The sequence below is a fragment of the Serratia sp. 2880STDY5682894 genome, from assembly GCF_001537385.1.
GTDB lineage: Bacteria > Pseudomonadota > Gammaproteobacteria > Enterobacterales > Enterobacteriaceae > Serratia > Serratia nevei.
On record NZ_FCJA01000003.1, the window covers coordinates 110,538 to 164,970 of the forward strand.

The window sequence follows — 54,433 nt, forward strand, 5'->3', positions numbered from 1 at the left end:
CCAGCAGCTGGGGCGCTATTTCCTGCGCATGTTCGTCTGGCACGACTTCGTCAACTGGCCGTTCATGTACTACTTCCAGCAGATCGGCATCACCATCGCCATCGTGTTCGCCGGCACCATCACCGCGTCGCTGATCGCGCTGCCGCTGTCGTTCTTCGCCGCGCGCAACGTGATGTCGACGCCGCTGCTGCGGCCGATCTCCGTGCTGGTGCGCCGCTTGCTGGACGTGCTGCGCGGTATCGACATGGCGATCTGGGGGCTGATCTTCGTGCGCGCCGTCGGCATGGGGCCGCTGGCCGGGGTGTTGGCGATCGTGATGCAGGACGTCGGGCTGCTGGGCAAACTGTACGCCGAAGGGCACGAGGCGGTGGACAAGTCCCCCAGCCGCGGCCTGACGGCGGTGGGCGCCAACGGGTTGCAGAAGCACCGCTACGGCATCTTCACCCAATCGTTCCCCACCTTCCTGGCGCTCAGCCTGTACCAGATCGAGTCCAACACTCGCTCTGCGGCGGTGCTGGGCTTCGTCGGCGCCGGCGGCATCGGCCTGGTGTACGCGGAAAACATGCGGCTGTGGAACTGGGACGTGGTGATGTTCATCACCCTGATCCTGGTGGTGGTGGTGATGATCATGGATAAGGTCTCGTCGATGCTGCGCAACAAGTACATCATCGGCGAAGACATCCCGCTGTATCAGCAAAAAAGCCAAATCGATTGAGAAACCCCTTGCCGATCCCTATACTGCCGCACATTCAAGGTGTGTGGCAGTCATTTCGTTTCGCAATGTGCGCACGTCCCCGTTAGACAAGTAAAGGCAATGCAATCCCATGATGAACAACGACGTGCTGCGCAGCGTGCGCTATATGCTGAGCATTAACAACGCCAAAATGGTCGAGATTATCAAACTGGACGATTTCGAGGTGGCGGTGTCGGCGATGGACGCTTACGTGATCAAAGAAGGCGAGCCGGGCTACGAGAAGTGCCCGGACGAAGTGATGGCGCACTTCCTCAATGGCCTGGTGTTCTTCAAACGCGGCAAGGACGACAAGTTCCCGGCGCCGGCGGTTGAGCTGCCGATCACCAATAACCTGGTGCTGAAAAAGCTGCGCGTGGCGTTCGAGCTGAAAGACACCGACATGCACCAGATCTTCACCGCGGTGGACTTCCGCATCTCCAAGCCGGAGCTGAGCGCGCTGTTCCGCAAAGAAGGCACCAAGAACTACCGCCCATGCGGCGATCAGATGCTGCGCTACTTCCTCAAAGGGTTGGCGCAGCGCGTTCGCGGCGAGTAACGCGCAGCGTTCACCGAGCCTCAGGCGCAATCGCAAGGTTGCGCCTTTTTTATTGCCGCTCTCCCGCCCGCCGTTGTTGTACAGGCCCTCAGCCATCCGCCATCGATGGTGGGCGGGCCGCCCCCCGGTTACTTTCTCATGGTCAATTCAATCACCCAAACCATGAGGAAAGCAGGATGCCAACCATCACGAAAACCCAATCACTTTACACGTTGACCCGGCCGGTCTGGCTGGATGCGGCAGGCATGAGCAAAGGTATCGATCACGATCGCCAGCACCTGGGCATCATTCTCGCCGCCGGGCAGGTGCTGCGAGTGCGGCAGACCAACGCGGCGTTTACCGGCAAGCTCACGCTGCGCTTGCTGAATGACGACAGCAAAACGGAGGCTGAATTCAGCGTCGGCGCGAGCTGGGTCGAGGCCCAGGTCAATGCCGTCTCGGTGCCGTTTATCGATACGCCGTACGGGCAGGGCGAACCGGCGCTGGAGTTCGAGTATCCGGACACGGCGAAAGCGCTGCCGGTTTATCGCCGCGGCGAAAACGAAGCCGCATTCTTCGCCCGCTGGGACGATCGGGACGCCGAGTTTGCGCTGGTCGATGCGGAATACGCGGTGTTGCTGGTGCCGAAAATCAGTAAACCGGCGCTGAAGTCGCTGGGCGAAGCGAAAAACATCGACGGGCTGATCGCCTACTATGACCGCATTTTCACCTTCTACAATGCGCTGACCGGCGTCTCGTTCGAGGCTGAACACGAATCCGATCGCAATATTCGCAACCGCTACTTTATGAAGGCCGATAAACACGGCGCCGGCGCCGCGTATTACGGCGGCCGCTGGACGGCGGAAACCAGCAACTCGGTCAGCAGCTTCTGGCTGACGCCGAAAGACAGCAACTGGGGCAGCCTGCATGAGATCGCGCACGGCTATCAGGGGCACTTTATGGGCGACAAATATTTCTCCACCGGTGAGATGTGGAACAATATTTACGCCGCTTGCTATCAGGACGTGATGCTGGGAGAGCGCAAATACCAGGAAGGGTGGCTGTATAACTACGGCAACGCGGCCGGCGTCGAGAAGAAAATTGTCGATCTGATCGCTCAGGGCACGCCGCTCAACCAGTGGGATCTGCGTTCCAAGCTGTTCTTCGCGATGCTGATGGTCGACAAGGCAGGCAAGAACGCCTTCACGCACTTTAACCAGCAGTATCGCCAAAGCTGCAATACGCCGGGCTTCGTGCCGTCCGAACATGCCTTGCTGGACCTGCTGTCGGCAAGCTTCGCCGCGGCCGGCGAGCAAATCGACGTGACGCCGTTCGTCGAGCTGACCGGCGGCGTGATCACCCAAACGCAGCGCGATCTCAACGCGTTCAGCCACGCCAAGGCGGTATACCCGCTGTATCAACTGGTGGATGCGCAGAGTTTGCCGGCGGTGCTGGCACAGCTGAAGCTGGATTCCTCCCTGCGCCTGGTCGATTCCTCTCAGCTCAAGGCGAGCGGCCTGAAAGGCGATGTCGCCCTGAGTCTGGATATCGATGACTTTGCGCAGATCTACGGTGAGGATCTTGTCCTGATGGAAGGGGCGCGCTATGCCCACAAGGTCCGTATCGACGCGCCGACCCTGACCCTGGCTGGGTTGCCGATCGGCGTGTACACCCTGCGGTTGCCGACCGGTAAAGATCGCAAATACCGGCCGACGGCGGGTTACCTGACGGTGAAACAGGGGAAAAACGCGGTGACGCTTCGCTTCGAGCGCAAAGCCGCTTCGCCGATCGTGTCGCAGGAGATCAATCTGTTGGGCCTGAGCGATGCGGTCTTCGCCACCGTGGTCGTCGATCGCGCCAAAGGGGCGGTGGTGGTTGACGTGACCAGCACCACGCCGCACGCCTACTTCCCGGGTGAAACCTATGCCCGGGTGACGCTGCGCGATCGGCAGGGTGCGGTGCGGTTCAGCAAAGAGGTTCAGGGCACTCAGGCTACGTTAAGTCATGACGAGCTGCCGTTTGCCGAGGGTGATGACATCGAGATTTATCATGTGGAGCCGAGCCGGGTGCGTTTGAATCCGGCGGCGGCCGGCGTCATCGATAACAAAAACAAAACCAACGTGCTGCGTATCGAAACCAGCGGGCTGAAAAACCCGGCGCTTTCCGGCGAGCCCGAGCAGGCGCTGCTGATGCGCCTGGAACAGGCGGCGCAGCGTTTGCGCCGGCTGCTGCCGGCCTACTACGCGCCATCGTCGTCGTTCAAGGACGATATTTATCTGGCGATCGGCGCCTTTGCCGAGCCGCAGCGCGAGCCGCTGTTGGCGACCTATCGGGATTGCCTGCCGGCCGACAATACGCCGCCGGGCGCTAACGTCGGCAATGCGTTTACCGTGGCCGGCAAAGGGATTGGCGATCGCCAGTTTCTGACCTGCGCCGTCGATCTGGTGAAGAAAACCGTGACCGTGACGCTGGCGGCGGGGATTGCTCACCACTACTTTACCGACAGCTACGCCTTCCTCAGCGTGACGGATGCGGACGGTAATACCTTGCTCAGCTACGACGTCATCGGCAGCCAAAATCAACAGGCTAAAACCTGGGTGCTGCCGCTGTCAGGCTACGGCGGTGAGGTGATCCATCTGCGGCATGAAGAGCCGGACAACCGTCTGACGATCGTCAACGAGATGCAGCATGTGCGGCTGGCGGAGAAGGGCAAGCAACAGACCTACTGCATTACGCCGGTCGGTTTAAAACGCATTAAGGATTGATCCCCATCGGCCTCCCGGGGCGGCGAGTGTCGTCGCCCCGATTTTCCTCTGCATCATCCCCTTATTGCACTCTTTTTGTTCTCCCGCTGCGCGCCGCTGGTGCAGGCCGTTCACCCTCGCCGTCATAAGTTTTAATTATAATTTATTGAAATCATGAGATTAAAAATTGGCACGCCGGTTGCTCTGTTGAATCCCATCTTGTGTACCAGATGGAATTCAGCCGATGAGCGACCCTGTTGAAACGTGCGGTTTTACCCTCAGTGAATGGCAGCACCATTATCAAACCCGTCCGGCGGGTGAGCGCCTCGCCTGCGTCAGCGCGACGATCGAAACGCTGCTCGCCGGGCTGAACCCGGACGATAACGCCTGGCTGTATCTCGCCACGCCGGCGCAGCGCGAGCAGCAGTATCGGCAGCTCGCGCAGTTGCTGGCGGCGGTCGCCGGCGATCTCAGCTGCCTGCCGCTGTTCGGCGTGCCCTTCGCCATCAAAGACAATATCGACGTCGGCGGCTGGCCAACCAGCGCCGCCTGCCCGGCGTTCACCTATCAGGCCGCGGCAGATGCCACCGTGGTCGCCAACCTGCGCGCCGCCGGGGCGATCGCCCTCGGTAAAACCAACCTCGACCAGTTCGCTACCGGGTTGGTGGGCACCCGCTCACCTTATGGCGCGGTGGTCAACAGCTTCGACAGCCGCTACGTCAGCGGCGGTTCCAGCTCCGGCTCCGCCTCGGTGGTGGCGCGCGGTCTGGTGCCGTTCGCGCTGGGCACCGACACCGCCGGTTCGGGGCGCGTGCCCGCCGGGTTCAACAACATCGTCGGGCTGAAGCCGACCAAGGGCCGGTTGTCCAACCGCGGCGTGGTGCCGGCCTGCCGGTTGAACGATACGGTGTCGGTCTTCGCGTTGACGGTGGCCGATGCGGCGCAGGTGGCGGAACTGGCGAGCGGCTTTGACGCGGCAGATCCGTATTCCCGCCCCGATCCGCATACCGCGCCGGCGGATATTCCCGCCGCGCCGCGTTTCGCCATCCCCGCCCAGCTGGAGTTTTTCGGTGACGTTCAGGCCGAGCGGGCGTTTCACCGCGCGCTGGCGCAGCTGCAGGCGGGCGGCGCCACGCTGGAACCCCTCGATTTCGCGCCGTTTCGCACCCTGGCGGAGCAGCTGTATTACGGCCCCTGGGTGGCGGAACGCACGGTGGCGATTGAGCAGGTGCTGGACGCGAGCCCGCAGGCTATCGACCCGGTGGTGCGCGGCATCGTCGGCAACGGCCTGAGCTACAGCGCCTGCGACGCCTACAAGGCGGAATACCTGCGCGCCGAGCTGGCGCGGCAAATTGCCCAGCGGCTGGCGCCGTTCGACGCGCTGGTGGTGCCGACCGCGCCCACTATCCGCACCCTGGCGGAGATGGCGCAGAAGCCGGTGCTGTTCAATTCGCAATTCGGCACTTACACCAATTTCACCAACCTGGCCGATCTGAGCGCGCTGGCGCTGCCGGGGCCGCTGCGCGAAGACGGGCTGCCAGCGGGCATCACCCTGATTGCGCCCGCCTGGCATGACCGGGCGCTGGCGGCGTTTGGCCTGCGCTGGCAACGGCAAAGCGCCTTACCGCTCGGGGCTACCGGCCGGGCATTGCCGCCGCAGCCCACGCCGGCCCCGTCAGCGGGACACGTGCGTCTGGCGGTAGTGGGCGCTCACCTCAGCGGTATGCCGCTCAACGTCCAGCTGACGCAGCGCGACGCGATGCGGGTGGAGCAAACCGTCACCGCCCCCTGTTACCGCCTCTACGCGCTGGCCGATACCGAGCCGCCGAAGCCGGGGCTGGCGCGCGCGGCGCAGGGGGCGGCGATCCGCCTTGAGCTGTGGGACATCCCGCTGGCCCGTTTCGGCGAGTTTGTGGCGGAAATCCCGGCGCCATTGGGCATCGGCACGCTGCTGCTGGCGGACGGCAGGCGGGTGAAGGGGTTTATCTGCGAAGCCTGGGCGCTGGAAGGCGCCACGGATATCACTGAGTTTGGCGGCTGGCGCGACTATCTCGCCAGCCTTAAGGGGCATGAACATGTTTAATACCGTACTGATCGCCAACCGCGGCGAAATCGCCTGCCGTGCCATTCGCACCCTGAAACGCCTGGGCGTCACCAGCGTGGCAGTCTACTCAGACGCCGACCGCAATGCGCCGCACGTCACCGAAGCCGATAAGGCGGTGGCGCTCGGCGGCGACAAGGCCGCCGACAGCTACCTGTGCATCGACAAGATCCTCGCGGCCGCCGCCGCCACTGGCGCGCAGGCGATCTACCCCGGCTACGGCTTTTTGTCCGAGAGCGCCGAGTTTGCCGAAGCCTGCGAGGCGGCGGGCATCGCCTTTATCGGCCCGACGGCGGCACAGATCCGCGAGTTCGGCCTCAAGCACCGGGCGCGCGAGCTGGCGGCGTTGGCCGGGGTGCCGATGACGCCGGGCACCGGCTTGCTGGAGAGCGTTGAGCAGGCGGTTACCGCCGCCGCGCGCATCGGCTACCCGGTGATGCTGAAAAGCACCGCCGGCGGTGGCGGTATCGGCCTGACGCGCTGTGACGACGAGGCGGCGCTGCGCGACGCGTACGACAGCGTCAAACGGCTGGGAGAGCAGTTCTTCCGCGACGCCGGCGCCTTTATCGAACGCTTCGTCGATCGGGCGCGCCACGTCGAGGTGCAGATTTTCGGCGACGGCCAGGGGCGGGTGGTGGCGCTCGGCGAGCGCGACTGCTCGCTGCAGCGGCGCAACCAAAAGGTGGTGGAGGAAACCCCGGCGCCGCACCTGCCGGCGGCGACCCGTCAGGCGCTGCATCGGGCGGCGGTGGCGCTGGGCGAATCGGTGAATTACCGCAGCGCCGGCACCGTGGAATTCATTTACGACGCCGCGCGCGACGAGTTTTACTTCCTGGAAGTGAACACCCGCTTACAGGTCGAGCACCCGATCACCGAGATGGTCACCGGGCTGGATCTGATCGAAGGCATGCTGCAGGTGGCGGCGGGCGACGCGCTGGATTGGGCGGCGTTGCAACGCGCGCCGCAGGGCGCGGCGATCGAAGTGCGCCTCTACGCCGAAGATCCGCTGAAAAACTTCCAGCCCAGCCCCGGTGTGCTGACCGAGGTGCATTTCCCCACCGACGTGCGCCTCGACGGTTGGGTGGCGACCGGCAGCGAAGTCTCGGCGTTTTACGACCCGATGATCGCCAAGCTGATCGTGCACGGCGCGGATCGGGCGCAGGCGCTGGAAAAACTGCGCGTGGCGCTGGCGGCGACCCGTTTGCACGGCATCGCCACCAACCTCGACTATCTGCGGCAGGTGATCGCCACGCCGCAATTTCAGCGCGGCGACGTTTGGACGCGCCTGCTGGACGAGGTGCGTTTCCAGCCGCACTGCCTCGAAGTGCTGCAACCCGGCACCTACAGCAGCGTGCAGGATTATCCCGGCCGCCTCGGCTATTGGGACATCGGCGTGCCGCCGTCCGGCCCGATGGACGACTTCGCGTTCCGGCTGGCCAACCGCATCGTCGGCAACCACCCGGCGGCCGCCGGGCTCGAGTTTACCCTGCAGGGGCCGACGCTGCGCTTTCACTGCGACGCCATCATCGCGCTGACGGGTGCCAGCTGCCCGGCCGATTTGGACGGCGAAGCGGTCGCTTACTGGCGGCCGATCGCGGTGCGGGCCGGGCAGGTGCTGACGCTGGGGCGCGCCACGCATGGCTGCCGCACCTATCTGGCGGTACGCAACGGCTTTGACGTGCCGGTGTATCTCGGCAGCCGTTCCACCTTTGCGCTGGGCCAGTTCGGCGGCCACGCCGGGCGCACCTTGCGCGTGGCGGACATGCTGGCGATCGCTCAACCGGCGCTGGCTGCCAGCACCACGCCGGCGCCGATCGCCGCGCCGCAGGCGATGGACGACAGCCTGATCCCGTACTACGGCGACCAGTGGCACATCGGCGTGCTGTACGGTCCGCACGGCGCGCCGGACTTTTTCACCGCTGAATCAATAGAGGCCTTCTTCGCCGCCGACTGGCAGGTGCATTACAACTCCAACCGCCTCGGCGTGCGCCTGGCCGGGCCGAAACCCGAATGGGCGCGGGAGGACGGCGGCGAAGCCGGTTTGCATCCTTCCAACGTGCACGACTGCGAGTACGCCATCGGTGCAATCAACTTCACCGGCGATTTCCCGGTGATCCTGACCCGCGACGGGCCCAGCCTCGGCGGCTTCGTCTGCCCGGTGACCATCGCCAAGGCCGAGCTGTGGAAAGTGGGGCAGGTGAAGCCGGGCGACCGCATCCGGTTCCATCCGATCGGCTTTCGCCAGGCGCAGTCGCTGGAGCAGGCGCAGCTTGGCAGCATCGAAGCGCTGGCGGCGGTGAAGGCCATCACCCTGCCGCCGCCGGATCTGGCTCCGGCGGAGACCGTTTCCGCCGCGGTGCTGGCGGCGCTGCCGGCGGCGGAAGGGCGCCCGGCGGTGGCGTATCGCCAGGCGGGGGACGGTTACATTCTGATGGAGTACGGCGACAACGTGCTCGATCTGGCGCTGCGGCTGCGCATCCATCTGCTGATGCAGTCGCTGCGAGAGGAGGCGATACCGGGCGTGGCAGAGCTGGCGCCGGGCGTGCGTTCGCTGCAGATCCGCTACGACAGCCGACAGATTAGCCAGGTCGACCTGCTGCAGCGCCTGCTGGCGCGCGAACGGGCGCTGGGGGACGTCAGCCGCCTGAAGGTGCCGACGCGCACCGTCTGGCTGCCGATGGCGTTCGAGGATTCGGCCACGCTGGGCGCGGTGGATCGCTATCAGCAGACGGTGCGCGCTTCGGCGCCCTGGCTGCCGAACAACGTCGATTTTATCCAGCGCATCAACGGCCTGAGCCGACGCGAACAGGTACGCGACATTCTGTTCGACGCCAGCTACCTGATCCTCGGTCTGGGAGACGTTTACCTCGGCGCGCCCTGCGCGGTGCCGCTCGATCCGCGCCATCGCCTGCTGAGCTCCAAATACAACCCGGCGCGCACCCACACCGCCGAAGGAACGGTCGGCATCGGCGGCATGTACATGTGCATCTACGGCATGGACTCGCCGGGCGGTTACCAACTGGTGGGGCGCACGCTGCCGATCTGGAACAAATTCCTCAAAAACCCGCAGTTCACCGCCGGTGAGCCTTGGCTGCTGCGCTTCTTCGATCAGGTGCGCTTCTACCCGGTCAGCGAGCAAGAACTGGACGAGCAGCGCGAAGCGTTCCGCGAAGGGCGCATGCAGGTGCGCATCGAAGAGAGCGAATTCGACTTCGCCGCCTACACCGATTTCCTGGCCGACAACGCCGAGGCGATCGCCGACTTCCAGCATCGCCAGCAGCAGGCGTTCAGCGCCGAAGTGGCGCGCTGGCGCAGCGATGACGACGAGGCCGAGGCGCAGCTGTTGCCGCCGGAGGAAGAAGACGCCATCGACGGCGATCTGGTCAGCGCCGATCTGAACGGCAGCGTGTGGAAGATCCTGGTGGAGCCGGGGCAGGCGGTGGCGGCCGGTCAGCCGCTGATCGTGGTCGAGGCGATGAAGATGGAGCTGGCGGTCACCGCGCCGCGCGCCGGGATCGTCAAACGCATCAGCTGCCGGCAGGGGCGGCCGGTCGGGCCGGGCGACGCCCTGCTGTGGCTGGAAAAAGCGGTCTGAACGGAGGGACGATGATGCAAATCACCAACGGGGAGCACAAGGCGCGGCCTGAGGGGCTGGCGGAGCGCATTTATCTGCAGCTCAAGGCCGACATCTTCGAGTTTCGCCTGCTGCCGGGCGATCGCTTCAGCGAAAGCGACGTGGCGCAGCGCATGGCGGCCAGCCGCACGCCGGTGCGTCAGGCGCTGTTTCGGCTCGAGCGCGAAGGCTATGTCGAGGTGCTGTTTCGCAGCGGCTGGCAGGTGCGGCCGTTCGACTTTGCCTACTTCGAAGAGCTGTACGACCTGCGCATCGTGCTGGAACAAGAGGCGGTGAAACGGCTGTGCGAATGGCCGGCCGGGGAAACGCCGGCCGCGCTGGCGGCGCTGAACCGTTTTTGGACCGAAGCGCCGCGTCTGGCGGACGGCCAGGCGGTGTCGCAGCACGATGAGCAGTTTCATCAGGCGTTGGTGGCCGCGGCGGGCAACGGCGAGATGGCGCGCATTCACCGCGAGCTGACCGAAAAGATCCGCATCATTCGCCGGCTGGATTTCACCCAGCAGGCGCGGGTGGACGCCACCTACCGCGAACACGCCGCCATTTTGCAGGCGATCCTGCAGCGGCAAAGCGAGGCGGCGCAAGCGCTGCTCGGCGAGCATATCGCCGTCAGCAAGGCAGAGGTACGAAAAATAACGCTGCACATGTTGCATCAGGCGCGGTCCCAGCAGCCCGCGCGCTCGGCGCAACGATTTTGATTTCACACACATCAGGAGTTTGAACTATGCAACGTCGTCGTTTTATCAAAGCTTTTGCGCTGTCCGCCGCCGCGATCGGCCTGGGCCTGGCCTGGAGCGCGCAGGCCGCCGACACCATCAAGGTCGGCATTCTGAGTTCGCTCTCCGGCACCATGGCGATTTCCGAGACGCCGCTGAAGGATGTGGCGCTGATGACCATTGACGAGATCAACGCCAAAGGCGGGGTGCTCGGTAAAAAGCTGGAGCCGGTGGTGGTGGATCCGGCCTCCAACTGGCCGCTGTTCGCCGAGAAGGCGCGCCAGTTGCTGAGCCAGGACAAGGTGGCGGCGGTGTTCGGCTGCTGGACCTCGGTGTCGCGCAAGTCGGTGCTGCCGGTGTTTGAGGAGCTGAACGGGCTGCTGTTCTACCCGGTGCAATACGAAGGCGAAGAGATGTCGCCGAACGTGTTCTATACCGGCGCGGCGCCGAACCAGCAGGCGATCCCGGCGGTGGAATACCTGCTGAGCGAGGACGGCGGCGGCGCCAAGCGCTTCTTCCTGCTGGGCACCGATTACGTCTATCCGCGCACCACCAACAAGATCCTGCGCGCCTTCCTGCACAGCAAAGGCGTGCAGGACAAGGATATTGAAGAGGTCTACACGCCGTTCGGTTACAGCGATTACCAGACCATCGTCGCCAACATCAAGAAGTTTGCCGCCGGCGGCAACACGGCGGTGATCTCCACCATCAACGGCGACTCCAACGTACCGTTCTACAAAGAGCTGGCCAACCAGGGCGTCAAGGCCACCGACGTGCCGGTGATCGCCTTCTCGGTCGGCGAGGAAGAGCTGCGCGGCATCGATACCCAACCGCTGGTGGGCAACCTGGCGGCCTGGAACTACTTCGAATCGCTGGATAACCCGACCAACAAGCAGTTTGTCAGCCAGTGGAAAGACTACGCCAAGGCGCACAACCTGCCGAATTACGCCACCGCGGTCACCAACGATCCGATGGAGGCCACCTACGTCGGCCTGCACATGTGGGCGCAGGCGGTGGAAAAGGCCGGCACCACCGACGTCGATAAGGTGCGCGCGGCGATGGCCGGGCAAACCTTCGCCGCGCCGTCGGGCTTCACGTTGACCATGGACCAGACCAACCACCATCTGCACAAGCCGGTGATGATCGGCGAGATCGAGGGCAACGGCCAGTTCAACGTGGTGTGGCAGACCGAAGCGCCGGTGCGCGCACAGCCGTGGAGCCCGTATATCGCCGGCAACGACAAGAGGCCGGATTACCCGGTGAAGGGCGGCAAGTAACGTCACTCAGCGCCGGCGCGGCCCAACGCCCGCCGGCCCAACAGAAGAGGCAGCTGATGCAATCTCCGTTTTTATCTTCTCTGCGCGTCGGGCTGTGGCTGCTGTGCGCCTGGCCCCTGCTGGCGCAGGCCGGGCCGGCCGATGAGTTTGCGGCGGCCAACCGTGCGCAGCAGGCCAAACTGCTGCAGGCCTGGGCGGCCGAGCCGGACGCCGCGCGCCTGCCGCTGCTGCAGGGGCTGCAGCAGGAAACCGTGGCGATCGACGGGGCGAAGCGCGCCTTTATCCGCCAGGGCGATCGCTATCTGCCGCTCGAGGGCGAGGCGGCCCCGGTTGGCGAACCGAAGAAGGTGTGGCTGAACAACCGGCTGCGCATTCTGATTGCCAACGCATTGTCGGCGCAGCGGCTGGTCAGCGCGGACGCGGCGGTGCGGCTGCAGGCGGCGAGCGCACTGCAGCGCGAAGCGAACGGCGAGCAGCTGCCGCTGTTGGCCCGGCAGCTGGCGCGGGAAACAGACCCACAGGTGCATCAGGCGCTGAGCCTGGCGCTGGCTAACCTGCAGCTGGCCGACGGCAATCCGCAGGTGCGTTTCAATGCGGTGCGGCTGTTGGGCGAATCGGGCGAGCCGGAAACCCGCGCGCGGCTGCAAGCGTTAACCGACGCCGCCCACGAGCCGGACGCCGCGGTGCGCGCCGAGGCGCAACGCAGCCTGCAGCAGGTGCAGCATCGCCTGATGATCGGCGATCTGCTCGGCCAGGCGTTCAGCGGCCTGTCGCTCGGTTCGATCCTGCTGCTGGCGGCGCTCGGGCTGGCGATCACCTACGGCCTGCTCGGCGTCATCAATATGGCGCACGGCGAAATGCTGATGCTCGGCGCCTATTCCGCCTACCTGGTGCAGGGGCTGTTTCAGCAGTTTGCGCCGCAGTGGCTGGCGCTCTACCCGCTGGCGGCGCTGCCGGTGGCGTTCGCCATCACCGCCGGGATCGGCATGCTGCTTGAGCGCACGGTGATCCGCCACCTGTACGGCCGGCCGCTGGAGACTCTGCTGGCCACCTGGGGCATCAGCCTGGTGTTGATCCAGCTGGTGCGGGTGCTGTTCGGGGCGCAGAACGTGGAGGTCGCCAACCCGGCGTGGCTGTCGGGCGGCGTGCAGCTGCTGCCGAACCTGGTGCTGCCGTGGAACCGCATCGCGGTGATCGCGTTCGTGCTCTTGGTGCTGGCGATGACTTGGCTGCTGCTGAACAAGACCCGGCTCGGCATGAACGTGCGCGCGGTGACGCAAAACCGCGCGATGGCGGCCTGCTGCGGCGTGCCCACCGGGCGGGTGGACATGCTGGCCTTCGGGTTGGGATCCGGCATCGCCGGGCTCGGCGGGGTGGCGCTGTCGCAGTTGGGCAACGTCGGGCCGGAGCTGGGGCAAGGCTACATCATCGATTCGTTCCTGGTGGTGGTGCTCGGCGGCGTCGGCCAGCTGGCGGGGACGGTGGCGGCGGCTTTCGGCCTCGGCATCGTCAACAAGATCCTCGAGCCGCAGATCGGCGCCGTGTTGGGCAAGATCCTGATCCTGGTGCTGATCGTTCTGTTTATTCAAAAGCGCCCGCAGGGGCTGTTCGCCCTCAAGGGCAGGGTGATTGACTGATGAGCCAACCATTGACCGTGACCGGCGTGCAGAAAGCGCCCCGGCTGGCGTTGAGCATCGGCGGGCTGGCGTTGCTGGCGCTGCTGGTGATGCCGTTCATGACGCTGTTGCCGGCGGATCATCCGCTGGCGGTGTCCACCTATACCCTGACGCTGGCGGGCAAGATCCTGTGCTACGCGGTGGTGGCGGTGGCGCTCGATCTGGTATGGGGCTATGCCGGGCTGCTGTCGCTCGGCCACGGGCTGTTCTTCGCGCTCGGCGGCTACGCCATGGGCATGTACCTGATGCGGCAGGCGGCGGGCGACGGGCTGCCGGCGTTTATGGCGTTCCTCTCCTGGAATGAGCTGCCGTGGTTCTGGAGCGGCACCCAGCATTTCGCCTGGGCGCTGTGCCTGATCGTGCTGGTGCCGGGCCTGCTGGCCTTCCTGTTCGGCTACTTCGCCTTCCGCTCGAAAATCAAAGGGGTATATTTCTCGATCATGACCCAGGCGCTGACCTATGCCGGCATGCTGCTGTTCTTTCGCAACGAAACCGGCTTCGGCGGCAATAACGGCTTTACCGGTTTCACCACGCTGCTCGGCTTTCCCATCACCGGCCCCGGCACGCGGGTGGCGCTGTTCCTGGCGACGGTGCTGCTGCTGGCCGCCAGCCTGGCCATCGGCTTTGCGCTGGCGCGCAGCAAGTTCGGCCGGGTGCTGACCGCGGTGCGCGATGCGGAAAACCGGCTGACCTTCTGCGGCTACGATCCGAAGGGCTTCAAGCTGTTCGTCTGGACGCTGTCGGCGGTGCTGTGCGGGCTGGCCGGCGCGCTCTATGTGCCGCAGGTCGGCATCATCAACCCCGGCGAAATGTCGCCGACCAACTCGATCGAGGCCGCCATCTGGGTGGCGCTCGGCGGGCGCGGCACGCTGGTGGGGCCGCTGCTCGGCGCCGGCATCGTCAACGGCGCCAAGAGCTGGTTCACCATGGCCATTCCCGAATACTGGCAGTTCTTCCTCGGCCTTATGTTTATCGTCGTCACGCTGTTTCTGCCCAAAGGGGTGATCGGCCTGCTGCGCCGGAGGAAAACCTCATGAAAGCGATGCAAGTGACCGACGAGCTGTTTACCCACCCGCTGCCGGCGGATAAATACCGGCAGCAAACCGATCCGGTGCTGCAGCTCGACAACGTCAACGTCAGCTTCGACGGTTTTCGCGCGCTGACCGATCTGTCGCTGCGCATTGGCGTCGGCGAACTGCGCTGCGTGATCGGCCCCAACGGTGCCGGTAAGACCACGCTGATGGATGTGATCACCGGCAAGACCCGGCCGGACAGCGGCAGGGTGTTTTACGATCAGACCGTCGATCTGACCCAGCTGGCGCCGATGCAGATCGCCCACGCCGGCATCGGCCGCAAGTTTCAAAAACCGACGGTGTTTGAGGCGCTGACGGTGTTCGAAAATCTGGAGATCGCGCAGAAAACCCGCAAATCGGTGTGGGCCTGCCTGCGTGCTCGCCTGAGCAGCGAACAGCGCGACCGCATCGACGAGATGTTGAAGACCCTGCGGCTGGGGCATGAACGCCACCGGCCCGCCGGGTTGCTGTCCCACGGGCAGAAACAGTTTCTCGAGATCGGCATGCTGCTGGTGCAGGAACCGCACCTGCTGCTGCTCGACGAACCGGCGGCCGGCATGACCGACGCCGAAACCGACTACACCGCCGAACTGTTCCGCGAGCTGGCGGGCAAGCATTCGCTGATGGTGGTGGAACACGATATGGGGTTTGTGGAAACCATCGCCGATCGCGTGACGGTGCTGCACCAGGGGCAGGTGCTGGCGGAAGGATCGCTGGCCCAGGTGCAGGCCGATGAACGGGTGATTGAGGTATATCTGGGGCGCTGAGGAGGCGTAACGATGCTACAGGTAGAGGAATTGAATCAGTATTACGGCGGCAGCCACATTCTGCGCGGCCTGTCGTTCGAGGCGCGCATCGGCGAGGTGACCTGCCTGCTGGGGCGCAACGGCGTGGGCAAGACCACGCTGCTGAAATGCCTGATGGGGCTGGTCCCGGCGCGCAGCGGCAGCGTCCGCTGGCAGGGCGAAACCATCACCGGTAAAAAACCGCATCAGCGGGTGCAGGCGGGCATCGCCTATGTGCCGCAGGGGCGGGAGATTTTCCCGCGTCTGACGGTGGAGGAAAATCTGCTGATGGGGCTGGCGCGTTTTTCCGGCGCCGCCGCACGCACGGTGCCGGATCCGATCTATGACTTGTTTCCGGTGCTGCGGCAAATGAAGGATCGGCGCGGCGGCGATCTCTCCGGTGGGCAGCAGCAGCAGCTGGCGATCGGCCGGGCGCTGGCCTGCCGGCCGCAGCTGCTGATCCTCGACGAGCCGACGGAAGGGATCCAGCCTTCGGTGATCAAGGAGATCGGCGCGGTGATCAAGCAGCTGGCGGCGAAGGGCGATATGGCGATCCTGCTGGTGGAACAGTTCTATGACTTTGCCGCCGATCTGGCGGACAGCTATCTGGTGATGTCGCGCGGTAGCATCGTGCAGCGCGGCGCCGGCAGCAATATGGAACAGGACGGTGTACGCGGGCTGGTGGCGATTTGAACGAGGCAAAGGGAGCCGCATGTCTGAAAGTCGTGCAGCTGTTTCTCCTTGCGGATGTTATGGACTAATCTAAAAGGCGTTTTTTATTAATCCCTTGCCATGGATAGCTAACATCATCATGAACGAAATCACTGTGTCACGCCTCGGTTGCATTGTCCTGTCCCTGTTTCCGGCCCTGTGGGGGCTGTTCAGCCTGTTGAACAATACGGCGGATTTCGCCGGCACCGCGCGCAATGCGGTGGGCCCGCTGCTCGCCATGCAGGATACCTATCAGACGCCGGGGTTGATGTGGCGCGCGATCAGCGCCGACTGGGCCTGCATGTTGGGGTTGGCTGTCATCACCACGCTGGAAACGCTGGCCGGCCTATTCGCGGCCGCAGGCGTGGTGCTGATGATCGGGCGATTGAAAGGCCCTTACGCCGCCTTCGCCAAGGGTAAAGCCTGGGCGATGCTGGGGGCGATTTGCGCAATTGCGGTGTGGGGCGTCGGCTTTATGGTGGTCGCCGGCGACTGGTTTATGGCCTGGCAGGCCAAGAAGGATCCGCTGGCGGTGCAGCTGGGGGCGCTGATCTACCTGGCGCCCAATGCGTTTGCCTTGCTGTTCCTGATGCTGCAGCGGGAGCCGCGCTAAACGACGGCGGAGCGGGGCGCGGTTACAGCGCCTTGCTCATCGCCCAAAGTTCGATGGCACCCTGTTCGCTGGTGTATTGGGCCTCGCCACATACGGCCAGGCCTTGCCGCTGATAAAAGCGCTGGGCGTCTGCGTTCTGTTTCAGCACTTCCAGCCACAGCAGGGGCTGACGGCGTTCGACGGCCCGCCGTTGCACCTGTTCGAAAAATTGTCGGCCGAAACCGCGCCCGGCGTAATCCGGCAGGAAGTAGATCTTTTGCAGTTCGGCGCCGCGCCGTTGGGTGGCGGCCAACAGGCTGTCGAAGTTCACGCGCGCATAGCCGACCAGGGCGTCATCCTCATAGGCCAACAGCCAGCACACGTCGGGATTGCGCAGCGTCCGTTCCAGCGCAGAGACGGAAAAATCCTCGGCCAGAAAGGCCTCCAGCTCGTGCGGGTAGCGCCACAGCTCACCGAAGTGCGCGCGATAGGTGCGGATGCCGATATCGCGTACCTGGGTTAAATCTTCCAGCAATGCCTGACGGACGGTGAACATCTGTGCCCCTTTGAGTAAGAAAAATTACAGCCGTTGTTCCAGATGCCGGTGGGGCACCATCGCCTGGTGCAGAATGGCAAGAACGGTGATGCCGGCAGGGCGGCTGCGGTAGTAGATCCTATGGCTGGCGTAAGGAAAACTGCGTATCTCTTCGCCCAGATCGTGAAAGTGTGCCTTACCCGCTTCCGGCATATCCGCCAGATGATGCATGACCTCTCTCAACTGCTCAAGATAGCGGTGAGATTGCGCTTTGCCCCAGTGCTCGACGGTGAAATGACGAATAGCCAACAGATCTTGTTGGGCTTGCGGGGTGAGGCGAAACGCGGGCATATCAGTCGGTTTCGTCGGTGAGCAGACGGTTGAAGAAGGCATCGCCGTCTACCGCCTTACCGGCGTCTTCCTCGGCGGTAGCCTGCGCGATTTTTTGCTGCAGCGCGCGTAATTTGAGATCTTCCAGCGCCTGGTAGTCTTCTACCGACATGACGACGGCGACCGGTTTGCCGTTGCGATTGATTTGCACCGGCTCACGCTGCGCCTTGAGCAGCAAATCGCCGAATTGGGTTTTGGCCTCGTTCGCGCTGAGTGCGTACATTTAATCGCTCCAGTTAATTAAATCGTTCGATTTAACCATTATACGGTGCGATGGAAAAACAACCAATATTATTCCGGCGGGCAGGTTTCGTTGGACAGATGTCGCGGCGTTTCACGGCGAAAACCCAGGCCGATGATGCGGCCGAACAGGCGCGGCAGCCAGCGGCTGTTGCCGACGCGGGCGATCAGGCGCGAACCGCCCGCCGCGCGGCGTTCGCCCGGCTTGCGCTGGCTCATTTTGATCTGCAAAAACTGGATGGCACGGGTGGGGAATTCGCGCCGGCGCTGCACGCTCAGCAGATGCTTCAGCTGCAGCCGATGCTGGCGCAGCGGCGGGATCAGGGCGTTGGCGGCGGCCACCGCGTCCTGAATCGCCAGGTTGACGCCCACGCCGCCGATCGGCGACATGGCGTGCGCGGCGTCGCCGATGCACAGCACCCCCGGTTTGGCCCAGCGATCCAGACGATCGATGCGGATGCTCAGCAGCTTCACCTGATCCCACTCGACGATCTCCTGCAGGCGATCGTCCTGGAATGGCGCCACCTCGGCGAGGTGCAGCAAAAATTTCTCCAGGCCGCTGCGGCGGATCGCGTCGAAGCTGCCTTTATCGATCGAGTAGCCGCACTGCCAGTAGTCGCCGCGGTCGATCATGATGAAGTTCTGCTTCGGCCCGGTATGGCCCATCGACCAGGCCGGATCGCCCGGCTGCTTGCTGAGCTTCATCCACAATACGTCGCGCGGGGCGCCGAAGGAGCGGCTGCTGAGCGCCGCCTGTTCGCGCACCACCGAGTTGCGGCCGTCGGTGCCGATCACCAGCTGGCTGCGCACGCGGATCGGGCCTTCCGGCGTGTTGGCCAGCACGCCGCATACCTGGCCGCGGTCGTAGAGCAGCTGATGAACCTGCGTCGAGGTGAGCAGCCTGAAATGGGGGAATGCGGCGGCCTGCTGTGCCAAAAAGTTGAGGAACTCCCACTGCGGCATAAAGGCGATAAATTTGCAGCGCGTCGGCAGGCGAGTGAAATCCGCCAGCTTAATGTCGCGCCCGGCGACTTCGGCGTGCAGGGATTCGGCGCGCTGGTGTGGCAGCGTCAGCAGTTCGTCGAGCAGGCCCAGCTGGTGCATGACTTCCAGCGTCGACGGGTGAATGGTGTCACCGCGAAAATCGCGCAGGAAGTCGGCGTGCTTCTCCAGCACCGTCACGTCGATCCCCGCCCGCGCCAGCAGATAGCCGAGCATCAGCCCGGCGGGGCCGCCCCCCACGATGCAGCAGGTGGTGGCGTAAGGTGTGATCGGTGATGACGGCATGGCGGTTGACCCCGGAGAGCGGCCCGCATCCCGCGAACCGCAAATGAATGTTTAGTGTTGATAATGATTATCAATATCAAGTTTAGCTGTCAACCCGCGGCGCAGTGTGGTCAAAGGGGGCGGACAGATGGCCGACGCGGAACAGCTGGCCGTTTTGCACAGGGGACTGCGGCGGTTCACGCCATAAATCCAGCCGCACTAATCGCCAGTCGGCGGGGTCGAATGCCACGATGGAGGCCAGCGCGCCGGGGGCCGCCTGCTGTTGCTGACGCAGCGCAGGCAGATCGCTGTAGGGGGCGATAATCTGCTCCTGACAGGTCGCCCAGGCGGCCTCGGTCAGATGAGGACGATCGAAATGCGCCAGCCACGGCAGCCAATGATTGACGCGTGGCCAGCCGAATGCCTGGCTGAGCCCCCTGAAACCTTCGCCGGTCAGGAAGTCGCTCATGCCGGCGCTGCTGTTCCACAGGTAGAAGGGGGCGTAGAGGTTCTCGGCGCTGCCTTCGCTGCGCTGCGCGTACAGATAGGCTTTGACGATCAGCTGCGGGCAGGCGTCGAGCCGGTGGCCGAAATCGGCGATGCGGCGGCGGACGATCGCCATGTCGTAATCGGCGGGCAGGGTGAAACGGTATTGCATCGCGAGCATAAGGATTCTCCGGAAAGACATTGACCGGGAGAGCGTGACACGCCATCTTTATCAGTAAAATCGGTATTATTTTGATTGATGATTCAGAAAATCAGGATGGTCAGCATGGGGCGAATAACGTTCGATCTCGAGGATTTGCGCAGCTTTGTTACCGGCGTCGAACTGGGCAGCTTTGCCAAGGCCGCTGAACGGTTAGGGCGCTCGACTTCAGCGGTCAGCGCCCACCTGAAAAAGCTGGAACAGCAGGTCGGCGCGCCGATCCTGCGCAAGGCCGGGCGCGGCATGGTGATGACCGAGGCGGGGGAAACCCTGCTCGGCTACGCGCGCCGTCTGCTGGAGCTCAATGACGAAGCCGCCGCCGCGGTGCGCGGATTGGATCTGCAGGGCACGGTGCGGCTGGGGCTGCAGGAGGATTTCGGCGAGACGTTTCTGCCGCAGGTATTGGGCAGTTTCGCGCGCGCCAATCCGAAGGTGCGCATCGAGGCGCGCATCGCCCGCAATGCCGAGCTGATCGACTGGGTGCTGAAAGGCCAGCTGGATCTGTCGCTGGCGTGGGATGGCGGCTTGAACACGCCGTTTCATCAGGCGCTGGGGCAGCGGCAGCTGCACTGGATCGCCTCGCCCGGCTTCGCGCTGGCGCCCTGGCGGGAAGGGGATGAGCCGCTTTCGCTGGTGATGTTCGACGCGCCTTGCCTGATGCGCAGCGCGGCGACGCAGGCGCTGGATCGCGCCGGCATTCCCTGGCGCATTGCCTTTACCAGCCGCAGCCTGAACGGCGTTTGGGCGGCGGTGAATGCCGGGTTGGGCGTTACGGTGCGCACGGCGGCGGGTTTGCCGCCCGGCCTGGCGCCGCTGGCGCCCGAACTGCTGCCCGCTCTCGGCCAGCTCGGCGTGGTGCTGCACCGCGCCGAGGATCAGCCTTCCGCCGCCGTGCAGCGGCTGGCGCAGATCGTGGTCGAGCGGATCGGCACTTAATCTTTAGCGATAGGCTGCTTGCCGCTCAGCTGGCCCCATTCGCTCCAGGCGCCGTCATACAGCTTGACCTGCGGCGCGCCGAGCGACAGCAGGCCGAACGCCAGCACCGCTGCCGTCACGCCGGAGCCGCAGCTGGTGATGATCGGCCCGTTGATGTCCACGCCCTTGTCGCTGAAGGTTTGGCGCAGCGCTTCCAGCGATTTGAAGCGGCCGTTCTCCAGCAGCTCGCCGTACGGAATGTTGATGCTGCCGGGAATATGGCCGCGGTGCAGGGCGGGGCGCGGCTCCGGCGCTTCGGCATAAAAGCGCGGCGCGGCGCGCGCGTCGAGAATTTGCACCGGCGTGCCTAACGCCTGTTCCACTTGCCGCATATCCACCACCGCGTCGGCGTTGAACCGGGCGTTGAACGTCTGCGGCTCAGGCTGCGCCGGGCCGGTCTCCAGCGCCTGGCCCAGCGCGGTCCAGCCGTTCAGCCCTTCGTCCAGCACGTAAACATGCCGGGCGCCGAAATTGCGGAAGGTCCACCAGCCGCGCGGCGCGGAGAACTGGTTGCCCTCATCGTAAATCACCAGGGTATCGCGCTCGCTGATGCCCAGCTTGCCCGCCGCCGCGCCAAACTCCGCCGCCGTCGGCAGCATGTGCGGCAGCGCGGTGTTTTTGTCCGCCACCTCGTCGATATCGAAATAGACCGCGCCAGGGATATGGCCGCGTTCGAACTCGGCAAGCATGTCTTTCTTCGGCGTCAGCCCGACCGGCGACATCCGGACGTCGATCACCACCAGATTTTCATCGTTGATATGCTGCGCAAGCCATTGGGGAGTCACCAGAAACGGAGAGTTCATCGTCATTGTTCGCCTGTTGTGAAAACGGATTTTCACTATACACCAGGCCGCGCGGGGATGAAGTATGATGTTCAGTCAAAGAGGATGGGCGGGGAGCGGAGAAAACATGACGGATCAGGCGTTTGGCGGGGCCAAGATCGCGCTGCTGTGCGACGATCGCTTGCTGGTCTACCAGCGGGACGACAAACCGGGCATTCCGTGGCCCGGCCAGTGGGATCTGCCCGGCGGCGGGCGGGAAAACGGCGAAACGCCGCTGCAGTGCGTGCAGCGGGAGACGCAGGAAGAATTCGGCGTGGCGATCGCCGAATGCCAGGTGACCTGGCGGCGGCGCTACGACGGCATCCTGCCCGGCTCCCCGCCGACCTGGTTTATGGCCGGCGACATCGCCCCGGCGCAGATCGCCGCCATTCGCTTCGGCGACGAGGGCCAGCGCTGGCAGATGATGCCGGTGGCGCAGTTTATTCACCATCCGCAGGGCATCGAACATCTGCGCCGCCGGGTGGCGGAGTTTTTGCTTCAGTCCGTCTGAGGTTGCAACACGCCGCTCGGCATCAGCTGCTGGATGGTGGCGCCGACCCGCTGCACCGCCTGTTCGATCTCCGCCGTCAGCTTAGGCGCATAGTTGATGCGCAGGCAGTTGCGGTATTTGCCGGCGGCGGAAAAGATGCTGCCGACGGCGATCTGCACGCCCTGCGGCTCGAGATGGCGGTTCAGCCGCAGGGTGTCGAACGCCTCGTCCAGTTCGATCCACAGCATAAAGCCGCCGCGCGGCCGGCTGACGCGGGTGCCGGCCGGGAAGTGCTTCAGGATAAGGTCGGTCATGCGGTCGCGGTTCTGCTGGTAGCGGGCACGCATGCGCCGCAGGTGCTGCAGATAGTGCCCGCCGCGGATAAATTCGGCGATCGCCAGCTGCGGCTGGGTGGCAGTGGCGCCGGAGCCGATGAACTTCATGTGCAGCACCCGCTCCAGGTAGCGGCCGGGCGCGATCCAGCCCACCCGCAGCCCCGGCGCCAGCGTTTTGGAAAACGAGCTGCACAGCAGCACGCGGCCGTCTTCGTCGAACGACTTGATGGTGCGCGGCCGCGGGTAGTGATAGGCGATGTCGCCGTAGACGTCGTCCTCGATGATCGCCGCGTCGTGGCGCTGCGCCAGCGTTAGCAGCCGCTGTTTGTGGGCGTCGGGCATGATGTAGCCCAGCGGGTTATTGCAGTTGGGCGTCAGCAGGATGGCCTTGACCGGCCACTGTTCCAGCGCCATCTCCAGCGCCGCCAGGCTGACGCCGGTGAGCGGATCGGTGGGGATTTCCAGCGCCTTGATACCCAGGCCTTTCAGCGTCTGCATGGTGCCGTGGAAGCAGGGCGAGTCGACCGCCACGATGTCGCCGGATTGGCAAACGGCGCGCAGCCCGGCGGAGATCGCTTCCTGGCAGCCGGTGGTGATCAGCAACTGATCGGGGCCGATTTGGCAGCCGGAATCCAGCAGCAGGCGGGCAACCTGTTCGCGCAGCGCGGCCACGCCCTGAATGCTGTCGTAATACAGGCTGCGCAGGTCGCCGTGGCGGGCGGCGTTGCGCAGGGCGACGATCAGCGGTTTCATCGTCGGCTCGGCGATATCCGGCATGCCGCGCCCCAGCTGGATCAGGCCCTCGCGCGGCCGGCTGCGCACCAGCTCCAGCACCTGCTCCCATTGCGAAATGTCTACCGGCCGCTGCACCGGCGCCGTCATGGCGGGCAGCTCGGCCTGCGCGCGCTGCGTATGCACGAAGTAGCCCGACTTCGGCCGCGCTTCCACCAGGCGCTGTTCCTCGAGCAGTCGGTAGGCTTGCTGCACCGTGCTGATGCTGACGCCGTGCTCCTGGCTCAGCGTGCGCACCGAAGGCAGGCGGTGGCCGGCCGGATACAGCCCTTGCTGAATACGTTGGCTGAGAATGGCGGCCAGGGTGGCGTAGCGTGTCATACAGAGGCCTCTTATCGGGATGAATGATTAAAAAACCGGTACAGATGCTTTCAAAGTAAACCATTCAGCGGTTTTTTTGGCACAGCTGTATGAAAAAAATAGCGCCAGTGTGAATCTGTATTGTTTTTCTCCCGGCGAGCATGATGACTGCAACGTGAAAACATCAGGGAGAATAACAACATGGCTCTGTTTTCTGGTACGCCGCTGCGGCGCTCGGTAGGTTGGTCACGCTGGCGTCTCTATCTGCTGCGGCACAGAACGAGAAAGGAGCTGTTACTGTTGAACGACAGGCAGCTGGCGGACATCGGCCTGACGCAGGTGGAAGCCCGGCGTGAAGGCTATAAACCGTTCTGGAAAGAATAAGGAAAACCGATGCTGAGAGTCTTGGGCAAGGCTTCATCGATCAACGTGCGCAAGGTGCTGTGGACCTGCCAGGAGCTGGGGCTGCCGCTGGCGCGGGAGGAGTGGGGCAGCGGCTTTCGCTCCACGCAGGAGCCGGCGTTTCTGGCGCTGAACCCGAACGGCCTGGTGCCGGTGCTGATCGACGGCGAGCGGGTGCTGTGGGAGTCGAACACCATTTGCCGCTATCTGGCGGGGCGGGAAGGGTGCCGCGATCTGCTGCCGCAGGAACCCGGCGCGCGTGCGGCGGTGGAGATGTGGATGGACTGGCAGGCCACCGATCTGAACGGCGCCTGGCGCTATGTGTTCATGTCGCGGGTGCGTGGGCATGCGGATTATCAGGATGCCGCCAGCCTGGCCGCCGCCGAGCGTGAGTGGAACCGGCTGATGGGGTTGCTGGACAGGCATTTGGCGCAGCACGGCCCTTATGCCGCCGGCGCCGCTTTCACGCTGGCGGACGTGGTGCTGGGGCTGTCGCTGAATCGCTGGCTGATGACGCCGTTCGAGCGGCCGGATTATGCGGCGCTGGCGGCCTATCAGCAGCGCCTGCTGCAACGCCCCGGCTACGTGCAGCACGGCGCCAACGGTTTACCGTGATATGAAATAAACGGTTCATTTTATCTCACCCGGATACGGCAAGCCGTGTCTGGGCTTTCTGCGTTGCATCATCCCGTCAACGTTTCATGAACGGCATCACGAATATGAACTTTATTTTCCCGCGCGCTTGTTATTGAAATTTATATTCCATATAAACCCGTTATCAGACGGCGCGTTTCATTGAACGGCGCCTGGTTCTACGCAGGATTTCGATCACGGGAGAAAATGATGAAACAGGTACGCGTTGGGTTAATCGGCACCGGTTATATCGGGCGTTGCCACGCTATCGCTTATGCGCAGGCCCCCACGGTCTTTCCTCTGAAAGGGGAGCTGGTGCTGGAGATGCTGGCGGAAGTGACGCCCGAGCTGGCGGCGCAGCGCGCCGGCGAGTTCGGTTTTGCGCGTTCGACCGGCGATTGGCGGCAGCTGGTGGCCGATCCGGCGATCGACGTGGTGGACATCTGCGCGCCCAACTTCTTGCACAAAGAGATGGCGCTGGAGGCGATCCGCCACGGCAAGCACGTGTATTCGGAAAAACCGCTGGCGCTGGACGCCGCCGACGCGGCGGAGATGGTGCAGGCCGCCCGCGCCAAAGGCGTGAAAACGCTGGTCGGTTTCAACTACATGAAGAACCCGACCAGCCAGCTGGCTCGTGAGATCATCGCTAACGGCGAAATCGGCGAGGTGGTGCATTTTTACGGCACCCACAACGAGGATTATCTGGCCGATCCGCGCACGCCGATTGACTGGCACTGCCGCCGCGCCAGCGCCGGGCTGGGCGCGTTGGGGGATCTGGCGGCGCATATCGTCAACATGGCCCACTACCTGGTGGGCGATATCGTGGCGGTCTCCGGCGATATGCAGACCGTGATCAAACAGCGCCCGGATCCGCAAGACCCGGCGCGCCTGCTGCCGGTGGAAAACGAAGATCAGGCCAGCGCGCTGCTGCGCTTCGCCGGCGGGGCGATGGGCACTCTCGAAACCTCGCGCATCGCCTGCGGGCGCAAGATGGGGCTGACCTATGTGGTCACCGGCACCAAGGGCACGCTGAGCTATACCCAGGAACGGATGGCGGAGCTGAAGCTGTATCGGCACGATGAGCCGGCGGAGCGGCAGGGGTTCAAAACGCTGTTGGTAGGGCCGAAGCACCCGGACTACGCGGCGTTCTGCATCAGCGCCGGGCACGGCATCGGCTTTAACGATCAGAAGACGGTGGAAATCCGCGATCTGGTCAATGGCATCGCCGCGGGCGATCGCATGTGGCCGGACTTTGAAGAAGGCTGGAAGGTGTCTTGCGTGCTGGATGCGATAGCCGCCTCCGCCGAGCAGCGGCGCTGGCTGGAGATCAACCGCGATTGAAAATGAAATGGCGCTCTCTCGTGGACAGCGCCATTAATTTGTTATGTTGCTAAATTAATATCTTATTAAGCTAGTTACATAATAAGTTGCTGACCTGGCAACTTAGAACGAGAAGCACGAACAGCCGAACGCGCCCCAGAAGGCATTTTCATCCGACACCGGGATGCTGGAGCGGCGCGCAATGTCATGCTGATGTGCGTGTACGCCGCACGGGCCACAGCATTGGTGCGCCTGGCTCAGCACGCCGACTTTGGCAGCCGCCGACGGCGGCGCGGAGCGGTAGTGGCCCGGCACCTGGGTGACCGGCGACCACTCCGGCAGCACCGGCAGCGGCGGCGGTGCCAGCGGCGAGAAGCTGCCGGCGGCGTAGACCACCTTGCCGTCCACCACCGTCATCACCGACTCTATGCCTTTGATCTGCTCTTCCGGCACGCTGAAATAGTCCTGCGACAGCACCGCCAAATCCGCCAGTTGGCCGACCTTGATCTGGCCTTTCTTGCCCTGTTCGGTGGAGAACCAGGCACTGCCTTGCGTCCACAGCATCAGCGCCGTTTCGCGATCCAGCCGGGCGCTGTCGTCGTACATCGCCATGCCGCCGACGGTGCGGCCGGAAACCAGCCAGTAAAGCGCCGTCCACGGGTTGTAGCTGGCGACGCGGGTGGCGTCGGTGCCCAGCCCGACCGGCAGCTCGGCCGCCAGCATTTTCGCCACCGGCGGCGTATGTTTGGTGGCTTCGATGCCGTAGCGGTCGGCGAAATATTCGCCCTGGAACGCCATGCGGTGCTGCACCGCAATGCCGCCGCCCAATGCCTTGACCCGCTCGATATTGCGCTCGGTAATGGTTTCGGCGTGGTCGAACAGCCAGTGCAGCCCGTTGAACGGAATGTCGCGGTTCACCTTCTCGAACACGTCCAGCATGCGGCTGATGGATTCGTCATAGGTGGCGTGCAGGCGGAACGGCCAGCGGTGCTCGACCAGATGGCGCACCACCCGCTCCAGCTCGTCTTCGGTGCCCGGCGGCAGATCCGGGCGCGGCTGCAGGAAGTCTTCGAAGTCGGCGGCGGAGAACACCAGCATCTCGCCGGCGCCGTTGTGGCGATAGAAGTCGGTACCCTGACCCGGCTTGAGCATGTCGGTCCACAGCTCGAAGTCTTCCAGCTCCTGCTTCGGCCGCTGGGTGAACAGGTTATAGGCGATGCGGATGGTCAGCTGCTTTTTCTCGTGCAGCTCGGCGATCACCTGATAATCCTCCGGGTAGTTCTGGAAGCCGCCGCCGGCGTCGATGGCGCTGGTGAGGCCCAGACGGTTCAGCTCGCGCATAAACTGGCGGGTGGAATTGACTTGCTGTTCCAGTGGCAGCTTCGGCCCTTTCGCCAGCGTGGCGTACAGGATCATGGCGTTGGGCTTGGCGATCAGCATGCCGGTCGGGTTGCCGTTGGCGTCGCGCTGGATCTCGCCGCCCGGCGGGTTCGGCGTGTCTTTGGTGTAGCCGACCACCTTCAGCGCCGCGCGGTTGAGCAGCGCGCGATCGTAGAGGTGCAGAATGAACACCGGCGTGTCCGGCGCCGCCTGGTTGATCTCGTCCAGCGTCGGCATGCGGCGCTCGGCGAACTGGAATTCGGTCCAGCCGCCGACCACCCGTACCCACTGCGGGTTCGGCGTGCGCAGCGCCTGTTCTTTCAACATGCGCAGGGCGTCGGCCAGCGAAGGCACGCCTTCCCAGCGCAGCTCCAGGTTATAGTTCAGGCCGCCGCGGATCAGGTGCAGGTGCGAGTCGTTCAGGCCTGGAATAGCGATGTGGCCATGCAGGTCGATCACCTGGGTTTCCGGCCCGGCATGCTGCATGACTTCGCTTTCGCTACCGACCGCCAGAAACTTGCCGTCGCGGATGGCGACCGCCTGTGCGGTGGGATTTTGGCGATCGACGGTGTGAAACTTGCCGTTGGTGATGATCAATGAAGCGTGGTGGTTCATAACATTCTCCCGGCGAACCGCCTAGCGGCGGGTCAGCCATTGATGAAAAACGCGAGTCACGATAGGCATCCACAGGTACACCACCAGGGCGACCACGGTGGCGTCATTGAGAAAATGGCCGAGCAGCGTGCCGTCCAGCTGCGGCAGCACCAACCCCCAAAACCAGGGCACCAGATTGGTGGAAGGGAAAATCACCAGCAGGGTGATGATGAACTGTTTCCACTGGGGCGGCTGGCGCACGCCGGGGTTGGGCGGGGTAAACCAGAACTCCGCGCCGGGGCGGATCTCGATATGGTCGCTCTCCAGCAGCAGCGGGGTGACTTCTTCGATGTATTGCTTGCGCAGCGGCGAGTGGATCCAGCGGTACAGGTTGTCGAGGTTGTCGAAGCGGACCAACACCGTATAGGCCTGTTCGTCGCCGGAAGGGCGAATCACGTTGACGCCCAAATGGCCGGTGAAGCCCGCGGCGTCGGGCATGATGCGGTTCAGCCAGGCCTCATAGGCCTGCTCGTTCCCCGGCGCCAAACGGTGGGTGATCACCAGCGTGACATGCTGCGGATGGGCCATAAAACCGACTCCTGAAAATACCCCGGCGCAGGGCCGGGGCAAGGGGATTATTTCACCGTGCGAGCCGGTGCGTGGTGCACCATGGTGTAAGCGTAGTCGACGCCCATGCCGTACGCGCCGCTGTGTTCGCGCACCAGCGCCATCACCGCGTCGTAGGTATCTTTGCGCGCCCAGTCGCGCTGGTACTCCAGCAGCACCTGCTGCCAGGTCACCGGCACGGCGCCGGCCTGCACCATGCGGTCGATCGAACGCTCGTGCGCATCGACGGAGGTGCCGCCGGAGGTGTCGGTCACCACATACACTTCATAGCCGGCTTCCAGCGCCATCAGCGCCGGGAAGGTCAGACACACTTCAGTCCACAGCGCGGAGATCACCAGCTTTTTGCGGCCGGTAGCTTCCACGGCTTTAACGAAGGCCGCGTCTTCCCAGGAGTTCATCGAGGTGCGTTCAATCGGGGTGATTTCAGGGTGTACCGCCAGCAATTCCGGCCAGATATAGCCGCTGAAGCTTTCGGTTTCTACCGAGGTGAAAAGGGTGGGGACGTTGAAAATCTTGCCCGCCTTCGCCAAACCAACAACGTTGTTTTTCAGTTGCTGACGATCAATATTAGCCACGCCGAAGGCCATTTGTGGTTGATGATCGATAAAAATCAGTGCGGAGTTGTCTTTATCAAGCAGTTGAAACTTGGACATAATTTACCTTCCCAGTGATATTTCGGTTGAACATCTGATGAGTGTAACGCCGATAAAACGCATGGTAGGCAGAGGGCGATTTCAAAGATACCGCAGAATTTTTGCCGACTTGTTGAGTTTTTTTATACACGGGAGAAAGCATGAGATTAAACCTGGAAGCGCTGCTGATTTTGGACGCGCTGGACCGGCACGGATCTTTCGCCGCCGCGGCCGCCGCACTGTTTAAAACCCCTTCGGCACTTAGCTATATGGTGCAAAAGCTGGAGAACGATCTCGACATCACCCTGCTGGACCGCTCCGGCCATCGGGCGAAGTTCACCGATACCGGCAAGCTGATGCTGGAAAAAGGCCGGGTGTTGCTGCGGGCGGCGCAGGATCTGGAGCAGCAGGCGCGCTACGTGGAGAACGGCTGGGAAAGCGAGATCACGCTCGGGATCGACGCCTCATTCCCGTTCGCCCGCCTGTTGCCACTGATCGACGAGTTCTATCGGCAACATCATCATACCCGGCTGCGTTTCAGCCACGAGGTGCTGGCCGGCTCCTGGGAATCGCTGGTTTATGGCTGCGCCGACATTATCATCGGCGCCATCTGCGAGCCGCCGTCGCGGGTGGGCTATGCGTTCAGCCGGCTGGGGCAGTTGGATTACGTGTTCGCCGTCGCGCCGCAGCATCCGCTGGCGACGCTGCCGGAACCGTTGCCGAAGGACGAAATCCGTCAGCACCGGGCGGTGGTGGTGCGCGATACCTCGCGGGTCAATGCGCCGCAGAGCCTGAACCTGCTCGAAGAGCAGGATACGCTGACGGTCTTCGGCTTCGACGCCAAGCTGCAGGCGCAGTTGGCCGGGTTGGGCTGCGGCTATCTGCCGCGTTCTCTGGCGGAACCTTACCTGAACAGCGGCGAACTGGTGGCGAAACGCGTGGAATCTGAGCGCTGCAGCGACGTTGCCTATTTCGGCTGGCGGGAAAGCGCCAGCGGTCTGGCGGCCAAGTGGTGGCGCGAGCGGCTGCAGCGTTACGCGGATGACGGCGAGGCTTACCCGGCGGCGCAGTGAGGGCCGCGCGTTAAGGATAAATCCCCCCAATAAGGACATAGGGAATGAAAAAGACACTAAGCCTGTTGGCGCTGTTGGCGCTGTTGCTGCTGAGCGGCTGCGGCGCCGGGCGTCAGGCCGGCATCCCGTTGCCGGAGCCGCAGGCCGAGGCGCAGGCCACGGTGCCGCTCAGCTATCCGGTGCGGGTGCATAACGCGGTGAGCCGCGAACTGCGTTTGCCTGAACGCGCGCGCGGCCAACGCTGCACCATCAGCATTCGGCTGCGGCCGGACGGCAAGCTGGCGAGCAGCAATATCGTAAGAGGCGACGCGCCCCTGTGCGCAGCGGCGAGCGCGGCGGTGCAGCACGCGCAGTTTCCGCCGATGGCCACCGCCACCGAGTACGCGCTGTTCAACGCCGTGGTGCTCGATTTCGTTCCCTGAAGGGAGGTAACGGACGGGCCGCCTGCGCGGCCCGTTTTTTCTCGTTTCGCCGTTTGCGTATTCACGCTTTTCCACCAATAGTGTTTTCCGGGCACGTCTCAAGACGATGTTTCATTGGCCGGCCAACGGGAGAAAAAGGCATGAAAGGCGAGCATCATTATCAGGTGGCGGTCACCTGGCAGGGGAATTTGGGCGCAGGCACCGAGGATTACCGCGCCTACGGGCGCGATCACCTGATCGGCGCCGTGGGCAAGGCAGACATCGCCGGCTCCGCCGATCCGGCCTTCCGCGGCGACGCGACGCGCTGGAACCCGGAAGATTTGCTGGTGGCTTCGCTCAGCGCCTGTCACAAATTATGGTATCTGCATCTGTGCGCCACCTCGGGCATTTCCGTACTGGCCTATCAGGACAACGCCGTCGGGGTGATGCGTGAAGACGCGGCGCGCGGCGGCTTTTTCACCTCGGTGACGCTGCGGCCGCAGGTCACGGTGCGCGACGGCGACGATCTGCAACTGGCGCAACAGCTGCACGAGAAGGCGCATCACCTGTGCTTTATCGCCAACTCGGTGAATTTCCCGGTGGCCTGCGAACCGCAGGCCGCGTACGCAACCCGCTGAATTTTCACTTAGCTTTGCCATTTTCGTTATTTTGAACGCCGCTACGGCTCGCGGATACTGGGAGAAAATCTCTCACCGCGAGCCGCAGCATGTCCCATGCCCACTATTTGCACCCCGAACAGCGCGAACGAATCAGGCAGCTTTATCGGCGCCGCTATTGGCGAATGGAATTGCCCACCTGGGGGATCATGGCGGCGGTGTACGGCGGCTGGTTCGGCGTGGCGCTGGGGTGGCAAACGCTGGGCCCGTGGCTTGGCGCGCCGCTGTTGATTCTCCTGACCACCTGGTACCTGTCGTTGCAACACGAGCTGATCCACGGCCATCCGACGCGCTGGCCGCGCGTCAATCAGCTGTTCGGCCTGTTGCCGCTGGCGGTGTGGTATCCCTATGGGCTGTATCGCGATTCGCATCTGCGCCACCACCGTAACGACCACCTGACCGATCCGCACGAAGATCCCGAAAGCTATTACTTCAGCGCCGCGCAGTGGCGGCGCTATCCCCGCCTGTTGCCGCTGCTGGCCGCCGTGCGCAATACGCTGATCGGCCGGGTGCTCCTCGGCCCGGCGTTGGATATCGCCGCGACCCTGGCCGGGGCGGTGAAAGCGCTTGCCTCTGGGGAGTGGCGTACCTGGATGATGTGGGGAGTGCACCTGTCGCTGTTGGTGATATTGCTGAACTGGCTGCAGGCGCAGGGTATCGGCGCGGCGTTTTACCTGCTGGCCATCAGCTACCCGGCGCTGGCGCTGACCAAGGTAAGATCGTTTTTTGAGCATCGCGCCGTGGACGCACCGCAGGCACGTTCTATTATTAATGAGGCGGGCTGGCCGTGGCGGCTGCTGTTTCTCAATCTGAACTACCATTTAGTGCATCACGATCTGCCCGGCCTGCCCTGGTACGGTTTGCGCGAAGTCTATCTGGCGGAGAGTGAGACGTATCAGCGGCGCAGCCAGGGATTTGTCGCGCAGGGCTACGGCGAGTGGCTGCGCGATTATGCCCTGACGCCGATCGACGTTGGCGTGCATCCGTTGCGCGCCGATGAACCGCAGGGAGAAGGCGATGCCCTGCCGACGGAAAAATTTATTGCGCGCTGGAAGCGCGTTTCTCAGGATTTTCCAACCTAACCGGCCCATGAGCCGGAAAACGTATAACCAGAGGAAAAGTATGGCAATCACCTTATCACGCGGACGTTCCTTTGCCGTCGCGCTGGCCCTGCTGGCCACCGGCGGTCTGGCGCAGGCGGCCGACTCGGTGCGCGTCGGCTCCAAGATCGATACCGAAGGTTCGCTGCTCGGCAACCTCATCGTGCAGGTGCTGGAAGCCAACGGCATCAAGACCACCAACAAGCTGCAGCTCGGCACCACCAAGGTGCTGCGCGGCGCCATCACCTCCGGCGAGATCGACATCTACCCGGAATACACCGGCAACGGCGCGTTTTTCTTCTCCGATGAGAAAGATCCGGCGTGGAAGAACGCCCAGGCCGGCTTCGAGAAGGTGAAGCAGCTCGACTACGACAAAAACAAAATCGTCTGGCTGGATGCGGCGCCGGCCAACAACACCTGGACCATCGCCATTCGTCAGGACGTGGCGGAGGCCAACCATCTGAAGACGCTGTCGGATCTCGGCAAGTGGATCAACGGCGGCGGCAAGTTCAAGCTGGCGGCCTCGGCGGAATTTATCGAGCGGCCGGATGCGCTGCCGGCGTTCCAGAACGCCTACGGTTTCAAACTGAATCAGGATCAGCTGCTGTCCCTGGCCGGCGGCGATACGGCGGTGACCATCAAGGCGGCGGCGGAGCAGACCTCCGGCGTCAACGCGGCGATGGCCTACGGCACCGATGGCCCGGTGGCGGCGCTGGGGCTGCAGACGCTGGCGGACCCGAAAGGCGTACAGCCGATCTACGCGCCGGCGCCGATCGTGCGCGAAGCGGCGCTGAAGGCGCACGCCAATCTGCCTGAGCTGCTGAAGCCGGTATTCGCCTCGCTGGACGGGCCGACGCTGCAAAAACTCAACGCGCAGATCGCCGTGGAAGGCCAGGACGCCAAACAGGTGGCGGCCGCTTACCTGAAAGAGAAAGGGTTTGTTAAGGGATAATGCCGAGGTGCCCCCTCTGCCGTCGGGAGAGGGGGTAAACCGAGGGAGCCGGAGCGTTTCTTTGACTATCGCCGTAAAACATCGCGTCTTGTTGACGCTGTTCATGCTGTTGCTGCTGGCCGCGTTTGGCCTGCCGTTCCTCAGTTATGCCCCCAATCGCCTGTTGTCGGGCAAAAGCCTCTCCTTGTTCTCCCTGCTGCACGGCCCGGCGCTGTGGCTGCTGTTGCCGCTGGCGGCATTGGCGATCCTCAGCCTGTTGCCGCCGACGCGGGGGCGGGCGCTGCTGGCGGCGCTGGCCGCCTGCGGGGTGCTGACGCTGGCATTCTGGATCAGCGGGCAGGCCGCCGAACGCCTGGCGCAGGAGGGATCGCGCCTGGCGCGCACCTCCTGGGGCAGCGGATGCTGGCTGACGATGGCGCTGAGCCTGCTGATCGCCGCCGACGCCATGGCGCGCCTCACCGCGTCGCACCTGTGGCGGATGCTCGGCAACGCGCTGGTGCTGGTGCCGCCGGCGCTGCTGCTGTTCGGGCATCAGCTCGATCAGCTGTCGCTGCTGAAGGAGTACCACAATCGCCAGGAGGTGTTTGACGCCGCGCTGTTGCAGCACCTGACCATTCTGCTGGCGACGATGGCGCCGGCGCTGGCGATCGGCGTGCCGCTCGGGGTGCTGTGTTTTCGCTCCGAACGCTGGCAGCGGCCGATTTTCTCCGCGCTGAACATTATCCAGACCGTGCCGTCCATCGCGCTGTTCGGCCTGCTGATCGCGCCATTGGCGGGGCTGGCGACGGCGGTGCCCTGGCTGGCGGAGCACGGCGTCAGCGGCATCGGCATGGCGCCGGCGATCGTGGCGCTGGTGCTGTACGCGCTGTTGCCGCTGGTGCGCAGCGTGGTGGCGGGGCTGCAAAGCGTGCCGGCCGGGGTGATCGAATCCGCCACCGGCATGGGGCTGACGCGCGGGCAGATCTTCCTGCGCGTGCAGCTGCCGTTGGCGCTACCGCTGTTCCTGACCGGCGTGCGCATCCTGGCGGTGCAAACCGTCGGCATGGCGGTGGTGGCGGCGCTGATCGGCGCCGGCGGCTTTGGCGCCATCGTGTTCCAGGGGCTGCTCAGCAGCGCGCTGGATCTGGTTTTGCTGGGGGTGATCCCGGTGGTCATGATGGCGGTCATCGTCGATTCGCTGTTTAAATTTTGGGTTTCAATCCTGGACGTATCGCGCCGATGATTCACTTTGAGCAAGTCAGCAAAATTTTTCAGGGCAAGCCGGCGGTGGACGATCTCACGCTGCACATCGCCGAGGGCGAATTCACCGTGTTGATCGGCACCTCGGGTTCCGGCAAGTCCACGACGTTAAAAATGATCAATCGCCTGATCGAACACGATCGGGGCAAGATTCTCTTTGCCGGCGAAGAGATCCAGTCGTTCAAACCGCAGGATCTGCGGCGGCGCATGGGCTATGCGATCCAGTCGATCGGCCTGTTCCCGCACTGGACGGTGGAGGAGAACATCGCCACCGTGCCGCAGCTGCTGAAATGGCCGCGCGCGCGCATTCGCGATCGGGTGACCGAACTGCTGGAGCTGTTGCATCTGGAGCCGGATCTGTTTCGCCGCCGCTACCCGCATCAGCTGTCCGGCGGGCAGCAGCAGCGGGTGGGGGTAGCGCGCGCGCTGGCCGCCGATCCCGAGGTGTTGCTGATGGACGAACCGTTCGGCGCGCTGGATCCGGTTACCCGTGCGGCGCTGCAGGCGGAGATCGCGCGCATCCATCAGCTCTCCGGCCGCACCATCGTGCTGGTGACGCACGACATCGATGAAGCGCTGGGCTTGGCGGATCGCCTGGTGCTGCTCGATCAGGGGCGGGTGGTGCAACAGGGCACGCCGCTGGCGCTGCTGACCGCGCCGGCCAACGACTTCGTGCGGGATTTCTTCGGGCGCAGCGATCGCGGCATCAAGCTGCTGTCGCTGGGAACGGTGGCGGAGCGGGTGCGGCCCGGCGCCGCCGAGGGCGAACCGATCGCTGCCGCCATGAGCCTGCGCGAGGCGCTGTCGGTGTTTGTGGCGCGCGGCAGCGACTGCCTGCCGGTGGTGGATGAACGGGGCGAAGCGTTGGGGGTGTTGCACTTTAACGATCTGATCGCCGGGCAGGCGCTGTCATGAGCGGGCGCGTCTGGCGCCTGTTGCGCGATCCGCTGCCCTGGACGCTGGCGCTGCTGTTGGCGCTGGTGTTCGGCATGGATCATCTGCGCGGCCTGTTCTCCGCCTGGTTCCCCGATCTGGAGCGGCCCATTTATCAGCAGGACAGCTTTATCGCGCTGGTGGGGGCGCACCTGTCGCTGGTGGCGATCTCCAGCCTGATCGCGGTGGCTCTCGGCGTGGCGGCCGGCGTGGCCGTCACCCGGCGCAGCGGTCGGGAGTTTCGTTCGCTGGTGGAAACGGTGGTGGCGGTGGGGCAGACCTTCCCGCCGGTGGCGGTGCTGGCGGTAGCGGTGCCGGTGATGGGCTTCAGCGAACAGCCGGCGATCATTGCGCTGGTGCTGTACGGCCTGCTGCCGATCCTGCAGGGCACGCTGGCGGGCATCGAATCGGTGCCGCCCGCCACGCGCGAGATTGCCCGCGGCGTGGGGATGAGCGCCTGGCAAATTCTGTGGCGGGTCGAATTGCCGCTGGCGGCGCCGGTGATCGTCGCCGGGATCCGCACGTCGGTGATCATCAACATCGGCACGGCGGCCATCGCTTCCACCGTCGGCACCAAAACCCTCGGCTCGCCGATCATCATCGGTCTGAGCGGGTTTAACACCGCCTATGTGATCCAGGGCGCGGCGGTGGTGGCGTTGTTGGCTATTATCACCGATATGCTGTTCGAACGTTGGGTGCGTTATCTCACCGCCTGGCGTCAGCAGACGCTGGCGTCCACTCCGGCGGGGTAAGGGGGAAATGATGCAGGTGTCTCTACCGATGTACGGCGTTGGCCGGGAGCAGGCCGAATCTTTCTGGCAGGTATTGCGCGACAAGCTGCTGCGGCTGGGGCTGCCGGCGGCGCCGGAGCGGCTCAGCTGGCCGGACGATCTGGCGCAGCACTGGCGGCGCGACGATCTGCTGCTCAGCCAAACCTGCGGTTATCCGTTGGTCAGCACCCTGTCGCAGGTGCAGCTGATCGGCACCTACCATTACCGGGTTGAAGGGTGCGACGGGCCGAATTACCGCAGTTGGCTGGTGGTGCGTGCGGGCGATCCCGGCGAACGGCTGGCGGATTTTCGCGGCCGGACGGTGGCTTATAACAGCACCGATTCCCAGTCCGGCTACAACGGCCTGCGCGCGCTGATCGCGCCGTTGGCGCAGGACGGGAAATTCTTCGGTGCGGCGATGGCCTCCGGCGCGCATTATCAGTCGCTGAAGCTGATCCGCAGCGGGCAGGCGGATATCGCCGCCATCGATTCGATCAGCATGGAACTGCTGCGTCGCGCGCAGCCGCAGGCGTTGGAGGGGCTGAAAATCATCGGCCGCACGGCGGCGGTGCCCGGCCTGCCGCTGATCACCGCGGCGGGTACGCCGCCGGAACAGGTGGAAATCCTGCGCGCCGGCGCCCGGGCGATGCTGGATGAGGCGGTCAGCGACCGCCTGCTGATCGGCGATTTCAGCCTGGTGCCGCGTTCGGCCTACCAGATTATCACTGTGCTGGAACAGCAGGCCGCCGCGCAGGGCGTGACGGCGCTCTAGCCGCCGTTACAACAGGCCGCCGCCGTCGATGTCGATCACGCTGCCGGTCACGAAGCCGTTCTCCATCGCCAGCAGGTAACCCGCCGCGACGTCGGCCGCCTGGCCGACCCTGCCGACAGGCAGGCTGCCGCCAACCCGTTCGAACAGCGCCTGACGCTGCGCGGCGCTCATGCCGTCGTAGGCTTCGGTGGCGGTGATGCCGGGGCTGACTACGTTCACCCGCCGCGGCGCCAGCTCCTTCGCCAGCTGCTTGCCGGCCGCTTCCAGCGCGGCGTTGATGGCGGTTTTGACCAGCTGACCGACGAGGTATTTACGCGACAGCTGGCCGGAGGTCAGGGTGATGGAGCCCTGCGGCGCCAGCGTCGGCAGCGCCGCCTGCACCGCGCGCAAACTGCCCCAGAATTTGACGTTGAAGTCGGCCTGCGCCCGTTCCAGGGTAGTCTCCGCCAGCGGCTTGGCCTCCACCAGCGGCCCGGCGGTGATCACCAAATGGTCGAAAGCGCCGACGGCGGCAAACAGCGCGCGCAGCGACACTTCATCGGTCAGGTCGGCCTGCATCAGGCGCAGCGCGTCGTTCTTCTCCCTGGCGTGGGGCAGGCGGCGCGAAGCCAGCACCACTTCAGCGCCGCGCGCCGCCGCCGCGTAGGCCACCGCGGCGCCAATGCCGCTGGTGCCGCCCAGGATCACCAGTTTTTGTCGTTTCAGTGGGGAATCGGGAATCGTCATGTTAAGGTCTCTTTTAGGGTAAGTTTCAACGGGATCTATCTTTCCTGATTGAAAATGACCTAACAATTGGCCTTGCTGACAAACACTTATTAATATCTTTTAAAGATCACGCAGCGCTAAAGCGGGCATTTAACTTCTGATCCACGATAATTTCGAAATCGGTAAACAGCGCTCGGGGCTTTACCGAGCGCCCCTGTTTTTCCAGTGCCACCAGGCCGTGCCCGCTCAGCGTTTTCAGCGTGGTTGACAGGTTGCTGACCTGCCGACCGGACAGTTCGGCCAGTTGGCTGATGGTCTCGGGGCGGGCAGTGTCGATAAGACGCAGCAGGGCGATATTCTCGTTGCTGAGCACCTGAGCCAGCGCAATCATCGACGTGAACCAGACTTTGGGTTCACGTTCCTGCGGCTGGTATTCCCCTTTCGCGATCGCCAGTATGCGCTTGCGAATCAGTTCTTCAGGCATCACGCCAATCAGTGCTTTCATCATCAACCTCGGTTTTCTCTCTTGCGTATGACTTCGTCTATCCGGGTAAAAAAATCTTCCACCAACTGATAGGCGGAATGAAACTCGTAGGGTGAGCCTTTGTCCGTCGGGGTGTCATGTTGGTGATCGTAAACGACGCGGCCTGAAAATTTACCTTTGCGAGGGGTTTTAATGGCATGCGCGTTATCTATGCCAAAAACCCGGGTATTGTGGTTATCATGCAAGGTCAAATTGTAACGGATGCCGTGAGGGATAAAGGCCGTTTGGGTCACCGTCCAAGCCTCGATTTTCCACCAATAGCCATCCTCACGATTGACCCGCGTGCCGTGCAGGCTAAGGATGTAGTCCAGTCCATTGTGTTCATCCATTGATCAAAGCTCCATTTATTATGATCTAATCATAACTATTGAGCGTTTTATCGTCAACCCGTTACGCCGTGAAACCGGCTCTCCAAGAAGGGAAACGCATGACCTCATTTGTCGATCTCGAGGTGTTTGTCCGCACGGTGGACGGCGGCAGTTTTTCCGCCGCGGCGCGCGCGCTGGATATAACGCCGGCGGCGGCCAGCATCGCGGTGAAAAGGCTGGAGCAGCAGCTGGGCGCGCGGCTGCTAGTGCGTTCCACCCGCAGCCTGCGGTTGACGGAGGAGGGCGCCCGCTATCTCGACAGCGCGCGCCTGGCGCTGGGCGCGTTGGCTGAAGGGGAGCAGGCGATCCGCGAAAAGCATCAGGGGCTGTCTGGGGTGCTGCAGATTTCAGCGCCGTCGGATTTCGGCCGTAATCTGCTGTTAGGCTGGCTGGACGAGTTCCGGCAAGAGCATCCGCATATTCAGCTGCAGCTCCTGATCAACGATCGGCAGGCCGATCTGTTCCGCGAACCGGTGGACGTGGCGTTGCGTTTCGGGGCGCTGGCCGACTCTTCGCTGGTGGCGCTGCCTATTTTGCCGCAGCACCGGCGGCTGATTTGTGCCAGCCCGGATTATCTGCGGCGGCATGGCGTGCCGCAAACGCCGGCCGATCTGGCCCGGCACAGCATTCTGGTGTATCAGCCCAGCGGCAAACGGCAGGTGGAATGGCGGCTATGGCGCGGTGAGGAGCTGGTCGAAGTGCCGCTGAACGGCAGCTATTTTACCGATGACGGCGAGATCGCGCGACGCTGGGCGCTGGCCGGCCACGGGGTGGTGCGCAAGTCGGCGATCGACGTGGCGGCGGATATTCGCGCCGGGCGGCTGGTGCAACTGCTGCCGGAATGGCGCAGCGACGCGGTGCCGATCAATCTGGTCTGCCCGCATCGCTCGCAGGTGTCGGAACGCGTCAGGCAGCTGCAGCGCTTTTTACAGCAGCGCTGCCAGCGTTGGATGGACGATCACTTGGCCTGAAGGGTTTCGGTTTGCGCCGGCGTGGCGGCGGCATCCCCGGCAGGCGCGCTTTCTTCGTGCGGGGTAGTAGAACGGGTGTAGATGTTCAGCCCGGCGAGAAATACGCCGCCCAAAGAACCGAAGGCGCACAGGGCGATGACGATGACGAACGCTTTTTTCAGCATAGGAATAATTTCGCAGGTTGCTTGGAACAGCGGGAATTATAGCCCCTTCACCGGGTGAAACAAGAATCGTTTTTAACGGCGGCCCACAGACCGCCTTTTGCGATCGCTACCGTTCGCTGTCGATGGCCTGCACGCGGGCCGGGCGGGCGAACAGGTATTTCCCCAGCGTCACCAGTACCACCGCCGCCACGATGATCGCCAGCGCCAGCCACTCGCGCGGCGCCAGCGATTCGCCGGCAAAGCCGATGCCGAGCAGCACCGCCACCACCGGGTTGACGTAGGCGTAGCTGGTGGCGACCGCCGGGCGCACGTTCTTCAACAAAAACATATAGGCGCTGATCGCCAGCATCGAACCGAAGACGATCAGGTACCCCAGCGCCAGAAAGCCGCTGGTGCTCGGCATCTGAGTCAGGTGTTCGCCGCTCAGCCGGCTGGCGACCAATAACACCGCGCCGGCGACCAGCATCTCCGCCGCGCCGGCCATCGGCCCGGCCGGCAGCGAGATGCGCGATCCCAATACCGAGCCGAAGGCCCAGCTGGCCGACGCCAGCAAAATGAGCAGCGCGCCGGTCGGGTTGCCCACCAGGTTGTTGCCGGTGTTGAGCAGCACGATGCCCACCAGCCCGAGCGCGATGCCGGCCCATTCCAGTTTGGTGTTGCGCATGCCCCACAGCAGGCTGAAGCAGAGGGTGAACAGCGGCACCGTCGCGACCATCACCGCGGCAATGCCGGACGGTACGTGTTGGTGCTCCGCTACCGTCACCAGGCCGTTGCCCACCGCCAGCAGCAGAATGCCGATGACGCCGGCGGCCAGCCACTGCTTCGGCGTCGGCAGCGCGTGGCCGCGCCAGGCCAGGAAGCTGAACAGCACGATGCCGGCGGTCAGAAAGCGAATGCCGGCCATCATCAGCGGCGGCCACTGCGCGACGCCGAGGCGAATGACGAAATAGGTGGAACCCCAAACGATATATAACGTGAACAACGCCCCGATCAACGGCAGGACGCTACGGCTTGGTTGGCTAAGCATAGGATTGTATTTTGCAGGGATGATTATTATTAGAACGCTCAGTAAACCCGATCGGGCAACCGATAAGCAATGGCCTTCGGCATTATTTTTCCCGGCCGCTGCCCGCCGTTCAGCTGTCCCGTCGTTTCCACTGCAGCCAGCTGACGGCCGGCAGATAAATCGACCAGCCGACGGCCAGCAGCAGCAGCATGAACTCCGGCGGCACGCCGGGCAGCAAGGCGTCTAGCTTCCAGGATACGGCGTAGGCGAAGGGGCCGACGGCGGCGCCCAGCACCGCCAGCGGCCAGGGGGCCGCTCTGACCACGTCCAGCAACCAATACCACCAGCAGCCGAAACCGATCCAAAGCGCGATGGCCCAGAGCGGCAGGCCGTGTTGCCCGCTGTAGTGCAGCACGCCGCTGTAGCTCCAAAGCCCATCCATGCCGATGCCGCCCAAGGCGGCCAGGGCCGCGCCTTTACGGCGGGCGGCGGGGGTAAAAATCAGCGCCAGCGCCGCGCCGGCCAGCAGTATGCCGTTGAGCCGATCGCGAGTCAGCAGCGCCAGCAGCCAGCAGACGCCCAGTCCCAGCGTCGCCAGCCAGAATCCGGCATGCGGCTTCTTCATCGTTCAACTCCCGTGGGGTTACTCTGCCGCTAGCGCGCCAGGCGCCGACGGATTTCTCAGGGCGGGCGCGAGGCCCGCTGTTTGCCTGAATGTTCGTTAATTCAACCTTAGAAGGGAAGGTGCGGGGTGCACAAGCAGAATAATCTGTACCGGTTGAAAACGTGGGCAAAAACCGGTGTTACAGGAGCGAAATGCGGTAGGCGCAGCGGCGCGAGCCGGCCAGAATGTGTTCGGCGCGCTCTACCTGCGCCTGCAGCACTTCGGTGAAGATACTCAACTCCGCCCGGCAGAAGCCCTGGCAGACGGTGGCGGCGGCGCAGATCGGGCAGTGATTTTCCACCAGCAGATAGGTACCGTCCTCTTCCTGGCGCCATTCGGCCATATAGCCTTCGCGGCAACGGATCTCGGTCAGGCGCGCCACGCGCTCCTGCAGATCGGCGGCGCCGATCATCGCCTGCTTGTAGTTGATGCGGTTTTCCTGCTCGCGGGTCTCGATCAGCACATCGAGCGCCTGTTCGCCCAGCTTGTCGCGCACGGTGCGCAGCAGCTGCACCGTCAGATCCGCATGGGTGTCGGGAAAGCGCGCGTTGCCAGCCGAGGTCAAATGCCACAGCTGCACCGGGCGGCCCACGCCGCGCGTTTCCGCCACCGCTTCGACCAGTCCCTCTTTCGCCAGCTTGACGAACTGCTGGCGGGCTGCCTCACCGGTGGTGCCGAGCACCTTTCCTGCGTCAGAAGCTTGCTGCGGGCCGCGGGTTTTCAATAGCGTCAGCAAGCGGTCACTGACCGATTGTGCGGTGCTGCCGCTATTTTCCAAGTTTATTCTTGACATATTTCTCCGCCTCGCCCTAACTTATTCCAAGATATCTCTTGTTAAATTTAACGCAATCTCATGACCAACTCAATGCCATTCCTCTGAAAACAGGACGACAACCGTGATAACCCATGACGATAGCCGCTGGAGCGACCTCTTCTCCGGCAAAAATGCGGCCAGTGCGATCGCGCTTTCGCTCGGCGTAGCGCTGCATGCCATCAATATTCTGGTCGCCACCACCATTCTGCCCTCGGTGGTGCAGGATATCGGCGGGCTGGATCTCTACGCCTGGAACACCACGCTGTTCGTGGTGGCGTCGATCCTCGGCTCCGCGCTGTCGGCCCGCTTGCTCAGCGGCTACGGCGCGCGCAGCGCCTATCTGGTGGCTTCGCTGTTCTTCATCGCCGGGGCGGCGCTGTGTGCGCTGGCGCCGAGCATGCCGGTGATGCTGATCGGCCGCACGGTGCAAGGCTTCGGCGGCGGGCTGATCTTTGCGCTCTCCTACGCGATGATCAACCTGGTGTTCGAGCAGCAATTGTGGCCGCGCGCCATGGCGCTCATCTCGGCGATGTGGGGCATCGCCACCCTGGTGGGGCCGGCGGTGGGCGGCATTTTCGCCGAGCTGCACGCCTGGCGTTGGGCCTTCGGCATTCTGCTGCCGATCATGGCGCTGTACGCCGCGTTTACCTTCCTGATCCTGCCCAAGGGCAAAGCGCAGCAGGCGGCCGCGCCGTTGCCGGCCGCCCAGCTGCTGCTGTTGACCGTGGCGGTGCTGGTGGTGTCCGCCGGCAGCCTGGCGCACAGCGCCTGGATCAACCTGGCGGGCATCGCGCTCTCGCTGCTGCTGATGGCCTGGCTGCTGAAGCGTGAAGCGCACTCGAGAGCCCGTCTGTTACCGCACGGCGCACTGCGGCGCGGATCATCGTTGGCGGCGCTCTACATCACGACCGCGTTGCTGGTGATCGGCATGACCAGCGAGATCTTCGTGCCGTATTTCCTGCAGCTGCTGCACGGCCAGTCGCCGCTGATCTCCGGCTATATCGCCGCTGCCATGGCCGCCGGCTGGACGCTGTCCGAGATCCTCAGCTCCGGCTGGCGCGGGGCGGGTATTCGCCGGGCGATCGTCAGCGGGCCGCTGTTTGTGCTGGTGGGGCTGCTGGCGCTGGCGATCCTGATGCCGGTGCCGTCCGGTGGCCACTGGCAGGCGCTGGCGCCGATCGTCATTGCGCTGTTGCTGGTGGGATTCGGCATCGGTTTCGGCTGGCCGCACCTGCTGACGCGCATTTTGCAGGTGGCGCCTGAGGCGGACAAAGACATCGCCGGCGCTTCCATTACCACGGTGCAGCTGTTCGCCACCGCGTTCGGGGCGGCGCTGGCCGGGATGACGGCCAATCTGGCGGGGCTGAACGATCCGGGCGGGGCGGTGGGCGCGGCGTCGGCGGCGCGTTGGCTGTTCCTGGCGTTCGCGCTGGCGCCGCTGCTGGCGGTGTTCAGCGCCTGGCGCTGCGCGGCGATCGCGCCGCCGGGCGCCGAGACGGGCAATTTTGTACAAACCCCGCCCTCGCGTGAGTGCTAGAATGGCGCTCATTCAGCGGAGGTAGGCAAGATGAAGGTGGAAGGCGCAGCGCGCAAAGCATCCCGGGAACAGGCCCATTTCATGCACGTCGACGATCTCGGCGGGCTGGAAGTGCTGCAGGCCACCTACCGCCGCCAAACCTTCTCGCGCCACAGCCATGAAGGCTTCTGCGTGGGCGTCATCGACGACGGCGCCCAGCGTTTCTACCGCACCGGTGGCGAACACGTGGCGCCGCTGGGCAGCATCATTCTGGTCAACGCCGACGACATCCACACCGGCAGCTCCGCCACCGAAGAGGGATGGTCGTATCAGGCGATGTACCCGACGCCGGAGCTGCTGGCGTTTTTGTCGCGCGATCTGAAAACCGGCGCCGGCGCGACGCCTTATTTCCCCAACCCGGTGGTGCACGACGTCGGCCTGGCCGGCCAGCTGCGGATGGCGTTCAGCCTGCTGCGCAGCGATGAGAACCGGCTGATGAAAGAGACCATGGTGTTCTCGGCGCTGACCTGGCTGATGCTGCGGCACGGCAAAAGCCGCATCGATCCCACGCCGCAGAGCCGGGCGCAAAGCCAGGTGGCGCGGGTGAAAGCCTTTCTCGACGATTTCCCCGAGGCGGACATTTCGCTGCTGGAGCTGGCGGAGCGAGTGGCGCTCAGCCCTTATTACCTGCTGCGGCAGTTTCAGCAGGCCACCGGTCTGCCGCCGCACGCCTATCAAATTCAGGCGCGGCTGCGCAAGGCGCGCGGCATGCTGAAGGCCGGCAGCAGCGTGCTGGACAGCGCGCTGAGCTGCGGTTTTCACGATCAAAGCCATTTCCACCGCCATTTTCGCAAGTCGATGGGCATCACGCCGGGCGACTACGTCAAATCGCTGAAATAACCGGGCAATCGGGTGCAATACCCGTGTGCGCCTGCGCCGTAAGCTGGCTTCTTCAATCAAAGGAGAAGCCCATGACTGATTCAATCCCCCTCATCACGCCGCCGTCTGCCCGCTTGCGCCCCGCTCTGCAGGGTGGGGTGGCGATCTTGCCGCTGTGCCTGGCGGTGGTGCCGTGGGGCATACTGGCGGGCTCGATGGCCCTGCAAAACGGCCTGACGCCGGCACAGGGGCTGGGCATGTCGGCCATCGTGTTCGCCGGGGCGGCGCAGCTGGTGGCGATGGGCATGATCAAGGGCGGCGCCGGGCTGCTGGCGATCCTGCTGTCGACCTTTTTCGTCACCGCCCAGCATTTTCTCTATGCGCTGCGGCTGCGGGAGCGCATTGCGCCGCTGCCGTTACGCTGGCGGCTGGCCCTGGGATTCTTGCTCACCGATGAACTGTTTGCGCTGACCGGCGAACAGGCGCCGGCGCGTTTCGACCGCTGGTATGCGCTGGGCGCCGGGCTGACTTTTTACCTGTGCTGGTTTCTCTCCACGCTGCTCGGCATCGTAGCCGCCGGCAGCGCCGGGGATCTGGACGGTTATGGGTTGGATTTTTCCATCGCCGCCACCTTTATCGCCATCGTGGTGCCGCTGGTGCGCAGCCTGCCGGTGTTGGCCTGCGTGCTGACCGCGCTGCTGCTTTCCATCGTGTTGCACCATTTCCAAACGCCAGGCGCACTGGTGATCGCCACCGTGACGGCGATGCTGGTCGGGCTGCTGTGCAGCGGGGGGCGCCGATGATCTGGCTGACGATAGTCTTGATGGGGCTGGTGGTGTTCTTCAACCGCTACTGCTTTTTGGCGCCGGGATTGCCGCTGCGGATATCGCCGCGCGTTAAAACGCTGCTGAGCTTTTCCGTGCCGGCGGTGCTGACGGCCATTTGCGGGCCGATTATCGCCTTCAGCGGCGACCAGCTGCGCGCCGCGCCGGATAACCCTTACCTGTGGGGGGCGGTGTTTGCGGTGATATTGGCGTTCTTTCTGCGCAACATGCTGGCGGTGGTGTTGCTGAGCCTGCTGATATTTATCGCGCTGCGCGGCATTTTTTAAAATTCGCTTGCCATATCTCTAATTTGAGATTATTTCTCTTATATGGGATTTTGCGGCGGAGTGTGAGCGATGGATAACGGTTTGGAGACGGCCGACCTGAGGTTGGCGCAGCGGTTGGCGGATTTGCGCCAGCAGCAGGGGTGGTCGCTGGAGGAGCTGGCGCAGCGCACCGGCCTGAGCCGGGCGACGCTCTCGCGGGTGGAGCGCGCCGAAACCAGCCCGACGGCGTCGCTGCTGAACCGGCTGTGCGCCGCCTACGGGTTGACCATGTCGCGCCTGCTGAGCGAAATCGAAGACGAACCGCCGGAGCTGTTGCGGCCGCCGCAACAGCCGGTATGGGTCGATCGCGCCAGCGGTTTTCACCGTCGTTCCGTTTCCCCGCCTGCGGCGCTGTACAAGGCCGAATTTATCGAAGCCCGGCTCGATGCCGGCGCGCAGATCGATTACGACCTGCCGTCGATTCCGGCGCTGGAGCATCACCTCTGGCTGCTGTCCGGGCAGCTGGATCTGACGCTGGAAGGGCGTGTTTTCCAGCTGGCGCCCGGCGATTGTCTGCGCTACCGCCTGTTCGGCGCTTCCCGTTTCCATGTTCCCGGCGATGAGCCGGCCCATTACACGCTCGTTATCTGCAGGCCATAGCCATGATTGAATTACAACAGTGGGACGCCGACGCGGCGCACAACGCCATGGCCGACCTGGCCGAAATGCTGCACGCCAGCGTGTCGCACGGCGCCAGCATCGGTTTTGTCATGCCTTTTACGCTGGAACAGGCGCGGGCGTTTTGGCAGGGGTTGCTGCCGGCCCTGGCGCGGGGAGAGCGCGCGATGCTGGTGGCGCTCGCGAACGGTCGGCCTGTCGGCACCGTGCAGCTGCTGTTGGCGATGCCGGACAATGGCCGCCACCGGGCGGAAGTGGTCAAGCTGATGGTGCACCCGCAGGCGCGGCGGCAGGGCGTCGCGCGGCTGTTGATGCAGGAAGTGCAGGCGCTGGCGGCGCGTCATCGCCGCAGCCTGTTGGTGCTGGATACCCTGAGCGGCAGCGCGGCGCAGGGGTTGTACCGCCAATTGGGGTTCGAAGCGGCAGGTGACATCCCACAGTACGCCCGCGCCAGCGACGGCGGGGCGTTGGAAGCCACCTGCTATATGTACAAACTGCTGTGAGGCTTCGAATACTATTAAGTGAAGTCGATAGCTCAGACGCGTTGGCGCTGATGGCGGAATTGTCGGTGCAACTGGCTGAAATCACCGGCGATAGCGGTACGTCCTCGTTTGATCCAGCTTCTATAGAAGCGGATGGAGGTTGTTTTATGTTGGTACGCAATGCTGCCGATGAAGCCGTAGCTTGTGGGGCGCTGCGTCGATTAACTTCTGGCGTTGCGGAGTTAAAACGAATGTATGTACGCGAGCCTGGTAATGGTATTGGTCGTAAATTATTGCATGCTCTGGAACAACAGGCTCGATGGTTGGGGTATCGCCAACTGTGGCTGGAAACTCGAAGAGTGAACCTGCGCGCCATCAAGTTTTATCTGGCTCAGGGGTATCGGATACGTGAAAACTATGGCCGTTATCGAGGTAACCCGCAGGCGGTCTGTTTCGAAAAAGTTCTGTAATGATGTGGCAAGTCCCCATAGCCATTTGACATTGAAGAGCCGTGCTTTGCTGTTTAGGTTACGGCCAAATTAAATCAAAGAGGGGATGCTGCTACGGTTTTCGGGCGGTTAAAATCGAGAGAATTAAAGGATGAACTACTCTGATATTGCTGAAAGGATAGTGAAAGTGCTGCTTCACCGGGAAGCGTTGTTGGATTGGCTCACAGGGTGTGATACCGATTTCTCACATTTCTGATACCCGCAACTTAAAATTTGAGCATACGTATTTCTTCATGTTCATGCCGCCGAACTAACGTCCCCATTGGTTTGGCGGCATGCACTGTTAATCCCTTACAATATATTAGGTTATATGGGGCATTTCTCCCTATTCCTGAATCAGCGCCCGCGCCAGGCGTTGATCGCCTGTTGGCGCACCTGCAGCTTCTGCTGCGGCGCCAGTTTGTTGTAATCGCGGGCCAGCCCGCTTTCCCAATCGCCGTACATCGGGTTGGGCAGCACGATGAATTCGGTGCCGAACTTGCCCTGGTTCTCGCTGACGAATGCCCGGCGCTGCGCATTGTCCTGGTGGTAAGTCGCGGCGCCGAAGTCGTTCAGGTTGTCGCCCGCGTACACCACGATGTCATAGCCGGCTTGTTTGATGGCGTCGAAGCGCGCCTGCTTATTGGAGGTGTCGGTGCTGAGCAGCACGGTCTTTTCAGACATGCCGGTGAAACCGAGCTTTTGCATGTTGGCCACCGTGGCGGCGTACTCGCTCTGCTTGCGGTTCGATACGTAGAACATCGTCCCCTGATGGGTGTTAACGTAACGGGCAAACGACACCGCGCCCGGCACCGCGCCGGCCTGTTCGGCCTGTGTCCATTGGGCCCAGGTGGCGCCGTCGTACGGCTGGCCCTGCTGCGCCTGCCAGCCGGAGTAGGCGCTGTTGTCCAGCATGGTTTCATCCAGATCGACCACCACCGCCTTTTTACGGCCCGGCGCGGCCTTGGCCTGATCGAAGGCGCGCTGTGCGCTGTTGAACGCCTGATGCGCCAGCGCCTGGTATTCGCCGGACTGTTGGAACCAGTTCACCGCCAGCACCGACTGATCCGCCAGCCGTTGCTGGGCCTGGGCCTGGGCGTCGGTGTGCGGCGGCTGCGCGCAACCGGCCAACGTCAGCAGCGCGACGCCGACCGCCGCGCCGAGGGTGAGTTTCCTTGCCTGTTTTCCTGCCATCGTTATCTCTCTCGGTTTTATTCTTGTGGGCTGTCCAGCAGCATATCCATCTCGAACTGGCGCAGGGGATCCTGCCGCCAGCCAAGATGCGTAAAGAAGGGGGCCGCCACCTCGGGCACAAAGACGTTGGCGGTCAGCGGCAAAGGGGCGAACCGCGTTTGCAGGGCGGCCAGCAAGGCGCGCGCATGCCCCTGGCCGCGGTGCTGCGGCGGCACGTAGATCAGGCGCAGCCAGCAGTGCTCGGCGCCGGGCATCACCACGGCGTAGGCTTGACGATTGAGCGTATAGGCCTGCGGTTTGCCCGGCAGCTTGAACAGCGATTCGGGGGCGATCAGCCAGGGCAGGTCGGTGGCGCCTTCCGCCGTCAGGCGATGGCTGACGGTCAGCGGATCGACTGCCTGCAGCGCCGCCGTGCCTGGCGGCGCTTCCGCCGGCGCCTGATGGCCGGTCAGGGTGCGCACGATGCGCAGCCCGGCGCGATGATACAGCGCCAGCGCGGCTTCGTTGCCTTCGATCACTTCCAGCGACAGCCGTCGGTCGCCGCGCTGGCGGGCATCCGCCACCAGCCGCTGCATCAGCGCCTTGCCCAGCCCCTGGCCGCGCATCTCCGGGCGCACGGAAAAGGCCGCAACCCGGCTGTGCCGGCCGCGGCGGGCGATCAGCGCCACCGCCACCGGTTCATGGCGGTGGGTGACGATCAGGCTGTCGTTCAGGCTGAGATCCTCAGCGCCGAAGCGGGCGGCGAAGGTCGGCCCGTCGAGCACGAAGCGCACGATGTAGTTTTCAAAACAGTGGTTGAGGATGTTTGCCAGCTCGTCGCTGCTGTAGCGCAGGGCGTTGTGGTAGTCGAAGCGTCCGTCGTTATGCATGGCTGATTCCGCTCGGGGGGAAAGCTATACATGTAGACCCGTTTGTTTTGCAAGGCAAGCGGGGGGCATTCGTTGGCGGGAAAATAAAAACAAAAAAGCCGGACGCAGCCGCCCGGCGAAATAAAACTCTGGGTATCAAGTGACGCTAAAGTTTGCAGTGGTGGTTATTCATTCATCACATCAGAACTGGTAGGTCAGGGCGACGGCAATCACGTTGTCGTCTTTCAGACCCAGCTTGTTATTGCTGTCGAGCTGGTTGATTTTATAATCGACATAGGTCGACATGTTCTTGTTGAAATAGTAGTACGCGCCGACATCGATATATTTCACCAGGTCGGCATCGCCGATGCCTTCAATATCTTTGCCTTTCTGCTGAACGTAGCCCAGCGATGGACGCAGACCGAAATCGAACTGATATTGCGCAACCAGTTCCAGGCCTTCCGCTTTATTGGCGAAGCCGCTGACGGAGGTGGAACGGTTATTGATGGTGGCCGTGCCGGAAATAGGCGCGATGTTGCGGCTTTCCGAGTAGGTGGCAGCCAGGTAGACATCGTTGTTGTCGTATTTCATACCGGCGGCCCAGATATCGGCCTTGTCGCCTTTGCCGAAGGTGCCCGCTTTCTGGCTGGCGGTACGGTTGGAAGAGGCATAGGCGGCGCCCACGCTCAGGCCGTCGATAATTTCATAGCTGGAGGAAAGGCCCCAACCGTCGCCGTTCGCCTTGCTGGCGGAGCGGCCGTCGTTTTCGTTCTTGCCCTGGTACTGCACGGCGAATTTCAGGCCGTCAACCAGACCGAAGAAGTTGTTATTACGGTAGGTGGCAACGCCGTTGGTGCGGCCGTTCATGAAGTTGTCGGTCTTGACGTAAGCATCGTCGCCGAATTCAGGCAGCATATCCGTCCAGGCGCCGACGTCGTAAATAATGCCGTAGTTGCGACCGTAATCGAAAGAGCCGAAGTCTTTATATTTCAGACCGGCGAAGCCCAGACGCGTTTTAGTGTCTTTGGTGCCGTCGGATTCAGAATGGTTGGCGGCGATCTGATATTCCCACTGGCCGTAACCGGTCAGCATGTCATTAATCTGGGTCGCGCCTTTAAAGCCGATACGGACGTAGGTTTTATCACCGTCGTTGCCGGCATCATCGGAGAAATAATGCAGGGCTTTCACACGACCGTAAAAATCGAGTTTGTTGCCGTCTTTATTGTAGATTTCTGCTGCCTGTGCCGCTTGCGCAAGTAAAAGTGCCGGAATAATAACGGCCAGAAGATTACGTTTCATGAGTTACCCTGCTTTATTCGATTGAAAGACGCTTATCATCAGTTGCATTGCTGTTTTACTGTGCCGCCTGATTGTTTGCGGCGGAGAATTTTTACCGTAGTAATGTGATCTATTTATGACAAAAAATTCATTTTCATGTCGAACGATTAAAAAAGTCGCGCAAAGGGTGAATTTTTTCTTCAGCCGACGGTCGGCGGCTGGTCTACAGTTACCGATACCTTGTTCCGCTGCGGGAGGAATCATGCACGATACTTATACTTTGTTCGGTACGCAGGGCTGCGGCTCGACGATCGTGGCCGCCGCGTTGGCGTTGACCGCTTTCCCCTGGGGCTATGAGGAAGTGGACTACACGCAGGACGGCCCGGAGCGCGATCGCCTGCTGGCGCTGAACCCGCTGGGTCAGGTGCCCACCTTGGTGTTGCCCAATGACGAAGTGATGACGGAGAGTGCGGCGATTATTCTGCTGCTGCACGATCGCGCACCGCATGCCGAGCTGGCGCCGCCCGGCGGTTCGCCGCTGTTGCCGCGTTTTCTGCGCTGGCTGCTGTTCATCAACGCGGAGATTTACCCCACCTTCACCTATGCCGACCATCCGCAGCGCTGGCAGCCGCAGGCGGCGGGGGCGGAACAGCTGAAAAACGCGGTAATGGCTTATCGCGAGCGTTTATTGCAGCAGCTGAACGCCGCCGCCGGCGCAGCGGGCCCGTGGTTTCTCGGCAAGAGCTTCAGCGCGTTGGATCTGTACGTGGCGGTGATGTGCCACTGGCGGCCGGGCCGCGCGTGGTTCCGGCAACACTGTCCGCAGCTGTACGCCATCGCTGAGCGGGTGGAACAGCGGCCGGAGCTGAATGCGCTGCTGAGCGCGCAGTTCGACGGCGTTGCCCCGCTGGAATCCTGAATCCTCCCCGCCGCCCGGCGGGGAACCCTCCCGTTTTTCTGAACCGAGACTGCCGAAAATCCCGATTTTCACTCGCTGCGGCGGCGGGTAGCGTAAGGCTATCCGCAACTGACAGGAGAGTGTGATGCCATCAGAATCCCAGGCCGGGCAACAGGCGTTCGGCGATATTGCCCCCAAGCTGGCGCAGCTCAGCGACCGAGTGTTGTTTGACGATATTTGGCAGCGGCCGGCGCTGAGCCCGCGCGAGCGCAGCCTGATTACCGTCGCCGCGCTGGTGGCGCTCAACCGCGTGGAACAGCTGCCGTTTCACCTGCAGCTGGCGCAGCGCAACGGCGTGACGCGTCAGCAGCTGGCCGAGCTCATCACCCATCTGGCGTTCTACGCCGGCTGGCCCGCGGCGGCGTCGGCCGTGGCGCGCCTGCGCGAGCTGGAACAGGAGGCCAATCATGCCGTTTAGCCGTATCGCCCTGCATCAGGGCAAGTCCGCCGACTATCTGCAAACCCTGTCCGACAGCCTGCATCAGGCGCTGGTGGAGGCCTTTGAGGTGCCGCCGACGGATAAATTTCAGGTGATCGATCAATACCGCCCCGGTGAGCTTATCTACGATCGCGACTATCTCGGCGGGCCGCGCAGCGCGGATTTCGTGCTGTTTTATATCACCGCCGGGCGGCCGCGCGACACCGACACCAAGCGGCGTTTCTACGGGCGGCTGGCGGCGCTGCTGGCGGAAAACCTGCGGCTGCGCCCCGAGGATGTGATGGTGGTGATCACCACCACCCAGTTGGACGAGTGGTCGTTCAGCGCCGGGCGCGCCTCGATGATCGATCCGCAGACGTAACTCGGGCTGACGCCGCGGGCGGTCTGTGGGACAATAGCGCCATCATTTCGTTTAGATAAGAGTTGAATGGCGCTCTCCTCCGCAGTTAAAGATCAGATTGGCCAGTGGTACAAAGCCCTGCAGCAGCAAATACCGGATTTTATTTCCCGCGCGCCCCAGCGCCAGATGATCGCCGAGGTGGCGAAGACGCTGGCCGGTGACTACCCGCGCCATCTGGCGATCGAGGCGCCGACCGGCGTCGGTAAAACGCTGTCTTACCTGATCCCGGGCATCGCCGTCGGGCGGGCGGAGAGCAAACCGCTGGTGGTCAGCACCGCCAACGTGGCGCTGCAGGACCAGATCTACAGCAAGGATTTGCCGCTGCTGAAGAAGATTATCCCCGATCTGAAATTTACCGGCGCCTTTGGCCGCGGGCGCTACGTGTGCCCGCGCAACCTGGCGGCGATGAGCACCGACGTCAGCCAACAGGGCGATCTGACGCTGTTCCTCGACGACGAGCTGGCGCCGTCCAGCGGCGAAGAGCAGGCGCTGTGCCAGAAGCTGACCAAGGCGCTGGCTCGCTTCGAGTGGGATGGGCTGCGCGATCACTATCAACAAAGCATCGACGATCCGCTGTGGGCCAAGCTGAGCACCGACAAGGCCAACTGCCTGGGGCGCAACTGCCACTATATTCGCGAATGTCCGTTCTATATCGCCCGCAAAGAGATCGAGAGCGCCGACGTGGTGGTGGCTAATCACGCTCTGGTGATGGCGGCACTGGAGACGGAGTCGGTGCTGCCGAACCCGAAAGAGCTGCTGCTGGTGTTGGACGAAGGCCACCATTTGCCTGAGGTGGCGCGCGACGCGTTGGAGATCGACGGGGAAATTACCGCGCTGTCGACCAACCTGCAGCTGGACATGATCGTGCGGCAGGTCGAGCAGTGCATGACGCAGTACCGGCCGAAGAATCCGCCGGGGCTGGCCAACAGCGAGCGGCTGAAGAACCATTGTGAGGAGCTGCGCGAGCTGGTGCAGATCTTCGAGCATCAGGTCAGCGCCTATCTGCCCGGCGACAGCGTGGCAGCCGAGCACCGTTTTGAAATGGGCGAGCTGCCGGCGGAGATGGTGGAGAGTTGCGCGCGGCTGTTCAAACTGACCGATGCGCTGCGCGGGCTGGCGGAGTTCGTGCTTAACGATCTCACCGAGCAGACCGGCAAGCATGACATCGTGCGCCTGCACCGGTCGATCATTCAGATGAGCCGCACGCTGGGCTATCTGGAAGCGATGAGCAAGCTGTGGCGGCTGGCGGCGCTCGACAAGTCGTCCAACGCGCCGATCTCCAAATGGGTCACGCGCGAGCTGCGCGATAACGTTACCCATCTCTACCTGCACTGCGTCGGCATCCGCGTCAGCGACCAGCTGGAGAAGCTGCTGTGGCGCAAGGTGCCGCACGTGGTGGTCACCTCGGCCACGCTGCGTTCGCTGAACAGCTTCGCGCGTTTGCAGGAGATGAGCGGGTTGAGCGAGAAGGCCGGCGATCGCTTCGAAACGCTCTCTTCGCCGTTCAATCATGTCGAACAGGGCAAGATTGTCATTCCGCAAATGCGCTACGAACCGGCGCTCGCCAACGAGGCGGAGCACCTTGAGGAGATGGCACGATGTTTCCGCGCCGAGCAAGCGAGCGGCAAACACAAAGGCATGCTGATCCTATTCAGCAGCCACCGGGCGATGCAGACTTTCCTCAGCTACGTGACCGATCTGCGGCTGATGCTGCTGGTGCAGGGCGACCAGCCGCGCTACCGGCTGGTGGAAGAGCACCGCAAGCGGGTGGAGAAGGGCGTCGCCAGCGTGCTGGTGGGGCTGCAATCGTTCGCCGAAGGGTTGGATCTGAAAGGCGAGCTGCTGACCCAGGTACACATTCACAAAATTGCGTTCCCGCCGATCGACAGCCCGGTGATCATTACCGAAGGCGAGTGGCTGAAATCGCTGAAGCGCTATCCGTTCGAAGTGCAGAGCCTGCCGAGCGCCTCGTTCAACCTGATCCAGCAGGTCGGCCGCCTGATCCGCAGCAACCAATG

The 54,433-nt window shown here is 63.4% G+C and carries 58 protein-coding genes (2 of these 58 only partly in view); 38 read left to right on the forward strand and 20 right to left on the reverse strand.

All coding sequences use genetic code 11. The features are described 5' to 3' along the window. The 12 genes from phnE to AWX27_RS08860 all read left to right on the forward strand — a co-directional run. On the forward strand, positions 1–715 hold the 3' portion of the coding sequence (gene phnE / locus AWX27_RS08805) for a phosphonate ABC transporter, permease protein PhnE (protein ID WP_033637591.1). Its footprint begins 185 nt before the window's first position; the window shows 715 of its 900 coding nt (coding positions 186–900); the start codon falls outside the window, past its left edge; its stop codon occupies positions 713–715. A gap of 109 nt (positions 716–824) precedes the next feature. Further along, positions 825–1,289, forward strand: coding sequence for a YehS family protein (locus AWX27_RS08810; RefSeq protein WP_004939471.1), 465 nt, complete (start codon positions 825–827; stop codon positions 1,287–1,289). Positions 1,290–1,465: 176 nt separating this feature from the next. Further along, complete coding sequence (locus AWX27_RS08815; protein WP_060421122.1) at positions 1,466–4,033, forward strand: putative mucin/carbohydrate-binding domain-containing protein; 2,568 nt, start codon at positions 1,466–1,468, stop codon at positions 4,031–4,033. Positions 4,034–4,256: 223 nt separating this feature from the next. Beyond that, positions 4,257–6,095: an allophanate hydrolase gene (atzF, locus tag AWX27_RS08820; RefSeq protein ID WP_060421125.1), complete on the forward strand. Its 1,839-nt coding sequence runs from the start codon at positions 4,257–4,259 to the stop codon at positions 6,093–6,095. Continuing rightward, on the forward strand, positions 6,088–9,708 hold the full coding sequence (gene uca / locus AWX27_RS08825; RefSeq protein ID WP_060421127.1) for an urea carboxylase: 3,621 nt from the start codon (positions 6,088–6,090) through the stop codon (positions 9,706–9,708). Before atzF ends, uca begins: the two co-directional genes overlap by 8 nt. 14 nt (positions 9,709–9,722) lie before the next feature. Then, entirely contained in the window at positions 9,723–10,442 is a 720-nt protein-coding gene (locus tag AWX27_RS08830; RefSeq protein WP_060421829.1) for a GntR family transcriptional regulator, read from the forward strand. A gap of 26 nt (positions 10,443–10,468) precedes the next feature. After that, the gene (gene urtA / locus AWX27_RS08835) at positions 10,469–11,737 is read left to right on the forward strand and encodes an urea ABC transporter substrate-binding protein (RefSeq protein WP_060421129.1); all 1,269 of its coding nucleotides are present in this window, start codon (positions 10,469–10,471) and stop codon (positions 11,735–11,737) included. 56 nt (positions 11,738–11,793) lie between these two features. After that, positions 11,794–13,374, forward strand: coding sequence for an urea ABC transporter permease subunit UrtB (gene urtB, locus AWX27_RS08840; RefSeq protein ID WP_060421130.1), 1,581 nt, complete (start codon positions 11,794–11,796; stop codon positions 13,372–13,374). Then, the gene (gene urtC / locus AWX27_RS08845) at positions 13,374–14,450 is read left to right on the forward strand and encodes an urea ABC transporter permease subunit UrtC (protein WP_060421132.1); all 1,077 of its coding nucleotides are present in this window, start codon (positions 13,374–13,376) and stop codon (positions 14,448–14,450) included. Before urtB ends, urtC begins: the two co-directional genes overlap by 1 nt. Then, on the forward strand, positions 14,447–15,253 hold the full coding sequence (gene urtD / locus AWX27_RS08850; protein WP_060421136.1) for an urea ABC transporter ATP-binding protein UrtD: 807 nt from the start codon (positions 14,447–14,449) through the stop codon (positions 15,251–15,253). The genes urtC and urtD overlap by 4 nt, the downstream gene beginning before the upstream one ends. A gap of 12 nt (positions 15,254–15,265) precedes the next feature. Further along, on the forward strand, positions 15,266–15,964 hold the full coding sequence (gene urtE / locus AWX27_RS08855) for an urea ABC transporter ATP-binding subunit UrtE (protein ID WP_049201010.1): 699 nt from the start codon (positions 15,266–15,268) through the stop codon (positions 15,962–15,964). A gap of 118 nt (positions 15,965–16,082) precedes the next feature. Further along, positions 16,083–16,595 carry a DUF2165 family protein gene (locus AWX27_RS08860; protein WP_049272535.1) on the forward strand — a complete coding sequence of 171 codons (513 nt, stop codon included), beginning with the start codon at positions 16,083–16,085 and terminating at the stop codon, positions 16,593–16,595. A 22-nt stretch (positions 16,596–16,617) separates the two neighbouring features. On the opposite strand, the gene AWX27_RS08865 is transcribed toward AWX27_RS08860, so the two are convergent. From AWX27_RS08865 to AWX27_RS08885, 5 genes are all read right to left on the reverse strand, one after another. After that, the gene (locus tag AWX27_RS08865) at positions 16,618–17,130 is read right to left on the reverse strand and encodes a GNAT family N-acetyltransferase (protein WP_060421138.1); all 513 of its coding nucleotides are present in this window, start codon (positions 17,128–17,130) and stop codon (positions 16,618–16,620) included. Between the two features lie 24 nt (positions 17,131–17,154). Then, the gene (locus tag AWX27_RS08870; RefSeq protein ID WP_047568680.1) at positions 17,155–17,460 is read right to left on the reverse strand and encodes a type II toxin-antitoxin system RelE/ParE family toxin; all 306 of its coding nucleotides are present in this window, start codon (positions 17,458–17,460) and stop codon (positions 17,155–17,157) included. A gap of 1 nt (position 17,461) precedes the next feature. Further along, positions 17,462–17,722, reverse strand: coding sequence for a type II toxin-antitoxin system Phd/YefM family antitoxin (locus tag AWX27_RS08875; protein WP_033637606.1), 261 nt, complete (start codon positions 17,720–17,722; stop codon positions 17,462–17,464). Between the two features lie 68 nt (positions 17,723–17,790). After that, positions 17,791–19,026 (reverse strand): FAD-dependent oxidoreductase, encoded by a 1,236-nt coding sequence (locus tag AWX27_RS08880; protein ID WP_060421141.1) that lies wholly within the window; start codon positions 19,024–19,026, stop codon positions 17,791–17,793. A gap of 82 nt (positions 19,027–19,108) precedes the next feature. Next, positions 19,109–19,672 (reverse strand): DUF4865 family protein, encoded by a 564-nt coding sequence (locus AWX27_RS08885; protein ID WP_060421144.1) that lies wholly within the window; start codon positions 19,670–19,672, stop codon positions 19,109–19,111. Positions 19,673–19,777: 105 nt separating this feature from the next. Between AWX27_RS08885 and AWX27_RS08890 the strand changes: the two genes are divergently transcribed. Beyond that, positions 19,778–20,647: a LysR substrate-binding domain-containing protein gene (locus AWX27_RS08890; RefSeq protein ID WP_060421147.1), complete on the forward strand. Its 870-nt coding sequence runs from the start codon at positions 19,778–19,780 to the stop codon at positions 20,645–20,647. Here AWX27_RS08890 and sseA read toward each other — a convergent pair. Further along, a complete protein-coding gene (sseA, locus tag AWX27_RS08895) occupies positions 20,644–21,489 on the reverse strand; it encodes a 3-mercaptopyruvate sulfurtransferase (RefSeq protein WP_060421833.1) in 846 nt (281 codons plus the stop codon). The two genes, AWX27_RS08890 and sseA, sit on opposite strands and share 4 nt — an antisense overlap. A gap of 106 nt (positions 21,490–21,595) precedes the next feature. Here sseA and AWX27_RS08900 point away from each other — a divergent pair, with 106 nt between their 5' ends. Continuing rightward, on the forward strand, positions 21,596–22,018 hold the full coding sequence (locus tag AWX27_RS08900) for an NUDIX hydrolase (RefSeq protein ID WP_060421150.1): 423 nt from the start codon (positions 21,596–21,598) through the stop codon (positions 22,016–22,018). Here AWX27_RS08900 and AWX27_RS08905 read toward each other — a convergent pair. After that, entirely contained in the window at positions 22,006–23,445 is a 1,440-nt protein-coding gene (locus tag AWX27_RS08905) for an aminotransferase-like domain-containing protein (RefSeq protein WP_060421152.1), read from the reverse strand. The genes AWX27_RS08900 and AWX27_RS08905 overlap by 13 nt on opposite strands. A 180-nt stretch (positions 23,446–23,625) precedes the next feature. Between AWX27_RS08905 and AWX27_RS08910 the strand changes: the two genes are divergently transcribed. From AWX27_RS08910 to AWX27_RS08920, 3 genes are all read left to right on the forward strand, one after another. After that, entirely contained in the window at positions 23,626–23,808 is a 183-nt protein-coding gene (locus AWX27_RS08910) for a DUF1127 domain-containing protein (protein ID WP_060421155.1), read from the forward strand. Between the two features lie 9 nt (positions 23,809–23,817). Then, positions 23,818–24,441, forward strand: a complete 624-nt coding sequence (locus tag AWX27_RS08915) for a glutathione S-transferase family protein (RefSeq protein WP_060421158.1) — start codon at positions 23,818–23,820, stop codon at positions 24,439–24,441. 228 nt (positions 24,442–24,669) lie between these two features. Further along, positions 24,670–25,800 (forward strand): Gfo/Idh/MocA family protein, encoded by a 1,131-nt coding sequence (locus AWX27_RS08920; RefSeq protein ID WP_049200982.1) that lies wholly within the window; start codon positions 24,670–24,672, stop codon positions 25,798–25,800. A 102-nt stretch (positions 25,801–25,902) separates the two neighbouring features. Here the strand turns inward: AWX27_RS08920 and AWX27_RS08925 are convergent, their stop codons facing one another. The 3 genes from AWX27_RS08925 to AWX27_RS08935 are packed head-to-tail and all read right to left on the reverse strand — an operon-like array spanning position 25,903 to position 29,033. Then, a complete protein-coding gene (locus AWX27_RS08925) occupies positions 25,903–27,774 on the reverse strand; it encodes an amidohydrolase (protein WP_060421160.1) in 1,872 nt (623 codons plus the stop codon). A 21-nt stretch (positions 27,775–27,795) separates the two neighbouring features. Then, the gene (locus AWX27_RS08930; RefSeq protein ID WP_038880135.1) at positions 27,796–28,341 is read right to left on the reverse strand and encodes an antibiotic biosynthesis monooxygenase; all 546 of its coding nucleotides are present in this window, start codon (positions 28,339–28,341) and stop codon (positions 27,796–27,798) included. Between the two features lie 47 nt (positions 28,342–28,388). After that, positions 28,389–29,033 (reverse strand): hydrolase, encoded by a 645-nt coding sequence (locus AWX27_RS08935; protein WP_004939390.1) that lies wholly within the window; start codon positions 29,031–29,033, stop codon positions 28,389–28,391. A 140-nt stretch (positions 29,034–29,173) separates the two neighbouring features. Here AWX27_RS08935 and AWX27_RS08940 point away from each other — a divergent pair, with 140 nt between their 5' ends. The 9 genes from AWX27_RS08940 to AWX27_RS08980 all read left to right on the forward strand — a co-directional run bounded on the left by AWX27_RS08940 (position 29,174) and on the right by AWX27_RS08980 (position 36,929). After that, positions 29,174–30,085 (forward strand): LysR substrate-binding domain-containing protein, encoded by a 912-nt coding sequence (locus AWX27_RS08940; protein ID WP_049200980.1) that lies wholly within the window; start codon positions 29,174–29,176, stop codon positions 30,083–30,085. A gap of 44 nt (positions 30,086–30,129) precedes the next feature. Continuing rightward, a complete protein-coding gene (locus AWX27_RS08945) occupies positions 30,130–30,507 on the forward strand; it encodes a cell envelope integrity TolA C-terminal domain-containing protein (protein ID WP_060421163.1) in 378 nt (125 codons plus the stop codon). Between the two features lie 140 nt (positions 30,508–30,647). Beyond that, positions 30,648–31,124 carry an OsmC family protein gene (locus AWX27_RS08950; RefSeq protein ID WP_060421166.1) on the forward strand — a complete coding sequence of 159 codons (477 nt, stop codon included), beginning with the start codon at positions 30,648–30,650 and terminating at the stop codon, positions 31,122–31,124. An 89-nt stretch (positions 31,125–31,213) separates the two neighbouring features. Next, positions 31,214–32,245, forward strand: a complete 1,032-nt coding sequence (locus AWX27_RS08955) for a fatty acid desaturase (RefSeq protein ID WP_060421169.1) — start codon at positions 31,214–31,216, stop codon at positions 32,243–32,245. Positions 32,246–32,285: 40 nt separating this feature from the next. Continuing rightward, positions 32,286–33,215 carry a glycine betaine ABC transporter substrate-binding protein OsmF gene (locus tag AWX27_RS08960; protein ID WP_047728273.1) on the forward strand — a complete coding sequence of 310 codons (930 nt, stop codon included), beginning with the start codon at positions 32,286–32,288 and terminating at the stop codon, positions 33,213–33,215. A 61-nt stretch (positions 33,216–33,276) separates the two neighbouring features. Further along, positions 33,277–34,437, forward strand: a complete 1,161-nt coding sequence (locus AWX27_RS08965; protein WP_046686654.1) for an ABC transporter permease — start codon at positions 33,277–33,279, stop codon at positions 34,435–34,437. After that, complete coding sequence (locus AWX27_RS08970; protein ID WP_033637623.1) at positions 34,434–35,369, forward strand: ABC transporter ATP-binding protein; 936 nt, start codon at positions 34,434–34,436, stop codon at positions 35,367–35,369. Before AWX27_RS08965 ends, AWX27_RS08970 begins: the two co-directional genes overlap by 4 nt. Beyond that, entirely contained in the window at positions 35,366–36,139 is a 774-nt protein-coding gene (locus AWX27_RS08975; RefSeq protein WP_060421173.1) for an ABC transporter permease, read from the forward strand. Before AWX27_RS08970 ends, AWX27_RS08975 begins: the two co-directional genes overlap by 4 nt. Positions 36,140–36,167: 28 nt before the next feature. Further along, on the forward strand, positions 36,168–36,929 hold the full coding sequence (locus tag AWX27_RS08980) for a phosphate/phosphite/phosphonate ABC transporter substrate-binding protein (protein WP_080432947.1): 762 nt from the start codon (positions 36,168–36,170) through the stop codon (positions 36,927–36,929). 6 nt (positions 36,930–36,935) lie between these two features. Here the strand turns inward: AWX27_RS08980 and AWX27_RS08985 are convergent, their stop codons facing one another. The 3 genes from AWX27_RS08985 to AWX27_RS08995 form a co-directional block, all read right to left on the reverse strand. Further along, positions 36,936–37,655, reverse strand: coding sequence for an SDR family oxidoreductase (locus tag AWX27_RS08985; protein ID WP_060421178.1), 720 nt, complete (start codon positions 37,653–37,655; stop codon positions 36,936–36,938). Between the two features lie 106 nt (positions 37,656–37,761). Then, positions 37,762–38,142: an HVO_A0114 family putative DNA-binding protein gene (locus AWX27_RS08990; RefSeq protein WP_078062023.1), complete on the reverse strand. Its 381-nt coding sequence runs from the start codon at positions 38,140–38,142 to the stop codon at positions 37,762–37,764. Next, complete coding sequence (locus AWX27_RS08995; protein ID WP_060421181.1) at positions 38,142–38,507, reverse strand: toxin-antitoxin system TumE family protein; 366 nt, start codon at positions 38,505–38,507, stop codon at positions 38,142–38,144. Before AWX27_RS08995 ends, AWX27_RS08990 begins: the two co-directional genes overlap by 1 nt. 98 nt (positions 38,508–38,605) lie before the next feature. Here AWX27_RS08995 and AWX27_RS09000 point away from each other — a divergent pair, with 98 nt between their 5' ends. Continuing rightward, positions 38,606–39,517 (forward strand): LysR family transcriptional regulator, encoded by a 912-nt coding sequence (locus AWX27_RS09000; RefSeq protein ID WP_060421184.1) that lies wholly within the window; start codon positions 38,606–38,608, stop codon positions 39,515–39,517. Here the strand turns inward: AWX27_RS09000 and AWX27_RS25295 are convergent. The 4 genes from AWX27_RS25295 to AWX27_RS09015 all read right to left on the reverse strand — a co-directional run bounded on the left by AWX27_RS25295 (position 39,505) and on the right by AWX27_RS09015 (position 42,144). Then, positions 39,505–39,681, reverse strand: coding sequence for a hypothetical protein (locus AWX27_RS25295; protein WP_016928550.1), 177 nt, complete (start codon positions 39,679–39,681; stop codon positions 39,505–39,507). The genes AWX27_RS09000 and AWX27_RS25295 overlap by 13 nt on opposite strands. A 106-nt stretch (positions 39,682–39,787) precedes the next feature. Then, positions 39,788–40,708 carry a drug/metabolite exporter YedA gene (gene yedA / locus AWX27_RS09005; protein ID WP_060421187.1) on the reverse strand — a complete coding sequence of 307 codons (921 nt, stop codon included), beginning with the start codon at positions 40,706–40,708 and terminating at the stop codon, positions 39,788–39,790. 109 nt (positions 40,709–40,817) lie between these two features. Next, positions 40,818–41,312, reverse strand: coding sequence for a DUF2878 domain-containing protein (locus AWX27_RS09010; RefSeq protein ID WP_049200960.1), 495 nt, complete (start codon positions 41,310–41,312; stop codon positions 40,818–40,820). Between the two features lie 178 nt (positions 41,313–41,490). Then, on the reverse strand, positions 41,491–42,144 hold the full coding sequence (locus tag AWX27_RS09015; protein WP_060421189.1) for a helix-turn-helix transcriptional regulator: 654 nt from the start codon (positions 42,142–42,144) through the stop codon (positions 41,491–41,493). A 103-nt stretch (positions 42,145–42,247) separates the two neighbouring features. On the opposite strand from AWX27_RS09015, the gene AWX27_RS09020 reads away from it, so the two are divergent. The 7 genes from AWX27_RS09020 to AWX27_RS09050 all read left to right on the forward strand — a co-directional run bounded on the left by AWX27_RS09020 (position 42,248) and on the right by AWX27_RS09050 (position 47,280). After that, positions 42,248–43,702, forward strand: coding sequence for an MFS transporter (locus AWX27_RS09020; RefSeq protein ID WP_060421192.1), 1,455 nt, complete (start codon positions 42,248–42,250; stop codon positions 43,700–43,702). Positions 43,703–43,732: 30 nt separating this feature from the next. Further along, positions 43,733–44,581, forward strand: a complete 849-nt coding sequence (locus tag AWX27_RS09025; protein WP_049200955.1) for an AraC family transcriptional regulator — start codon at positions 43,733–43,735, stop codon at positions 44,579–44,581. 71 nt (positions 44,582–44,652) lie between these two features. After that, positions 44,653–45,363 (forward strand): AzlC family ABC transporter permease, encoded by a 711-nt coding sequence (locus AWX27_RS09030; protein ID WP_060421195.1) that lies wholly within the window; start codon positions 44,653–44,655, stop codon positions 45,361–45,363. Further along, positions 45,360–45,671 carry an AzlD domain-containing protein gene (locus AWX27_RS09035; protein WP_060421198.1) on the forward strand — a complete coding sequence of 104 codons (312 nt, stop codon included), beginning with the start codon at positions 45,360–45,362 and terminating at the stop codon, positions 45,669–45,671. Before AWX27_RS09030 ends, AWX27_RS09035 begins: the two co-directional genes overlap by 4 nt. A 69-nt stretch (positions 45,672–45,740) precedes the next feature. Beyond that, complete coding sequence (locus tag AWX27_RS09040) at positions 45,741–46,310, forward strand: helix-turn-helix domain-containing protein (protein ID WP_060421201.1); 570 nt, start codon at positions 45,741–45,743, stop codon at positions 46,308–46,310. 2 nt (positions 46,311–46,312) lie between these two features. Beyond that, positions 46,313–46,831 carry a GNAT family N-acetyltransferase gene (locus tag AWX27_RS09045; protein WP_060421203.1) on the forward strand — a complete coding sequence of 173 codons (519 nt, stop codon included), beginning with the start codon at positions 46,313–46,315 and terminating at the stop codon, positions 46,829–46,831. Between the two features lie 65 nt (positions 46,832–46,896). Next, on the forward strand, positions 46,897–47,280 hold the full coding sequence (locus AWX27_RS09050; protein ID WP_230200978.1) for a GNAT family N-acetyltransferase: 384 nt from the start codon (positions 46,897–46,899) through the stop codon (positions 47,278–47,280). A gap of 375 nt (positions 47,281–47,655) precedes the next feature. On the opposite strand, the gene AWX27_RS09055 is transcribed toward AWX27_RS09050, so the two are convergent. From AWX27_RS09055 to ompC, 3 genes are all read right to left on the reverse strand, one after another. Next, positions 47,656–48,492, reverse strand: a complete 837-nt coding sequence (locus AWX27_RS09055) for a 5'-nucleotidase, lipoprotein e(P4) family (protein WP_060421208.1) — start codon at positions 48,490–48,492, stop codon at positions 47,656–47,658. 17 nt (positions 48,493–48,509) lie between these two features. After that, positions 48,510–49,361 (reverse strand): GNAT family N-acetyltransferase, encoded by an 852-nt coding sequence (locus AWX27_RS09060; protein ID WP_060421211.1) that lies wholly within the window; start codon positions 49,359–49,361, stop codon positions 48,510–48,512. A gap of 180 nt (positions 49,362–49,541) precedes the next feature. Then, the gene (ompC, locus tag AWX27_RS09065; RefSeq protein WP_038880563.1) at positions 49,542–50,639 is read right to left on the reverse strand and encodes a porin OmpC; all 1,098 of its coding nucleotides are present in this window, start codon (positions 50,637–50,639) and stop codon (positions 49,542–49,544) included. A gap of 241 nt (positions 50,640–50,880) precedes the next feature. Between ompC and AWX27_RS09070 the strand changes: the two genes are divergently transcribed. The 4 genes from AWX27_RS09070 to dinG all read left to right on the forward strand — a co-directional run. Beyond that, positions 50,881–51,537 (forward strand): glutathione S-transferase family protein, encoded by a 657-nt coding sequence (locus tag AWX27_RS09070; protein WP_060421214.1) that lies wholly within the window; start codon positions 50,881–50,883, stop codon positions 51,535–51,537. A gap of 124 nt (positions 51,538–51,661) precedes the next feature. After that, positions 51,662–51,994, forward strand: a complete 333-nt coding sequence (locus AWX27_RS09075) for a carboxymuconolactone decarboxylase family protein (RefSeq protein ID WP_049200944.1) — start codon at positions 51,662–51,664, stop codon at positions 51,992–51,994. After that, entirely contained in the window at positions 51,984–52,376 is a 393-nt protein-coding gene (locus tag AWX27_RS09080; RefSeq protein WP_047728244.1) for a tautomerase family protein, read from the forward strand. The genes AWX27_RS09075 and AWX27_RS09080 overlap by 11 nt, the downstream gene beginning before the upstream one ends. Before the next feature lie 66 nt (positions 52,377–52,442). Continuing rightward, positions 52,443–54,433: the 5' portion of an ATP-dependent DNA helicase DinG gene (dinG, locus tag AWX27_RS09085; protein WP_033637643.1), read on the forward strand. Its footprint extends 208 nt past the window's final position; only the first 1,991 of its 2,199 coding nucleotides appear in the window; it begins with the start codon at positions 52,443–52,445; the stop codon falls past the right edge of the window.

What these genes read in the sequence shown, in the direction of transcription:
- AWX27_RS08815 (WP_060421122.1), top strand. Translation starts at nt 1,466, where the DNA reads ATGCCAACCATCACGAAAACCCAATCACTTTACACGTTGACCCGGCCG.
- urtE (WP_049201010.1), top strand. Translation starts at nt 15,266, where the DNA reads ATGCTACAGGTAGAGGAATTGAATCAGTATTACGGCGGCAGCCACATT.
- AWX27_RS08985 (WP_060421178.1), bottom strand. Translation starts at nt 37,655, where the DNA reads ATGACGATTCCCGATTCCCCACTGAAACGACAAAAACTGGTGATCCTG.
- AWX27_RS08995 (WP_060421181.1), bottom strand. Translation starts at nt 38,507, where the DNA reads ATGGATGAACACAATGGACTGGACTACATCCTTAGCCTGCACGGCACG.
- AWX27_RS08810 (WP_004939471.1), top strand. Translation starts at nt 825, where the DNA reads ATGATGAACAACGACGTGCTGCGCAGCGTGCGCTATATGCTGAGCATT.
- uca (WP_060421127.1), top strand. Translation starts at nt 6,088, where the DNA reads ATGTTTAATACCGTACTGATCGCCAACCGCGGCGAAATCGCCTGCCGT.
- AWX27_RS09080 (WP_047728244.1), top strand. Translation starts at nt 51,984, where the DNA reads ATGCCGTTTAGCCGTATCGCCCTGCATCAGGGCAAGTCCGCCGACTAT.
- sseA (WP_060421833.1), bottom strand. Translation starts at nt 21,489, where the DNA reads ATGAACTCTCCGTTTCTGGTGACTCCCCAATGGCTTGCGCAGCATATC.
- AWX27_RS09070 (WP_060421214.1), top strand. Translation starts at nt 50,881, where the DNA reads ATGCACGATACTTATACTTTGTTCGGTACGCAGGGCTGCGGCTCGACG.
- AWX27_RS08955 (WP_060421169.1), top strand. Translation starts at nt 31,214, where the DNA reads ATGTCCCATGCCCACTATTTGCACCCCGAACAGCGCGAACGAATCAGG.
- AWX27_RS09055 (WP_060421208.1), bottom strand. Translation starts at nt 48,492, where the DNA reads ATGGCAGGAAAACAGGCAAGGAAACTCACCCTCGGCGCGGCGGTCGGC.
- AWX27_RS08950 (WP_060421166.1), top strand. Translation starts at nt 30,648, where the DNA reads ATGAAAGGCGAGCATCATTATCAGGTGGCGGTCACCTGGCAGGGGAAT.
- urtD (WP_060421136.1), top strand. Translation starts at nt 14,447, where the DNA reads ATGAAAGCGATGCAAGTGACCGACGAGCTGTTTACCCACCCGCTGCCG.
- AWX27_RS09035 (WP_060421198.1), top strand. Translation starts at nt 45,360, where the DNA reads ATGATCTGGCTGACGATAGTCTTGATGGGGCTGGTGGTGTTCTTCAAC.
- AWX27_RS09010 (WP_049200960.1), bottom strand. Translation starts at nt 41,312, where the DNA reads ATGAAGAAGCCGCATGCCGGATTCTGGCTGGCGACGCTGGGACTGGGC.
- AWX27_RS09015 (WP_060421189.1), bottom strand. Translation starts at nt 42,144, where the DNA reads ATGTCAAGAATAAACTTGGAAAATAGCGGCAGCACCGCACAATCGGTC.
- AWX27_RS08875 (WP_033637606.1), bottom strand. Translation starts at nt 17,722, where the DNA reads ATGTACGCACTCAGCGCGAACGAGGCCAAAACCCAATTCGGCGATTTG.
- AWX27_RS09000 (WP_060421184.1), top strand. Translation starts at nt 38,606, where the DNA reads ATGACCTCATTTGTCGATCTCGAGGTGTTTGTCCGCACGGTGGACGGC.
- AWX27_RS08980 (WP_080432947.1), top strand. Translation starts at nt 36,168, where the DNA reads ATGTACGGCGTTGGCCGGGAGCAGGCCGAATCTTTCTGGCAGGTATTG.
- AWX27_RS08860 (WP_049272535.1), top strand. Translation starts at nt 16,083, where the DNA reads ATGAACGAAATCACTGTGTCACGCCTCGGTTGCATTGTCCTGTCCCTG.
- AWX27_RS08975 (WP_060421173.1), top strand. Translation starts at nt 35,366, where the DNA reads ATGAGCGGGCGCGTCTGGCGCCTGTTGCGCGATCCGCTGCCCTGGACG.
- AWX27_RS08890 (WP_060421147.1), top strand. Translation starts at nt 19,778, where the DNA reads ATGGGGCGAATAACGTTCGATCTCGAGGATTTGCGCAGCTTTGTTACC.
- AWX27_RS09060 (WP_060421211.1), bottom strand. Translation starts at nt 49,361, where the DNA reads ATGCATAACGACGGACGCTTCGACTACCACAACGCCCTGCGCTACAGC.
- AWX27_RS08925 (WP_060421160.1), bottom strand. Translation starts at nt 27,774, where the DNA reads ATGAACCACCACGCTTCATTGATCATCACCAACGGCAAGTTTCACACC.
- AWX27_RS08830 (WP_060421829.1), top strand. Translation starts at nt 9,723, where the DNA reads ATGCAAATCACCAACGGGGAGCACAAGGCGCGGCCTGAGGGGCTGGCG.
- AWX27_RS09075 (WP_049200944.1), top strand. Translation starts at nt 51,662, where the DNA reads ATGCCATCAGAATCCCAGGCCGGGCAACAGGCGTTCGGCGATATTGCC.
- AWX27_RS09025 (WP_049200955.1), top strand. Translation starts at nt 43,733, where the DNA reads ATGAAGGTGGAAGGCGCAGCGCGCAAAGCATCCCGGGAACAGGCCCAT.
- AWX27_RS25295 (WP_016928550.1), bottom strand. Translation starts at nt 39,681, where the DNA reads ATGCTGAAAAAAGCGTTCGTCATCGTCATCGCCCTGTGCGCCTTCGGT.
- AWX27_RS08870 (WP_047568680.1), bottom strand. Translation starts at nt 17,460, where the DNA reads ATGCCCGCGTTTCGCCTCACCCCGCAAGCCCAACAAGATCTGTTGGCT.
- AWX27_RS08905 (WP_060421152.1), bottom strand. Translation starts at nt 23,445, where the DNA reads ATGACACGCTACGCCACCCTGGCCGCCATTCTCAGCCAACGTATTCAG.
- ompC (WP_038880563.1), bottom strand. Translation starts at nt 50,639, where the DNA reads ATGAAACGTAATCTTCTGGCCGTTATTATTCCGGCACTTTTACTTGCG.
- yedA (WP_060421187.1), bottom strand. Translation starts at nt 40,708, where the DNA reads ATGCTTAGCCAACCAAGCCGTAGCGTCCTGCCGTTGATCGGGGCGTTG.
- AWX27_RS08900 (WP_060421150.1), top strand. Translation starts at nt 21,596, where the DNA reads ATGACGGATCAGGCGTTTGGCGGGGCCAAGATCGCGCTGCTGTGCGAC.
- AWX27_RS08915 (WP_060421158.1), top strand. Translation starts at nt 23,818, where the DNA reads ATGCTGAGAGTCTTGGGCAAGGCTTCATCGATCAACGTGCGCAAGGTG.
- AWX27_RS09045 (WP_060421203.1), top strand. Translation starts at nt 46,313, where the DNA reads ATGATTGAATTACAACAGTGGGACGCCGACGCGGCGCACAACGCCATG.
- AWX27_RS08970 (WP_033637623.1), top strand. Translation starts at nt 34,434, where the DNA reads ATGATTCACTTTGAGCAAGTCAGCAAAATTTTTCAGGGCAAGCCGGCG.
- AWX27_RS08865 (WP_060421138.1), bottom strand. Translation starts at nt 17,130, where the DNA reads ATGTTCACCGTCCGTCAGGCATTGCTGGAAGATTTAACCCAGGTACGC.
- AWX27_RS08930 (WP_038880135.1), bottom strand. Translation starts at nt 28,341, where the DNA reads ATGGCCCATCCGCAGCATGTCACGCTGGTGATCACCCACCGTTTGGCG.
- AWX27_RS08960 (WP_047728273.1), top strand. Translation starts at nt 32,286, where the DNA reads ATGGCAATCACCTTATCACGCGGACGTTCCTTTGCCGTCGCGCTGGCC.
- urtC (WP_060421132.1), top strand. Translation starts at nt 13,374, where the DNA reads ATGAGCCAACCATTGACCGTGACCGGCGTGCAGAAAGCGCCCCGGCTG.
- urtB (WP_060421130.1), top strand. Translation starts at nt 11,794, where the DNA reads ATGCAATCTCCGTTTTTATCTTCTCTGCGCGTCGGGCTGTGGCTGCTG.
- urtA (WP_060421129.1), top strand. Translation starts at nt 10,469, where the DNA reads ATGCAACGTCGTCGTTTTATCAAAGCTTTTGCGCTGTCCGCCGCCGCG.
- AWX27_RS08945 (WP_060421163.1), top strand. Translation starts at nt 30,130, where the DNA reads ATGAAAAAGACACTAAGCCTGTTGGCGCTGTTGGCGCTGTTGCTGCTG.
- AWX27_RS08885 (WP_060421144.1), bottom strand. Translation starts at nt 19,672, where the DNA reads ATGCTCGCGATGCAATACCGTTTCACCCTGCCCGCCGATTACGACATG.
- atzF (WP_060421125.1), top strand. Translation starts at nt 4,257, where the DNA reads ATGAGCGACCCTGTTGAAACGTGCGGTTTTACCCTCAGTGAATGGCAG.
- AWX27_RS08935 (WP_004939390.1), bottom strand. Translation starts at nt 29,033, where the DNA reads ATGTCCAAGTTTCAACTGCTTGATAAAGACAACTCCGCACTGATTTTT.
- AWX27_RS08990 (WP_078062023.1), bottom strand. Translation starts at nt 38,142, where the DNA reads ATGATGAAAGCACTGATTGGCGTGATGCCTGAAGAACTGATTCGCAAG.
- AWX27_RS09030 (WP_060421195.1), top strand. Translation starts at nt 44,653, where the DNA reads ATGACTGATTCAATCCCCCTCATCACGCCGCCGTCTGCCCGCTTGCGC.
- AWX27_RS08880 (WP_060421141.1), bottom strand. Translation starts at nt 19,026, where the DNA reads ATGCCGTCATCACCGATCACACCTTACGCCACCACCTGCTGCATCGTG.
- AWX27_RS08910 (WP_060421155.1), top strand. Translation starts at nt 23,626, where the DNA reads ATGGCTCTGTTTTCTGGTACGCCGCTGCGGCGCTCGGTAGGTTGGTCA.
- AWX27_RS08940 (WP_049200980.1), top strand. Translation starts at nt 29,174, where the DNA reads ATGAGATTAAACCTGGAAGCGCTGCTGATTTTGGACGCGCTGGACCGG.
- AWX27_RS08920 (WP_049200982.1), top strand. Translation starts at nt 24,670, where the DNA reads ATGAAACAGGTACGCGTTGGGTTAATCGGCACCGGTTATATCGGGCGT.
- AWX27_RS09040 (WP_060421201.1), top strand. Translation starts at nt 45,741, where the DNA reads ATGGATAACGGTTTGGAGACGGCCGACCTGAGGTTGGCGCAGCGGTTG.